The organism is Mycobacterium sp., from assembly GCF_029961025.1.
GTDB lineage: Bacteria > Actinomycetota > Actinomycetes > Mycobacteriales > Mycobacteriaceae > Mycobacterium.
The window spans coordinates 230,687-271,770 of the sequence record NZ_JASBVP010000004.1 but is presented as its reverse complement, the minus strand read 5'-3'; the positions used below and the strand labels follow the sequence as shown (position 1 = coordinate 271,770).

Here is a 41,084-nt window from a genome sequence, read left to right as displayed (position 1 = left end):
TCGCCGGCAGCTGGCGGGCGCGCCGATGCACCGCCAGCGCGTCAAGGAACGCGTTGGCCGCCGCATAGTTGGCCTGCCCCGAGGAGCCCACCAGCCCGGCCATCGACGAAAACATCACAAACGCCGACACATCCAAATCACGCGTCAACTCGTGCAGGTTCCACGCCGCATCCACCTTGGCCCGCAACACCGCATCGACCCGCTCCGGGGTCAACGAGGTCACCACCCCGTCGTCGAGAACGCCCGCAGCGTGAAACACCGCCGATAGCGGGTGCTCGCGCGGAATCTCGGAGAGCAGCGCGGCCACGGCCTCCCGGTCGGCGGCGTCACAGGCGACCACCCGCACCGCGGCGCCCGCCCCGGTCAGCTCGGCGAGCAACTGCGCGGCACCCGGCGCGTCGGGGCCGCGGCGGCTCACCAGCAGCAGGTGACGCACCCCGTGGCGGCTCACCAGGTGGCGGGCCAGCGCCGAGCCGGCCATCCCGGTGCCGCCGGTGATCAGCACGGTGCCCGCCGCCCACGCGTCGGGCATCGTCAACACCACCTTGCCGATGTGGCGGGCCTGGCTTAAATACCGCAACGCCGCCGGTGCCCGGCGGATATCGAACGCCGTCACCGGCAATGGCCGCAGGATCGCGGGGGCGAACATCGCGGCCAGCTCGGTGAGGATCCGCTGGATCTGGTCGGCCCCGGCTTCGAAGAGGTCGAACGCGCGGTAGCGCACGCCGGGATGCCGTTCGGCGACGGCACCGGGGTCGCGGATGTCGGTTTTACCCATTTCCAAAAACACCCCGCCGGGGGTGACCAGCCGCAGCGAGGCGTCCACGAACTCCCCGGCCAGCGAGTCGAGCACCACGTCCATGCCGCGCCCGGCGGTGACCGCACGAAACTTGTCCTCGAATTCCAGGCTGCGCGAATCGGCAATGTGGTCGTCGTCAAAACCCATGGCCCGCAACGTGTCCCACTTACCGCGGCTGGCGGTGGCGAACACCTCCAGCCCCCAATGCCGGGCCAGCTGCACCGCGGCCATCCCCACCCCCCCGGTGGCGGCGTGGACCAGCACCCGCTGCCCGGGCTGCACCTCGGCCAAATACCGCAAGGCGTAGTAGGCGGTGGTGAAAACGGCCGAAACGCCGGCGGCCTGGGTGTACGACCAGTCGGCGGGCATCGGCAGCAGCAGCCGGACATCTGCGGCGACCAGCGTGCCGCTGCCGTCGGGAAAGAATCCCATCACCGCATCACCGATCGCGAAATCGGTGACGTCCGGGCCAACCTCGACCACCACGCCGGCGGCTTCACCGCCGAGCAGCGCCTCGTGGGTGAACATGCCCAGGGTGATCATGACGTCGCGGAAGTTGACGCCGATGGCGCGGATGGCCACCCGCACCTGCCCGGGCTCCAGCGGTGCCGGCGCCCCGGGCACCGGCTCAAGCAGCAAATTCTCGAAGGTGCCCGCGCTGGAAAGCCCCAACCGCCAGGGCCGATCGCCGTCGGGGGGCACCAACAGCTGCTCCACCGCGCGGCTGGGATGCACCCGCGGGGTGTGCACCACCCCGCCACGCAGCAGCACCTGCGGCTCCCCGGCCCCCAAAATCTGCGCCACGACAGCCTCATCGAGGCCCCCCGGCTCCCCCGGGCGGGGCGCGTCGATATCGGCGAGCACGATGCGGCCCGGATGCTCGGTTTGCGCCGAGCGCACCAGCCCCCACACCGCGGCCCCCGCCAAATCGGTGACATCCTCACCGGGTAAGGCCACCGCGCCCCGGGTCACCACCACCAGCACCCCCTGGTGGTGACCACCCAGCCAGGACTGCACCGCCGCCAGGGCCCGATGGGTGCGCTCATGGACCCCGGCCGGCCCCGCACCCGGCGGCGACTCGAACACCGCATAGGGCTGGCTGCCCGCGCCGCCGGCCACCGCGGCGGGCGACCACACCAGCTCGAAAAGCCGATCCGGGCCCGAGCGGGACACCGCCGCGCGCAGCTGCTGCTCGGTGACGGGGCGGGCCAGCAGCGCGCCCACCGACAACACCGGCAACCCCAAGGCGTCGGCCAGCTCCAGGGAGACCGCCTGCGGGCCCGCCGGGGCCAGGCGGGCCCGCACCGCGGTGGCGCCCGCAGCGTGCAGGCACACCCCCTGCCAGCAAAACGGCAGCATCACCGGCGCGGCCTCATCGGCCATCAGCAACCCGTGCAGGGCGGCATCCAGCAGCGCCGGATGGATCCCAAACCCCTCGGCCCCCCCGGCCGCCTGCGGCAGGCGCACCTCGGCGAACAGCTCCTGCCCGCGGCGCCACAACGCGCTTAGCCCCTGAAACGCCGGGCCGTACCCATAGCCGCGGCCCGCCAGCCGCCCATAACCCCCGTCGATCCGCACCGGCTCCGCCCCCGGCGGCGGCCACACCGACAACGACACCTCCGGGCGGCGGGCCCGGGGGCTGACCACCCCCTCGGCGTGGCAGACCCACCCCGCCTCGGGGTGCTCCCGGCAAAACACCGCCACCCGCCGCTGACCGGTGCCCTCGGGGGCCCCCACCAGCACCTGCAGCGCCACCGCCCCCGAGTCGGGCACCCGCAGCGGGCGGCGCACCGTCAACTCCTCAAGCACCGGGCAACCCACCTCATCCCCGGCGCGCACCGCCAACTCCACCAACCCCGCCCCGGGAAACACCCCCACACCGAACACCCGGTGATCCCCCAGCCAGGGCTGCGCCCCCAGCGCCAACCGCCCACTCAGCAGCAGCGCCCCACCCTCGGGCACCTCGATCACCGCCCCCAGCAGCGCATGCCCCCCGGCCTTCAACCCCAACCCCGCCGCATCGGTGCCCGAACCGTCGGGGCTCAACCAAAACCGGCGCCGCTCAAAAGCGTAGGTGGGCAACTCCACCCACCCCCCACCGGGCAGCACCGCCCGCCACTTAACCCCCACACCGGCCACAAACCCCTGCGCGGCCGAGGCCACAAACCGCCCCAACCCCCCGTCGTGGCGGCCCAAGGTGGGCAGCACCACCACCGCGTCGGCCCCGCCCAGGCACTCGGCGGCGGTCTCTTCGATCCCGCTGATCAACCCCGGATGCGGGCTGGATTCGATAAACGTGCGATACCCGTGCGTGCACGCGCTGCGCACCGCCGCCTCAAACTGCACGCCCTGACGCAGGTTGGCATACCAGTAGCCGGGGTCTAACCCGGCGGTGTCGACAAGAGCACCGGTGACGGTGGAAAAAAACCCGATCCGCGACGAGCGCGGCCGAATCCCCGCCAGCAGCCGCTCAAGCCGCCCGGCGATGGCCTCCACCGCGGCCGAATGCGCCGCGTAGTCCACCTCGATGCGCCGGGCCCGCAGCTGGCGGGCGGCGCAGTGGTGCAGCAGCTCCTGCAGGGCCTCGGCCTCCCCGGACACCACCACCGCCGAGGGCCCGTTGACCGCGGCGATACCCACCCGCCCCCCCAGCGGGGCCAGCAGCTCGCGGGCCTGCTCGGCGCCGCACCCCAGCGCGGCCATGCCCCCCGGCCCGGAGACTTCCCGCAACAATTGGCTGCGCGCGGTGACCACCCGCGCCGCATCCCGCAGCGACAACGCCCCGGCCACACAGGCGGCGGCGATCTCCCCCTGGGAATGCCCGATCACCGCATCCGGGTGCACCCCGATCGACTCCCACAACCCCGCCAGCGACACCATCACCGCAAACAGCGCCGGCTGCACCACATCGACCCGATCCAGCCCCGGGGCCCCCGGCGCCCCGCGCAGCACCTCCAGCAGCGACCAGTCCACGAACTCTTCCAGCGCCTGCGCGCACTCGTCTAACCGCTCGGCGAACACCGGGGAGCACTCGCGCAACTGCATCCCCATGCCCGGCCACTGGCAGCCCTGGCCGGGAAACACCAGCACCGTCTTGCCCGCGGGCGCGGCGGCGGCGCTGATCACCCCCGGGCCCAGATCCCCCCCAGCCAGCCCCGCCAACCCCGCCAGCAGCTCCTCACGCCGCGCGCCGAGCACCACCGCGCGCCGCTCAAACACCGAGCGCCCCGCCAGCGACCAGCCCACATCCAGCGGATCCAGCTGCGGGTGGGCGGCCACAAACGCCCCCAACCGCCCCGCCTGGGCGCGCAACGCCCCCTCGGTCTTGGCCGAAAGCACCCACGCCAACACCGGGGGACGCCACGGCGCCGGCGGGCGCGGCGGCGCCGGCGGGGCCTCCTGCACGATCACATGCGCATTAGTGCCCGAAATCCCAAACGAGGACACCCCCGCCCGGCGCACCCGCCCCCCCGCCGGCCACGCCCGCCCCCGGGTCAACAACTCCACCCGCCCCGCCGACCACTCCACATGCGGGCTGGGCGCATCCACATGCAACGTCGCCGGCAGCCACTCGTGGCGCAACGCCAACACCATCTTCATCACCCCCGCCACCCCCGCGGCCGCCTGGGTGTGGCCCATATTCGACTTGATCGAGCCCAGCCACAGCGGCTGGGCCCGATCCCGCCCATAGGTCGCCAGCAACGCCTGCGCCTCGATCGGATCCCCCAACGTGGTGCCGGTGCCATGGCCCTCCACCACATCCACATCGGCCGCCGAGAGCCCCGCACTGGCCAACGCCGCGCGCACCACCCGCTGCTGGGAGGGCCCATTGGGGGCGGTCAACCCGTTGGAGGCCCCATCCTGATTGACCGCCGAGCCGGCCACCACCGCCAACACCGGATGCCCCAGCCGCTGCGCATCCGAGAGCCGCTCCACCACCAGCATCCCCCCACCCTCGGAAAACCCGGTGCCGTCGGCGGCCGCGGCGAACGCCTTGCACCGCCCGTCCGGCGCCAACCCGCGCCAGCGGCTGAACTCCACGAAAATATCGGGGGTGGCGTTGACGGTCACCCCGCCCGCCAGGGCGAGATCGCATTCGCCGGAGCGCAGTGAGGCCACCGCCATGTGCAACGCCACCAGCGAGGACGAACACGCGGTATCCACCGACACCGCCGGGCCCTCCAACCCCAGCACATAGGCCACCCGGCCCGAGGCCACGCTGGAGGTCGTGCCGGTCAGGCGATAGCCCTCCAGCCGCGCTGAATCCCGCCCCAGCAGCCCGTAATAGGCGTCCATAATCCCCAGGAACACCCCGGTCGCCGAACCCCGCAACGACGTCGGGTCGATCCCGGCCCGCTCCAAGGCCTCCCACGACAACTCCAGGAACATGCGCTGCTGGGGGTCCATCGCCAGCGCCTCACTGGGCCCTACCCCGAAAAACGCCGGATCGAAATCGGCGACCCCGTCCACGAATCCACCGGTACGGGTGTAGCAGGTACCCGGGACGTCCGGGTCGGGGTTGAACAATCCGGCCAGATCCCAGCCCCGATCCGTGGGGAACGCCGACATCACGTCGCGGCCTTCGGCCAGCATCTCCCAGAGGTCCTCGGGGGAATTCACCCCACCCGGGAACCGGCACGCCATCCCGATGATGGCGATCGGCTCGTCACCGACCACCCGAACCGTGGGAACCTGCTTGACTTCTTGTGGGACTCCGGCGAGTTCGATGCGAATGTACTCGGCGAGACGGTTGGGCGTCGGATAGTCGAAGATCAGGGTGGGTGAGAGTGCCAGTCCGGTGGCGGCTTTGAGCCGGTTGCGCATTTCGACGGCGGTCAACGAGTCGAAGCCGAGGTCCTGGAATGCTTTTTCGGGGTCGATGGCTTCGGGGGTGGTGTTGCCCAGCACGGTGGCGATGTGCGAGCGCACCAGATCCAGCAAAACAGCGTGCTGCTCCTCCTCGGGCAGCCCGTGTAAGCGGTGGGCCAGAGCGGATTTCGACTTGGCCGCGGCCAGCGAGTCGTCGACCTGGCGGCGCGCCGGTCCGTGGATCAAGGAGCCGAACATCGGTGGTATCACAGCACCGCCGGCCCGTAGTGCGGTCAGGTCGATGCGGGCGGGAATCTGCACCGGCTCGCCGATAACCAGTGCGGTGTCGAGCAGGTCGAGGGCCTCCTCCGTGGGCAGCCCGGAAACACCCCATCGGCCGAGACGGGTGCGGTCGGCGTCGGCCAACCCGCCGGTCATCGTGCTGACCTGCTGCCAGAGCCCCCAGGCCAGCGAGGTCGCCGGCAGCTGGCGGGCGCGCCGATGCACCGCCAGCGCGTCAAGGAACGCGTTGGCCGCCGCATAGTTGGCCTGCCCCGAGGAGCCCACCAGCCCGGCCATCGACGAAAACATCACAAACGCCGACACATCCAAATCACGCGTCAACTCGTGCAGGTTCCACGCCGCATCCACCTTGGCCCGCAACACCGCATCGACCCGCTCCGGGGTCAACGAGGTCACCACCCCGTCGTCGAGAACGCCCGCAGCGTGAAACACCGCCGATAGCGGGTGCTCGCGCGGAATCTCGGAGAGCAGCGCGGCCACGGCCTCCCGGTCGGCGGCGTCACAGGCGACCACCCGCACCGCGGCGCCCGCCCCGGTCAGCTCGGCGAGCAACTGCGCGGCACCCGGCGCGTCGGGGCCGCGGCGGCTCACCAGCAGCAGGTGACGCACCCCGTGGCGGCTCACCAGGTGGCGGGCCAGCGCCGAGCCGGCCATCCCGGTGCCGCCGGTGATCAGCACGGTGCCCGCCGCCCACGCGTCGGGCATCGTCAACACCACCTTGCCGATGTGGCGGGCCTGGCTTAAATACCGCAACGCCGCCGGTGCCCGGCGGATATCGAACGCCGTCACCGGCAATGGCCGCAGGATCGCGGGGGCGAACATCGCGGCCAGCTCGGTGAGGATCCGCTGGATCTGGTCGGCCCCGGCTTCGAAGAGGTCGAACGCGCGGTAGCGCACGCCGGGATGCCGTTCGGCGACGGCACCGGGGTCGCGGATGTCGGTTTTACCCATTTCCAAAAACACCCCGCCGGGGGTGACCAGCCGCAGCGAGGCGTCCACGAACTCCCCGGCCAGCGAGTCGAGCACCACGTCCATGCCGCGCCCGGCGGTGACCGCACGAAACTTGTCCTCGAATTCCAGGCTGCGCGAATCGGCAATGTGGTCGTCGTCAAAACCCATGGCCCGCAACGTGTCCCACTTACCGCGGCTGGCGGTGGCGAACACCTCCAGCCCCCAATGCCGGGCCAGCTGCACCGCGGCCATCCCCACCCCCCCGGTGGCGGCGTGGACCAGCACCCGCTGCCCGGGCTGCACCTCGGCCAAATACCGCAAGGCGTAGTAGGCGGTGGTGAAAACGGCCGAAACGCCGGCGGCCTGGGTGTACGACCAGTCGGCGGGCATCGGCAGCAGCAGCCGGACATCTGCGGCGACCAGCGTGCCGCTGCCGTCGGGAAAGAATCCCATCACCGCATCACCGATCGCGAAATCGGTGACGTCCGGGCCAACCTCGACCACCACGCCGGCGGCTTCACCGCCGAGCAGCGCCTCGTGGGTGAACATGCCCAGGGTGATCATGACGTCGCGGAAGTTGACGCCGATGGCGCGGATGGCCACCCGCACCTGCCCGGGCTCCAGCGGTGCCGGCGCCCCGGGCACCGGCTCAAGCAGCAAATTCTCGAAGGTGCCCGCGCTGGAAAGCCCCAACCGCCAGGGCCGATCGCCGTCGGGGGGCACCAACAGCTGCTCCACCGCGCGGCTGGGATGCACCCGCGGGGTGTGCACCACCCCGCCACGCAGCAGCACCTGCGGCTCCCCGGCCCCCAAAATCTGCGCCACGACAGCCTCATCGAGGCCCCCCGGCTCCCCCGGGCGGGGCGCGTCGATATCGGCGAGCACGATGCGGCCCGGATGCTCGGTTTGCGCCGAGCGCACCAGCCCCCACACCGCGGCCCCCGCCAAATCGGTGACATCCTCACCGGGTAAGGCCACCGCGCCCCGGGTCACCACCACCAGCACCCCCTGGTGGTGACCACCCAGCCAGGACTGCACCGCCGCCAGGGCCCGATGGGTGCGCTCATGGACCCCGGCCGGCCCCGCACCCGGCGGCGACTCGAACACCGCATAGGGCTGGCTGCCCGCGCCGCCGGCCACCGCGGCGGGCGACCACACCAGCTCGAAAAGCCGATCCGGGCCCGAGCGGGACACCGCCGCGCGCAGCTGCTGCTCGGTGACGGGGCGGGCCAGCAGCGCGCCCACCGACAACACCGGCAACCCCAAGGCGTCGGCCAGCTCCAGGGAGACCGCCTGCGGGCCCGCCGGGGCCAGGCGGGCCCGCACCGCGGTGGCGCCCGCAGCGTGCAGGCACACCCCCTGCCAGCAAAACGGCAGCATCACCGGCGCGGCCTCATCGGCCATCAGCAACCCGTGCAGGGCGGCATCCAGCAGCGCCGGATGGATCCCAAACCCCTCGGCCCCCCCGGCCGCCTGCGGCAGGCGCACCTCGGCGAACAGCTCCTGCCCGCGGCGCCACAACGCGCTTAGCCCCTGAAACGCCGGGCCGTACCCATAGCCGCGGCCCGCCAGCCGCCCATAACCCCCGTCGATCCGCACCGGCTCCGCCCCCGGCGGCGGCCACACCGACAACGACACCTCCGGGCGGCGGGCCCGGGGGCTGACCACCCCCTCGGCGTGGCAGACCCACCCCGCCTCGGGGTGCTCCCGGCAAAACACCGCCACCCGCCGCTGACCGGTGCCCTCGGGGGCCCCCACCAGCACCTGCAGCGCCACCGCCCCCGAGTCGGGCACCCGCAGCGGGCGGCGCACCGTCAACTCCTCAAGCACCGGGCAACCCACCTCATCCCCGGCGCGCACCGCCAACTCCACCAACCCCGCCCCGGGAAACACCCCCACACCGAACACCCGGTGATCCCCCAGCCAGGGCTGCGCCCCCAGCGCCAACCGCCCACTCAGCAGCAGCGCCCCACCCTCGGGCACCTCGATCACCGCCCCCAGCAGCGCATGCCCCCCGGCCTTCAACCCCAACCCCGCCGCATCGGTGCCCGAACCGTCGGGGCTCAACCAAAACCGGCGCCGCTCAAAAGCGTAGGTGGGCAACTCCACCCACCCCCCACCGGGCAGCACCGCCCGCCACTTAACCCCCACACCGGCCACAAACCCCTGCGCGGCCGAGGCCACAAACCGCCCCAACCCCCCGTCGTGGCGGCCCAAGGTGGGCAGCACCACCACCGCGTCGGCCCCGCCCAGGCACTCGGCGGCGGTCTCTTCGATCCCGCTGATCAACCCCGGATGCGGGCTGGATTCGATAAACGTGCGATACCCGTGCGTGCACGCGCTGCGCACCGCCGCCTCAAACTGCACGCCCTGACGCAGGTTGGCATACCAGTAGCCGGGGTCTAACCCGGCGGTGTCGACAAGAGCACCGGTGACGGTGGAAAAAAACCCGATCCGCGACGAGCGCGGCCGAATCCCCGCCAGCAGCCGCTCAAGCCGCCCGGCGATGGCCTCCACCGCGGCCGAATGCGCCGCGTAGTCCACCTCGATGCGCCGGGCCCGCAGCTGGCGGGCGGCGCAGTGGTGCAGCAGCTCCTGCAGGGCCTCGGCCTCCCCGGACACCACCACCGCCGAGGGCCCGTTGACCGCGGCGATACCCACCCGCCCCCCCAGCGGGGCCAGCAGCTCGCGGGCCTGCTCGGCGCCGCACCCCAGCGCGGCCATGCCCCCCGGCCCGGAGACTTCCCGCAACAATTGGCTGCGCGCGGTGACCACCCGCGCCGCATCCCGCAGCGACAACGCCCCGGCCACACAGGCGGCGGCGATCTCCCCCTGGGAATGCCCGATCACCGCATCCGGGTGCACCCCGATCGACTCCCACAACCCCGCCAGCGACACCATCACCGCAAACAGCGCCGGCTGCACCACATCGACCCGATCCAGCCCCGGGGCCCCCGGCGCCCCGCGCAGCACCTCCAGCAGCGACCAGTCCACGAACTCTTCCAGCGCCTGCGCGCACTCGTCTAACCGCTCGGCGAACACCGGGGAGCACTCGCGCAACTGCATCCCCATGCCCGGCCACTGGCAGCCCTGGCCGGGAAACACCAGCACCGTCTTGCCCGCGGGCGCGGCGGCGGCGCTGATCACCCCCGGGCCCAGATCCCCCCCAGCCAGCCCCGCCAACCCCGCCAGCAGCTCCTCACGCCGCGCGCCGAGCACCACCGCGCGCCGCTCAAACACCGAGCGCCCCGCCAGCGACCAGCCCACATCCAGCGGATCCAGCTGCGGGTGGGCGGCCACAAACGCCCCCAACCGCCCCGCCTGGGCGCGCAACGCCCCCTCGGTCTTGGCCGAAAGCACCCACGCCAACACCGGGGGACGCCACGGCGCCGGCGGGCGCGGCGGCGCCGGCGGGGCCTCCTGCACGATCACATGCGCATTAGTGCCCGAAATCCCAAACGAGGACACCCCCGCCCGGCGCACCCGCCCCCCCGCCGGCCACGCCCGCCCCCGGGTCAACAACTCCACCCGCCCCGCCGACCACTCCACATGCGGGCTGGGCGCATCCACATGCAACGTCGCCGGCAGCCACTCGTGGCGCAACGCCAACACCATCTTCATCACCCCCGCCACCCCCGCGGCCGCCTGGGTGTGGCCCATATTCGACTTGATCGAGCCCAGCCACAGCGGCTGGGCCCGATCCCGCCCATAGGTCGCCAGCAACGCCTGCGCCTCGATCGGATCCCCCAACGTGGTGCCGGTGCCATGGCCCTCCACCACATCCACATCGGCCGCCGAGAGCCCCGCACTGGCCAACGCCGCGCGCACCACCCGCTGCTGGGAGGGCCCATTGGGGGCGGTCAACCCGTTGGAGGCCCCATCCTGATTGACCGCCGAGCCGGCCACCACCGCCAACACCGGATGCCCCAGCCGCTGCGCATCCGAGAGCCGCTCCACCACCAGCATCCCCCCACCCTCGGAAAACCCGGTGCCGTCGGCGGCCGCGGCGAACGCCTTGCACCGCCCGTCCGGCGCCAACCCGCGCCAGCGGCTGAACTCCACGAAAATATCGGGGGTGGCGTTGACGGTCACCCCGCCCGCCAGGGCGAGATCGCATTCGCCGGAGCGCAGTGAGGCCACCGCCATGTGCAACGCCACCAGCGAGGACGAACACGCGGTATCCACCGACACCGCCGGGCCCTCCAACCCCAGCACATAGGCCACCCGGCCCGAGGCCACGCTGGAGGTCGTGCCGGTCAGGCGATAGCCCTCCAGCCGCGCTGAATCCCGCCCCAGCAGCCCGTAATAGGCGTCCATAATCCCCAGGAACACCCCGGTCGCCGAACCCCGCAACGACGTCGGGTCGATCCCGGCCCGCTCCAAGGCCTCCCACGACAACTCCAACAGCATCCGATGTTGCGGGTCGGTCGCCAGCGCCTCGGCCGGTGACACCCCGAAAAAGCCGGCGTCAAAACCCGCGACGTCATCGACAAAGCCCCCGTGCCGGGTGTAGGTCTTCCCCGGCGCGTCGGGATCCGGATCGAACAATCCGGCCAGATCCCAGCCCCGATCCGTGGGGAACTCCGAGATCACGTCGCGGCCTTCGGCCAGCATCTCCCAGAGGTCCTCGGGGGAATTCACCCCACCCGGGAACCGGCACGCCATCCCGATGATGGCGATCGGCTCGCCCGACCGTTCCAGCAGCGCCCGGTTCTTGCGCTTCAACCGCTCGATTTGGACCAGCGATTTCCGCAGCGCCTCGGTCACATGCTGGAGTTGATCAACCATGTTGCTACCCCTCGCCTGGCAGTGGTCGTCCCCGACTGCTGAATGCGGCTCGCGCCCAGTCACAGAAGCTGTGGCACCACGTGACGACGTCGAACGCCGGCTCTTGCGTCCGAGAACATCGGTGGTTGAGTATGGCCAACTTGGGCGGGATTACCAAAACGTGCAATGCTCCCGGTTTAGCACCCGACCACGCTGCGTCGCGCCGCCTTACCCACCCCGATCGCAGGCCGGGCGTTCAGCCGACCCCGGTGGCGCCTGTGGCCCATGGGGCGACTGTACCCGCCGTTCGGGGGCGACGATCAAGCGCGTCATGCCGCCGGCGCTTCGCCCGGGACCGCGAGGTGCTCGGATGGCGGTAAGCCGTGGCGCGCCGCCGCTTACCGCCAACACGACCCGGTCACCACCGGGGCACCCGCCGTGATCCCGGTATTGTCATTAAGGATCAGTTCCCGTCGACGGACGGCGCGTCCCCGGCCGGGCGGGCGCCCCGGTATGCGGGGTGAGTCGGGAATTCGACCTGAAAGGGTGCGGCGACGAGATCCAGCGGGGAACCATGGCGGATGCTGACACGTTGATAACCGCGGGAAGGACAACCGAAGAATAACCGCGGAAAAAGCGGAAAGAACCGGGCAGAGTAGAAATTCACCACGATACTCAGAGGAGTAAGGGCCGATGGCTGATCGCGTCCTACGGGGCAGCCGCCTCGGAGCCGTGAGCTACGAGACCGATCGCAATCATGATCTGGCACCCCGTCAAATTGCCCGCTACCGCACCGAGAACGGTGAGGAGTTTGAGGTCACGTTCGCCCATGACGCCGAAATCCCCGCCACCTGGCTATGCCGCAACGGTCTAGAGGGCACCCTGATCGAGGGGGATGTGCCCCAGCCGAAGAAGGTCAAGCCGCCGCGCACCCACTGGGACATGCTGCGTGAGCGCCGCACGATCGAGGAGCTCGAGGAGCTGCTGAAGGAACGGCTGGAGGTGATCAGGGCGCGCCGTCGCGGGAACCCCGGCAGCTGATCGACCCACCCCGCCCCCACCACCGCGTTTGGGGGCAGGTTCGGGTTCGCTTCGTCAGGTGAGGTCGTCGGCGGGAGCGGCGCGGTGGTGGGCCAGTCGCGCCGCAATACCCCAGCGCGCCACTTTGAGCACCGCCTCACGGATGTTCGAACCGCTCAATTTCGAAGTCCCAAGTTCGCGTTCGGTGAAGGTGATCGGCACTTCGACGACCACGAAGCCGTTGCGGACGGTGCGCCAGGTCAGGTCGATCTGAAAGCAGTACCCTTTTGAATCCACGGCGTCGAGGTCGAGTGTTTCCAACACCTCACGCCGGTAGGCGCGGAAGCCGGCGGTGATGTCGTGCACGGCCAGACCCAGCAGCAGCCGGGAATAGGTGTTGGCCGCTTTGGAGAGCGCTACCCGCCGCCACGGCCAGTTGCGGACGGTTCCGCCTTCGACGTAGCGCGAGCCAATGGCCAGGTCCGCGCCCGCGTCAACGGCAGCTAGCAGCCGGGACAGCTGCTCGGGCGGGTGGCTGCCGTCGGCGTCCATTTCCACCAGCACCGAGTACTGCCGGGCCAGTCCCCAGGCGAAACCCGCCAGGTAGGCGGCGCCCAGGCCGTCCTTGGTCCGCCGGTGCAGCACGTGCACCCGCTGCGGGTCCGCCCGCGCCAAATCGTCGGCGAGCTCGCCGGTGCCGTCGGGGCTGCTGTCGTCCACTACCAGGACGTGCACCTCGGGACGGGCGCGGCGCAGCCGGTCGAGTATCAGCGGCAGATTCTCGCGCTCGTTGAAGGTGGGGACGATCACCAGGGTGTGTTGGCTGGGACGACTGCCCGGGGCCGGCGACGTCGACTGGCCGATGTTCATGTGGCTCCTCCGTGTCGCCCGGCCGACCGTCGGCCATCGCCGGGCGGGATGGCGGTGCTGCCCCCATCGGGCAGGGAGTTGCCCTCGGAGTCGGCCGAAGGCGCGCCGGAGGTAACCGCTGACGGAACTTGGCGACGATGCGGACGCGGGAACCACCTATTGTGCCGTATCGCGGCGAGGACCGCTGCGACACCCGCCGCCAGGACCAGCCACTGCAGGATTGGGGCCCAGCGGCCCGCCGGTGTCAGCGTTGTCTTCAGCCGAACCTGGGTGTCCAGATAGGCGGGCACGAAAAAGTCGGTGCGTTCCAGCTCGCGGCCGTCCGGCGCGATCACCGCGCTGATCCCGACGGTGCCGGCGACCACGGCGTAGCGGTCGTGTTCCACCGCGCGCAGCTTGTCGAAGGCCAGGTGCTGCTCGCTCATCGTCTTGTTGAAGGTGGCGTTGTTGCTGGGCATCGCGAACAGTTGCGCACCGTTGCGCACCGATTGCCGCAGTGCACGATCGAAAATCACCTCCCAGCAGGTGGCAATGCCCACCGGAATCCCCGCTGCGCGCACCACTCCGGTGCTCTTACCCGGCACGATGTAGTTGGCCAAGTCGGCGAGCGGTGTGAGCCGGCGGAAAAACCCGCGCCAGGGCAGGTACTCCCCGAACGGCTGGATGATCCGCTTGTCGTGACGATCAGCCGGTCCGGTCCCGGGATTCCAGACGATCACCGTGTTCGTGTATTCGGGATGATCCGGGCGCATGTCCGGGACCTCGAACAAGGCACCGACCAAGATCGGTGCGCGGATCGCATCGACGGCCGCCGAAATCTGCTGAGCGGCGTCGCGGTTGCGCAGCGGATCGAGTTCCGACGCATCCTCGGGCCAGACGACCAACTGGGGTTGCGGCGCACGACCCGCACGCACGTCCTCGGCCAGTCGCAGAGTCTCCCGAACGTGGTTGCGCAGCACCGCAAGACGCTGGGCGTTGAAATCCAGGCCGAGCCTGGGCACGTTGCCCTGCACCGCCGCCACGGTGACCGGGGGGTCGTCGCCCGAACCCGCCCCCGAACGCCGCACCGGTGGCCAGACGACTACCGCGGTCAACAGCGTCAGGCAGATACAGACCGTCGGCAGCACCACCGCCGGCGGCGTGTCGAGCGCCTCGGCATCAGCGCGGCCACCGCCCCGGACCTGCCGGCCGGCATGCCACCAGCGGTGGGTCTCTATTGCCAGCGCGGCAATGCTGCACCCCAGCAGGACGATCGCCACCGACAGCAGCGGAACCCCGCCCAGCCGGACCAGCGGGAGGAAGGGCCCATCCGTTTGACCCGCGGCTACCTCACCCCACGGGAAGCCGCCGAAGGGAACGACCGACTTCAACCATTCCTGGGCACCCCACAGCAGGGCGAACCAGATCGGCCAGCCGGGCAGCCGCCGCACCACGACCGCCAGCAGCCCGAAGATTCCCGGAAAGACGGCGCACACGATCGACAGCGTCAGCCACGGCGTTGCGCCCACCAGCGCGCCGATCCACGGCAGCAACGGCGGATAGAACGCCAACCCGAACAGGAAACCGTACCCCAGGCCGCCGAGCACGGTGGTGGCCGGGCGGGTCAGCACCCAGGCCAGCAACGCAAACGCCGGGATCGCGGCCCACCACCACTTCAGCGGCGCGAAGCTCGCACACAGCAGCAAACCGGCCGCGGCGGTGACACCCAATCGGGGCAGCCGGGGCAGCACCGCCCTGCCCAGCCCCTTCGGGGTGGCCGCGCCCAGCCGGGCCAGTCGGCCGACCGCAGCGCCGCCGAGCTTCAGCAGCCGCCGGGGTCCGGGTATGCCGGCGGCGGTGTTCACCTCGGGGTCGCCGTCGGCGGGCGCCGGGACGTTGTCGATGCCCCGGGGGCACGCCGGCGCCGGGTCAAGCCGCCGGTCGCTACCCATAGAGGACCACACCGCGGTGGACGGTTTGCCGGCAACGGGGCAGCGGATCGGTCAGCGGCGGCAGCGGGGAGATCGGCGAACGCGGACCGGCGGAGCCGCGCCCGGTGGTCGCGCCCGGTGCGCCGGCGGCTTCCGCAACGTCCCACACGACGTAAGATGCCGGCGCACCGGGCGTCAGGGTGCCGCTGCGACCGTCGCGGGCGCCCGCCGCGCGCCAGCCGCCGCGGGTGGCGGCGGCCAACGCCGTCGCCGGCGACACCGAGCTGCCCGGCGTGCGATGGTTGACCGCCGAGCGCACACTTTCCCACGGGTTCATGGCCGTGACCGGGGCGTCGGAACCAAACGCGAGGGGCACGCCTTGGGATGCTAACAGCGCGAAGTTGTTGAGCCCGCTGGCTCGATCGGCGCCGAGGCGGCGGCTGTACATCCCGTCGACGCCACCCCAGAGCGCATCGAAATTGGGTTGCACGCTGGCGATGACCCCCCAACCGGCCAGCTTGGCCGCCTGTTCGGCGGTCACCATCTCCAGGTGCTCCAACCGGTGCCCGCAGCGTGCGACGGCGGCCACCCCCAGCGCATCGACGACCCGCTCGATGGCGGTGATGACCGCCGAGACTGCGGCGTCACCGATGACGTGGAACCCGGCCGTCACGCCGGCCTGGGTGCAGGCCCGCAGATGCGCCGCGATGGCGTCGATGTCCAGCTGGCAGCTGCCGAAGCAGTCCGGGGCGTCGGCGTAGGGCTCGCGCAGCCAGGCGGTGCGGGACCCGAGGGCCCCGTCGACGAACAGGTCACCGGCCAGCCCTCGGGCGCCGGTTTCCCGGATCAGGGTGCGCGCCTGCGCCGGGCTGCTCACCGCCTGGCCCCAGTAACCGATCACCTCCACACCGTGGCGGGCGTCCCGCAGCCGGCGCCAGTCGTCGAGCCCGCCGATGTCGGGGCCCGCGCACTCATGCACCGCGACGATGCCGCAAGCGGCCGCCGCGTCCAGCGCCGCCGCGGCGGCTTCGGCGAGTTGCTCACCGGTGAGCAGGTCGCGGGCAGCGGCTCGCACCAGCCGGTGAGCATCGCCGACAACGGGATCCTGGGCGCTGAAGCCCGCCGCCTTCGCTAAACCGGGAACCAGCCGCCGCAGCCCGGTGGAGGCCAGCGCGGAGTGCACGTCAACGCGCGCCAGATAGGCCGGGCGGCCGCCGAGCACCGCGTCCAGCTCGGCGGTGCTCGGCGCCTCGTTCTCCGGCCAGCGGGATTCGTCCCAGCCGTGACCCCACAGCGGCCGGCCGGGGTGGGCGGCAGCATAGTCGGCGATCATGCGCAGGCAGTGTTGGCGCGAGGTTGCCCCCCGCAGATCCAGCCCGGTGAGGCTCAAACCGGTCGCGGTGAGATGGACATGGCTGTCGACGAATCCGGGTGTGACGAAGCCGCCGTCCAGGTCGACGATCCTGGCGTGGGGGAACTCGTCGCGGCCACCGTCGTCGCCGCCCAGCCACGCGACGACACCGTCGCGGACCGCCATGGCGGTGGCGCCCGGGTGGGTGGGGCTATACACCCTCCCGTTGAGCAGCAGCGTTGTCACAAGGCAACGCTACGGGATTGGGCGCCGGGCACCCCTGGGCTCGGCGGGGAGCCGACCGGTGGGTTTGCGCCGGTGGGCCGGGCCCGCGGGTTCCCCAGCTGTGCCCCGGGGTTTAAATGGGCACCGTGACGACGATCAACATCGACACGCCCGCCGGCCCGATCGATGCGCTGCTGAGCATTCCCGAGGGGCAGGGTCCGTGGCCGGGCGTGGTGGTGGTCCACGATGCGATCGGCTACGGCCGGGACAAGGAGAGGATCTCCGATCACATCGCCGCGGCGGGGTATGTGGCGCTCACCCCGAACCTGTTCGCCCGGGGCGGCTGGGCACGCTGCGTCATCCGGGTGTTCCGGGATCTGATGACCAAGCGGGGCCCGGCCGTCGACGACATCCTGGCGGCGCGGGATCACCTGCAGTCCATGCCGCAATGCACCGGCCGCGTCGGCATCGCCGGTTTCTGTATGGGAGGCCAGTTCGCATTGGTGATGGCCCCCAAGGGATTCGGTGCCGCTGCGCCGTTCTACGGCACTCCCCTGCCGCGCCACCTCGAGGACACACTCGAGGGGGCCTGCCCGATCGTGGCCAGTTTCGGTGGGCGCGACCCTCTCGGCATCGGAGCGCCGGCGAGACTGCGTCAAGCCGTCTTGAACAAGCACCTCACCGCGGACATCAAGGTTTATCCGCACGCCGGGCACAGCTTCGCCAACCAGCTTCCCGCGCAGCCGCTGCTCCGGGTCACCGGATTCGGCTATCACCCGGCCGCGGCCGAGGACGCCTGGAGCCGTGTCTTCGCGTTTTTTGCCGAACACCTGCGCGGGGACCTGCGCGGGGAGTGAAGCCGTGGCTTACCGCCCATGGTGCGCGGATTCGACCGGCCGCCCGCGGCTGGCCCCGGACATCAGCCCTCCAGGTCACCCTCGATGTGCAACAGCACCCGGCGCAGCCCGTCGAGGGTGTCCGGGCGCGGACGTGACCACAGTCCGCGGTTGACGGCCTCCAGCAGCCGTTCGGCGATTCCGTGCAGCGCCCAAGGGTTGGACTCGGCCATGAATTTGCGGTTCTGCGGATCCAGCACGTAGGCCTCGGTGAGCTGCTCATACATCCAGTCGGCCAGCACACCCGCGGTGGCGTCATAGCCGAACAGGTAGTCCACCGTTGCGGCCATCTCGAAGGCACCTTTATAGCCGTGACGCCGCATCGCGCTTATCCAGCGGGGGTTGACGACGCGGGCGCGAAAAACGCGGGCGGCCTCTTCCGACAACGTGCGGGTGCGGACGGCCTCGGGCCGGGCGTTGTCGCCGATATAGGCCGCCGGAGCGCGGCCGGTCAGTGCCCGCACGGTGGCCACCATGCCGCCGTGGTATTGGAAGTAATCGTCGGAGTCGGCGATATCGTGCTCGCGGGTGTCGGTGTTTTTGGCCGCGACCACGATGCGCCGATACTGCCTGGCCATGTCGTCGGCGGCCGGCCGCCCGTCCAGGCCGCGACCGTAGGCATAGCCGCCCCAGGTGGTGTAGACCCGCGCCAGATCGGCGTCGTCGCGCCAGGCTCGGCTGTCGATCAACGGCAGCAGTCCCGCCCCGTAGGTCCCCGGTTTGGACCCGAAAATCCTTGTGGTGGCCCGGCGTTGATCACCGTGGCGAGCCAGGTCGGCCTGGGCATGCGCACGCACATAGTTGTCGTCGGCGGGCTCGTCGAGCCCGGCAGCCAGGCGCACGGCGTCGTCGAGCAGCATCACCGCATGCGGGAACGCGTCCCGGAAAAACCCGGAGATCCGCACCGTCACGTCGATGCGAGGACGCCCCAGCTCGCCCAGCGGGACCGCGGTCAGCCCGACCACTCGCCGCGACGCGTCGTCCCAGACCGGCCGAACACCCAGCAGGGCAAGCACCTCGGCGATGTCATCACCGCCGGTGCGCATCGCCGAGGTGCCCCACAGCGACAGGCCGACCGACCGTGGCCAGCACCCGTAATCGCCGCGGTAGCGTTGCAGTAGCGAATCCGCCAGCGCCACACCGGTTTCCCAGGCCAGCGACGACGGCACTGCCTTGGGGTCCACGGAGTAGAAGTTGCGGCCGGTGGGCAGCACGTTGACCAGGCCACGCAGCGGCGAACCCGACGGCCCGGGCTCGATGAACCGGCCTTCCAGGGCCTTGAGCACCTGGTCGATCTCGGCGGCCGTGCCGGCCAGCCGCGGCGCCACCTCGGTGGCGGCAAACCGCAGCACCGCCGCGACGCCGGGGTCAGCGGTGAGCCGCTCGGCGGCATCCGGATCCCAGCCGGTGTCCTGCAGCGCCGCGACCAGTTCCCGGGCTCGCGCCTCGGCGTGATCCACCGAGCTCTTCGCGTCGCTGCCGTCCTCGGCCAGCCCCAACGCCTGACGAAGGCCGGGAAGCGCTACCCGGCCGCCGAAGAGCTGGCGGGCCCGCAACATCGCCAGCACCAGGTCAACTTCGGCTTCTCCGGTCGGTTTTCGCCCGAGAATGTGCAACCCGTCGCGGATCTGGGCGTCTTTGATCTCGCACAGCCAGCCGTCGACGTGCAGCAGCAGGTCATCGAAGGAGTCATCGTCCGGGCATTGGGTCAATCCCAGGTCGTGGTCCATCTTGGCGGCCCGCAGCAGTGTCCAGATCTGCTGGCGCACCGCCGGCAGTTTGGCGGGATCCAGCGCGGCAACCGTGGCGTGTTCGTCCAGCAGTTGCTCCAACCGGGCTAGGTCGCCGTAGGTTTCGGCGCGCGCCATCGGCGGGATGAGGTGGTCGACCAGCACGGCGTGCGCGCGCCGCTTGGCCTGGGTGCCCTCGCCGGGATCGTTGACCAAAAACGGGTAGATCACCGGAAGGTCGCCCAGGGCGGCGTCGGATGCGCAGGCCGCCGACAGGCCCAGGGTCTTCCCCGGCAGCCACTCCAGGTTTCCGTGCTTGCCCAGATGCACGACGGCGTCGGCGTGAAAACTGTTGGGAAAGCTGGTGTCCAGCCAGCGGTAGGCAGCCAGGTAGTGATGGCTGGGCGGCAGCTCCGGATCGTGGTAGATGGCCACCGGGTTCTCCCCGAAACCGCGCGGCGGCTGGATCATCAGCACAATGTTGCCGGCCTGCAGTGCGGCAATGACGATTTCACCGTCCGGATCGTTGCTGCGGTCGACGAACAACTCCCCGGGCGGGGGTCCCCACTGCGCCTGCACCGCGTCCGCCAGCTCTGCGGGCAGGGTGGCAAACCAGGCGCGATAATCCTTGGCGGACACCCGAATCGGGTTACCGGCCAGCTGGCCGGCGGTGAGCCAATCGGGGTCCTGGCCACCGCGTTCGATGAGCGCGCGCATCAGCGCGTCACCGTCCTGGGCGTCGACACCGGGGATGTCCCCGATCCGATAGCCGTGCTCGCGCATCACCCGCAGCAGCGTGACAGCGCTGGCGGGCGTGTCCAGGCCGACGGCGTTGCCGATGCGGGCGTGTTTGGTGGGATAGGCCGAGAAGATGATCGCAACCCGCTTATCGGCGGCGGCGATTCGACGCAGCCGCGCGTGCCGCACCGCCAGGCCCGCAACCCGGGCACAGCGTTCCGGGTCGGCGGCATAGCAAATCAGGCCTTCGTCGTCGATTTCTTTGAACGAGAACGGAACCGTGATGATGCGCCCGTCGAACTCGGGGACCGCGACCTGGCTGGCGGCATCCAGCGGACTGAGACCGTCGCGGTTGTCCTGCCATTGCCGCCGCGAGCTGGTAAGACACAACCCCTGAAGGATCGGGATATCCAGGGCCGCAAGGTGTTCGACATTCCAGCTGTCGTCATCTCCGCCGCCGCCGGCCGCCGCCGGTTTGACCCCGCCGGCCGCCAGCACGGTAACCACCAGCGCGTCAGCCCGCCGCAGCGTGTCCAGCAGCTCGGGCTCGGCGGTGCGCAGCGAGGCGCAGTACACCGGCAGGGCGCGTCCGCCGGCTGCCTCGATCGCGCTGCACAGCGCCTCAACGTAGGCGGTGTTGCCGGCCAACTGCTGGGCGCGGTAGTAGAGCACCGCGATCACCGGGCCGGTGGTGGGCGCCGCGGCGCGCTGCAGCACCCCCCAGGTGGGCATGCTCACCGGCGGGCTGAAGCCGATGCCGGTCAAAAGCACGGTGTCGCACAGGAAGGCATGCAGCTGGCGCAGGTTGGCCACCCCGCCCTGGGCGAGGTACACGTGGGCTTGCAGCACGATCCCGGCGGGCACGGTCGAGCGCGTCGTGAGGTCGGCGTCCGGGGATTGCTCGCCGTTGACCAGCACCGCGGGAACCCCGCTGGCGAGCACCGCGTCGATGCCGCCCGACCAGGCCCGGTAGCCGCCGAGAATCCGCACCACAACCACGCCGGCGCCGTCGAGGAGCGCCGGGAGCTCGGCCTCGGGCAACCGTGACGGGTTGGCCCACCGGTAGTTCGCACCGCTGGCGCGGGCGGTGATCAGATCGGTGTCAGACGTCGACACCAGCAACACCGTCGGCTCGGGCATCCCCCATTCGTAGCGCATATTCGTACCGCGCGCGACGCCGCCGGGAGTGGCCGTACCGTAAACGGGTGACCAGAATCCGTGCCGACGACGCCTGCCCGGGGGCGCTGCGGGTGCACCATGCCGCCGACGGCGCGCTGGTGCGGGTGCGGCTGCCCGGCGGAATGCTCAGCGCCGGGCAGTTCGCCGCGCTGGCCCGGGTGTCCGGCCGCTACGGGTCGGGCAGCCTCGAGCTGACCTCCCGCGGCAACGTCCAGATCCGCGGTGTCGGCGACCCCGCGAAGGTGACGGCCGCCCTGGCGGGGGCGGGGTTGTTGCCCTCGGCCACCCATGAGCGGGTCCGCAATATCGTCGCGTCGCCGCTGTCCGGCCGGATCGGGGGTCTGGCCGACGTCCGGGGGTGGGTCACCGCGCTGGACGAGGCGATCCGGGCCGAGCCCGCGCTCGCGCGGCTGCCGGGCCGGTTCTGGTTCAGCCTGGACGACGGGCGCGCCGATGTGTCCGGCCTGGGCGCCGACGCCGGCGCGCAGGTTGTCCACGACGGTGTCGCGGTGCTGCTGGCGGGGCGCGACACCGGTGTGCGCCTGTCGCCCGCCGAGGTGGTGCCGACGCTGGTGGGGCTGGCGACGCGATTCCTCGCGGTCCGCAAAACAGCGTGGCGGGTAACGGAATTGGCCGACATCGGCGCGTTGCTTCCCGGTGCCGCGCCCCACGGCACACCGGTTGCCCCGGTCACCAGGCCGCCGGTGGGCTGGCTGCCCCAGCGCGACGGGCGCATCGCGCTGGGCGCCGCGGTGCCGCTCGGGGTGCTGAGCGCCCGGGTGGCCGAATGCCTGGCAAACATCGGCGCGCCGCTGGTCGTCACCCCGTGGCGATCGGTGCTGGTGTGCGACCTCGAGGAGACCGCGGCCGTTGCGGCGCTTGCGGCGCTGGCACCGACGGGCCTGGTGGTCGACGAGGCCTCCCCGTGGCTGACGGTCAGTGCCTGCACCGGCAGCCCGGGCTGCGCCCGCTCGGCGGCCGATGTGCGCGCCGACGCGGCGCGGTCACTCGCCCGGGATTCCGGCGTGCACCGCCACTTCGTCGGCTGCGAGCGGGCCTGCGGCAGCCCGCCGGCCGGCGAGGTGCTCGTCGCCACCGCCGGCGGATACCGGCTGCTGCGCACCACCGCCGGTGCGACCCCCTCCGGGCGCAGCGGGCCACCATCCGCCGATCAAGCCGTAGGGTGAGCGGGTGCTTGACTACATCCGTGACGCCGAAGAGATCTATCGGCGGTCGTTCGCGGTCATCCGGGCCGAAGCCGACCTGAGGCGGTTTCCGCAAGACGTGGCGCGCGTGGTGGTCCGGCTGATCCATACCTGCGGGCAGGTCGATATCGCCGAGCAGGTCGCCTACACCGACGACGTCGTCGCCGGGGCCGGTGCCGCGTTGCGCCGCGGGGCCCCGGTGTTGTGCGACTCGTCGATGGTGGCCGCCGGCATCACCACGCTGCCCGCCGGCAACGAGGTGGTGTCGCTGGTCGCCGATCCGCGCGCGGCCGACCTGGCCGCCCGCCGGCGCACCACCCGCTCCGCGGCCGGCGTGGAGCTGTGGGCGGATCGGCTGGCCGGCGCGGTGCTGGCGATCGGCAACGCGCCGACCGCGCTGTTCCGGCTTCTTGAGCTCATCGACGAAGGGGCGCCGGCACCGGTCGCGGTGCTGGGCGGGCCGGTCGGGTTCGTCGGCTCGGCGCAGGCCAAGCAGGAACTCATCGACCGCCCGCGGGGGATGTCCTACCTGGTGGTGCGGGGCCGCCGCGGTGGCAGCGCGATGGCCGCGGCCGCCGTCAACGCGATCGCGACCGGGGCCTGATGACCGGGCGGGGAACGCTTTTCGGTGTCGGGCTGGGCCCGGGCGATCCGGAGCTGGTGACCATCAAGGCCGCCCGCGTGATCGGCTCGGCCGACGTGGTGGCCTACCACAGCGCCCCGCACGGCCACAGCGTCGCCCGCGGCATCGCCGAGGCGTATCTGCGGCCCGGCCAGATCGAAGAGCACCTGGTCTACCCGGTGACCACCGAGGTCACCGATCATCCGGGCGGCTATGCCGGGGCGCTGGAAGATTTCTACGCCGAGGCCACCGAGCGGATCGCCGCGCACCTCGACGCCGGGCGTGACGTGGCGTTGCTGGCCGAGGGTGATCCGCTGTTTTACAGCTCCTACATGCATTTGCACACCCGGCTGACGCGGCGGTTCAACGCGGTGATCATCCCGGGTGTGACGTCGCTCAGCGCTGCCTCGGCGGCGATCGCGACGCCGCTGGTGGCCGGTGACGAGGTGCTGTCCGTGCTGCCGGGCACGCTGCCGGTCGGCGAGCTGGCCCGCCGGCTCGCCGACACCGACGCGGCCGCGGTGCTCAAGCTGGGACGCTCCTATCCTGCGGTGCGGGAAGCGCTTTCGGTGGCGGGTCGGCTTGACGACGCGATCTACGTGGAGCGGGCCAGCACCGACCGGCAGCGGGTGCTGGCCGCCGCCGACGTCGAGGACACCAGCGTGCCCTACTTTTCCCTGACGGTGCTGCCGGGCGGGCGGCGGCCGCGGCCGCGGACCGGCACCGTCGTGGTGGTGGGCCTTGGTCCCGGGCACGCCGACTGGATGACACCGGAAAGCCGCCGCGAGCTGGCCGTGGCCACCGACCTGGTCGGCTACCGCCGGTACCTGGACCGAATCCCCGCCCGCGTCGGTCAACGTCGTCATCCCAGCGACAACACCGACGAGCCGGAGCGTGCCCGGCTGGCCTGCGCGCTGGCCGAGCGGGGCCGGGCGGTCGCGGTGGTCTCGTCGGGCGATCCCGGGGTGTTCGCGATGGCCACCGCGGTGCTCGAGGAGGCCAAGCAGTGGTCGGGGGTACACGTGCGGGTGGTTCCCGGGATGACCGCCGCACAGGCCGTCGCCAGCAGGGTCGGCGCCCCGCTGGGCCACGACTACGCGGTGCTCTCGTTGTCGGACCGGCTCAAACCGTGGAAGGTGATCGCCGCGCGGCTGTCGGCGGCGGCCGCGGCCGATCTGGTGCTGGCGATCTACAACCCGGCGTCGAAGACCCGGACGTGGCAGGTCGCCGCGATGCGCGAGGTGCTGCTGGCCCATCGCAACCCCGGTACGCCGGTGGTGATCGGCCGCGACGTGTCCGGACCCGGCGAAAAGGTCACGGTGGTGCGATTAGCCGACCTGGACCCGGCCGATGTCGACATGCGCTGCCTGCTGATCATCGGCTCCTCGCAAACCCAGTGGTACCCCTCGGATTCCGGCGACCGCGTGTTTACTCCCCGGCGCTACCCGGGGTGAGCCCACCGCCCGGCCCGCGCAGAAGGTCGTTTGGTCACCAATACCGGGGACCAATGCCCCGTGCCCGCCCGCCAGCGGGCTTCTAACGTCGGTACCGTCGAACGGGCGTAACCGAATTTTTCCGGAAACGAGGCAGCACGATGTCCAACGAGGTAGCGCAGCCCGGAATCGTCGTCGGCATCGACGGCTCGTCGCATTCGAACGCCGCCCTGCGCTGGGCCGTCCAGGAGGCGACGATGCGCAACGCGACCCTGACACTGGTATACGCCGCGGCCCCGATCCCGCCCGGCTCACCAATCCTGAAGCAGTGGCCGGGCGGCGTCGTTCCGACCGAGTTCCTCCAACAGCTGGAAGGCAGGGCACGTCAGGTGCTCGCCGACGCGGTCCAGGTCGTCGAGGAGATGACCGAGGACCGCAGCCGCCCGCGAATCAGCAGCGAGCTGATCTCCGAGCCGCCGGTTCCCGCGCTTGTCGACTTGTCCACGAAAGCCGACATGGTCGTTGTGGGCAGTCGCGGCCAGGGTGCGGTGAAACGCGTGCTGCTGGGTTCGGTGAGCACCGGGCTGGTGCATCACGCCCACTGCCCGGTGGCGGTGATTCGCGACGGGGTCGTGCCGCCGCCGCACGGGCCGGTGCTGGTCGGGATCGACGGTTCGCCGGTGTCGGAGCTGGCTACCGCCATCGCTTTCGATGAGGCTTCGTGGCGGGGAGCGGAGCTGGTCGCCCTGTACGCCTGGACCGACGCCGAGGTCCCCGACATGGCAAACCGGGAGTGGACCGGATTGACCCGGACATCGTGGTCGGCGCTGCGATCGGAGGCCGAGGAAACCCTGGCCGAGCGGTTGGCCGGCTGGCGGGACCGCTACCCCGACGTCACCGTTCACCGGGTGGTGGTTGCCAACCGGCCCGCACAGCATCTGCTCGAGCGCGCCGACTCGGCCCAGCTGGTGGTCGTGGGCAGCCACGGGCGCGGCGGCTTTGCCGGAATGCTGCTCGGATCGGTCAGCACGGCGGTGGTGCACGCGGCCCGCACGCCGGTGATCGTCGCCCGGCGGCGCTAGCCGGCACCGCGGTCGTCGTTTGGTGCGCCGCGACCCCTGTGGACCGGCACCGGCGCGGTGTACCGTCGAAGCTGCGGAGCGGATTGTGCAGGGACGAGGCGGCAGATGTCCAGCGGGGTAGCGCAGCCGGGAATCGTCGTCGGTATCGACGAATCCTCGCCTTCGAACGCCGCGCTGCGCTGGGCCGCCCAGGAGGCGACGATGCGCAACACGGCGCTGACCCTGGTGTACGTCGCCGCCTCGCCGCAGCGCAACGGCCAGGCGCAGCAGGTTCTGGCCGAGGCGGTCCGCTTCGTCGAGGACCTGATCGACGAGCCCACCCGCCCGCCGATCAACAGTGAGCTGATCACCGGGGCGCCGGTTCCCGCGCTTGTCGACTTGTCCAAGAAACTTGTCCAAGAAAGCCGACATGATCGTCGCGGGTTGCCGCGGCCAGCGGGCCGTGAGACGCCTGCCCTTCGGATCCGTTCTCCCGGGGCTGGTGCATTACGCCCACTGCCCGGTCGCGGTGATCCACAGCGAGGTGTCACTGCCGCTGCAGGGGCCGGTGCTCGTCGGCATTCACGGTTCGCCGGCGTCGGAGCCGGCCACCGCGCTCGCATTCGACGAGGCTTCCCGGCGGGGTAGCGAGTTGATCGCCCTGTACGCCTGGACCGACGCCGAGGTTCCGGCGCTGGCGAATCGGGAATGGACCGGGTTGACCAGGCGATCGTGGTCGGCCCTGCAATCGACCGCCGAGAAAACGCTGGCCGAGCGGTTGGCCGGCTGGCAGGAACGCTACCCGGACGTGACCGTGCATCGCATGGTCGTTGTCAACCGGCCCGCGGAGCGCCTGCTCGAGCACGCCGGATCGTGCCAACTCGTCATCGTGGGCAGCCCCGGGCGCAGTGGTTTTGCCGGCATGTTGCTCGGATCGGTCTGCACAACGGTGCTGCGAACCGTGTGCACGCCGGTGATCGTCGCCCGGCAGCGCTAACCCGTCCGGCCGCTCTCCGACCGGCTCGGCGCGGACATTAGCGAGACACCCCCTGAAGCCTGTCGGTCACCGCCTCCGAATCCTCCCCCAACAGCAGGGAGCGAACCAGCCGTCGCGGTCCGAAGGGCCGCAGCAGATAGCTGGCCGGGCGGCGGCGCACCCGTTGCGGCCACCAGAACCAGCGCCCCAGCAACGCCGCGATCGAGGGCGTCATCAGCGAGCGCACCACCAGGGTGTCGAACAGCAGACCGAGGCCGATGGTGCTGCCGGCCTGGCCGATGGAGCGCACGTCGCTGGCGACCATGGACATCATGGTGAACGCGAACACCAGGCCCGCCGCGGTGACCACCTGGCCCGTTTCGCCCACGGAGCGAATGATCCCGGTCCGTAAACCCGCCCCGATCTCCTCCTGGAACCGCGACACCAGCAGCAGGTTGTAGTCGGATCCGACGGCCAGCAGGATGATCAACCCGAACACCGGCGCGATCCAGTTCAAGTCCGAGCCGACCAGGTATTGCCACACCAGCACCGAGAGCCCGAAGGCGGCCCCCAGCGACACCAGCACCGTGCCGACGATCACCAAAGAGGCGACCAAAGCGCGGGTGATCATCACCATGACGACGAAAATCAGTGTCAGCGCCCCTATTCCCACGATCAAAAGGTCGTATTTCATTCCGGTTTGTATGTCGTTGTACACCGCCGCCGTCCCGGTCAGATAGAACTTGCCGTCGGCCAGCGGCGTCCCCTTCACCGCTTCCCGGGCGGCGATGAGTTCCGGCTTGACCGCGGCGATGCCCTTGGGCGTCGCCGGATCGGCGGTGTGGGTGATGATGAAGCGCGCCGCCTTGCCGTCCGGAGAAAGGAAGAGCTTCAGCCCTTTCTGAAAGTCGGGATTGTCGAACGCCTCCGGCGGCAGGTAGAAGTAGTCGCCGGTTTTCGAGGAGTCAAACGCCTCGCCCATCGCACTGGCGGTGTCTGTCATGCGCGCCATCTGGTTCACCAGTCCCGCGAAACTGCTGTGCATGGTCAGCAGGCTGCCGCGCATGGACTTCGAGACCGCAATAATCGGCGGAAACTCTGCGAGCATTTTCGGCAGCACCGCATCGAGATGATCCATGTCCTTCAGCAACGCGTCCATGTCCGCACTGAATTTGTCGACATCATCGAGCGCGTCGAATAGTGATCTCGTCGCCCAGCAGATCGGGATGTTGAAACAGTGTTTTTCCCAGAAGACATAACCGTGTAGCGGCCTGGCGAAATCATCGAAATCCGCCAGATGATCTCTCATCTCGTCGACGGTGGCTTTGAGCTCTTTCATGTCGATGTTCATGTGGTGGGTCGTATCGGTCATCTGCCGCATCAAATCCTGCAATCGCTCCATCGACCCGATCATGACGCCGAGGTCGTCGCTCATTTTGAGCATATCGGCCATCCGGTCCTTCATGAACTGCAGGTTTTCTTGGATCGGAATCGCCTGCATGCTGACCTGAAAAGGTATCGAGGTGTGTTCGATCGGGCTTCCCAGCGGCCTGGTGATGCTTTGTATTCTGGCAATACCGGGTGTGCGGAAGATATCCTTGGTGATCCGGTCCAAGATGATCATGTCGCTTGAATTCCGCATGTCGTGGTCGGCGTCGATCATGAGGATGTCAGGGTTCAGCCTGGCGGCGCTGAAATGTTGCTCAGCCGCCGTGTATCCGATATTGGATGGGAATCTGGCGGGAATGTAGAAGCGATCGTCGAAGCTGATCCTCATGCCCGGCATGAGGATCACCCCGACCACGGCGATCAGCAACGAGGCCACGAAGATCGGTGCTGGCCAGCGAACCGCCGCAGTGCCGACCCTGCGCCACCCGCGAGCCTTGATCATCCGTTTGGGATCAAGCAGACCGAACCGTGTGGCCACGGCCACCACGGCGGGAGCAACGGTCAGCGCTCCGGCGATGACGACCAGTAACCCCAGTGCGGACGGAATACCCAGAGCGCTGAAGTAGGCCAGCCGCGCGAAGTGCAAGCAAAACGATGCCCCGGCAATTGTCAGCCCCGAGCCCAAGATGACATGGTAGGTTCCCCGAAACATCGTGTAGTACGCCGTTTCCCGATCTTGACCGGCCTGACGCGCCTCGTGGTAGCGGCCGATCAGGAATATCGCGTAATCTGTTCCGGCCGCGATCGCCAGTGACGACAGCATGGCGACCACGAACGTCGAAAATCCCAATAGGTCGTAATTCCCGAGAATCGCGACAATCCCCCGGGCCGTGCCCATCTCGAAACCGACCATCACGAGAACCAGAAGCACGGTGCTGATGGAGCGATAAACGATGAAGAGCATGATCATAATGACCACGCCGGTCACGCCCATCATTTTGAACATGCTTTTGTCGGCGGCCTCGTTCATATCCGTCGTGAGGGCACCCGGACCGGTGACGTATGCCTTGATCCCGGGCGGCGGCGGGGATTTGTCGACAATCTTTCGCACCGCCTCGACGGACTGGTTTCCCAGGGTGCTGCCCTGGTCGCCGGCGATGTTGAGTTGGACGTAAGCGGCTTTGCCATCGCTGCTTTGAACACCGGCGGCAGTGATGCGGTCTGCCCACAAGTTCTGGACATGCTGGACATGCTTGGTGTCCGCCTCCAGCTTTTTCACCAAGCCGTCGTAGTAGCGGTGGGCCTCGGCGCCGAGTTCTTTATCGCCGATCAGGACGACCATCACCAGGTTGTCCGAATCGAACTCGTGAAATTTCTTGCCGATGCGTTTCGCGGCGATCATCGCCGGCGCATCCTGCGGTGACATGGTCACCGCATGCTGTCTCGCGACCACCTCGATCGGCGGCACCAGCAGGTTCACCGCCAACGTCAGCAGCAGCCACACCAAAATGATCGGCACCGCGAACGTCCGCACCGCCCGCATGAAGACCGGGCGGCTGCGATCGTCGGCGCTCATGCGGCTTTCACCAGACAGAAGGCCTGGGCGTGGTGCTCCCGGATGACATGCTCGTCCTTCACCTCACCGTTCACGGTGATGCGACACCCGATGCTGTCGCTGTTGCCTTGGGCCACCACATCGGCGACCACGGCGGGAATCGTCGTGGTCAGCGTATAGGTCCAGGGCAGGCTGGTGAAGGTGGCCTGCTCGGGTTGCGCCAGCTTGTTCAAGTAGCTGACGGTTCCCGCCGTGTCGGCGGGCCCGAACACCTCGTAGGTCACGCGTTTGGGGTTGAAATTCACGATCCTCTCCACGGTGCCGGTCGACGTGAAAATCTCATCGGAACCGAAGACGCCACGCAGCCGGCTGACGGCGACGCCGCCCATGGCGACGACAACGATGACGACCAGCGGCACCCAAGCCCGCTTGAGCATGGTCAACATGTGACGTTCCCTCCACAGACGGCCTCAAGCTTGCCGGTAAATAGTTTCACGGCCGAGCCACCGCGGCGAACAGGAACGGCCGACTCCAGATATATACCCTACCCGGTATTATTTGGGAAGCTGGTCCGGCGGTACGGACGCGCGGACTCGCGGGGGCCAGTCGGGTGACCGGTCAGCGGCCGGGAGTGCCACCGGTCAGCCGGGTGACCCACTGCACGGCCTCCCCGACGGTGCCGACCGCCCGCACCCCGGCCGGCAGCGCCGGACGCGCCACCATCACCACCGGGATGTCCAGCGCGGCCGCGGCGTCCAGCTTCGCCCTGGTCATCTCGCCGCCGCTGTTCTTGGTTACCAGCACGTCGATGCGGTGCTCGCGCAGCAGCGCGCACTCGGCGTCGTAGTGATACGGGCCGCGCGCCAGCACGATCGCGTGGCGGCGCGGCAGCGAGCCGGCGTCGGGGGCGGTGACCACGCGGATCAAAAACCACGCGTCGCTGGCGGCGAAGGCCCCCACACTGGACCGGCCGGTGGTGAGAAACACCCGCGAAAAACCTTTGCGGGAAATCGTTTCCGCTGCTTCGATATCCGACCCCACGACGATGGCGCTACCGGGATCCCATGGCGGGCGGACCAGCGCCAGGTACGGCAGCCGCAACTCGGCGCACACCGTCGCGGCGTGCGCCGTGATGGTCGCCGCAAACGGGTGGGTGGCGTCGACGACGGCGCCGATCCGCTCGTCGCGCAACCAGCGGCGCAGGCCCTCGACGCCACCGAACCCGCCAACCCGCACCGGCCCGGCGGGCAGCGCCGGGCGCGGCACCCGTCCGGCCAGCGAGCTGATGATGTCGACCCGGGGATGCAACAGGCCCGCCAGGGCCCGGGCCTCGGCGGTGCCGCCGAGCAGCAGAACCCGCATCAGTCCGCCACCCGGCCGCGAGCCGATGCCGGGCCGCGCTCGTCACCGGCGCGCCGGGCCGCCGAATACAGGTAGCTGTCGGTGAACCCCTCGGCCGCCAGCGCGTCACCGACGATGATGACGGCGGTCTTGCGGATCGCCGCGTCACGCATCTGCCCCGCCACATCGGCCAGGGTGCCGCGCAGCACGATCTGCTGCGGCCAGCTGGCGAAAGCCACCACCGCCGCGGGTGTGTTCGCCCGGTATCCCCCGGCCAACAGTTGCGGGACAATCGTGTCGATCTGCGCGGCCGCCAAGTGCACCACCAGGGTGGACCGGGAGCGCGACAAGGTAGCGAGGTCCTCGCCGGGCGGCATGGGCGTGGACACGGTGGCCACCCGGGTCAGGGTCACCGTCTGCGCCACCCCGGGCACGGTGAGCTCGCGGCCCAGGGCGGCGGCGGCCGCCGCGAAAGCCGGGACCCCGGGCACGATCTCGTAGCGAATGCCCAGCGCGTTCAGCCGACGGCACTGCTCGGCCAGCGCGCTGTAGAGCGATGGGTCGCCGGAGTGCAGCCGCGCCACGTCCTGCCCGGCGGCATCGGCGGCGGCCAGTTCGGCGACGATCTGGCGCAGCGTCAACGGGCCGGTGTCGACGATGCGCGCGCCGGGCGGACACAGGGCCAGCAACTCCTCGGGCATGATCGACCCGGCGTAAAGGCACACCGGGCACCGGGCTAGCAACCGCTGCCCGCGCACCGTGATCAGGTCGGCGGCACCGGGGCCCGCACCAATGAAGTACACGGTCACGGCTTGGACATCTCCCACTGGGTGACCGGCAGCTGGGGGCGCCAGCCGGTGAAGCCGCCGAGCGGCTCGCCGTGATAGTGCTGGAAGCGCCGCAGCTCCCCACCTAAACGTGAATACGCCTGCACGACAACAGCTTCAGACTCGGCAGTGACCGCATTGGCAACCAGGCGCCCACCTTTGGGCAAGGCGTCAAGGCAGGCGTCGAGCAGGCCGGGACGGGTGAGCCCGCCGCCGATGAACACCGCCGACGGTGTCGCCGCGCCGCCGAAGGCCCCCGGGGCCGCTCCGCGCACCTGGATGTCAACACCGAACGCCGCGGCGTTGAACCGGATGTTCTGCCGGCGCCGCTCATCGCGTTCGAATGCCACCGCGGTGCAGCCACGCCAGCTGCGGCACCACTCGACCGCGATACTGCCCGAGCCCGCGCCGACATCCCACAGGCACTCCCCTGGCCGCGGCGCCAGCGCCGCCAGGGTCACCGCCCGCATCCGCTGCTTGGTGATCTGCCCATCGTGGCGGAACGCGTCATCCGGAGCCGGCGACATGCGCTCATCGGGCAGGTAGCGCACCGCGACCACATTGAGATCGTCGACGTCGACGGGCGCCTCGGCCGCCCACTCGCGGGCCGTGTGGTCGCGGCGGCGTTCACCTGGGCCGCCGAGCTGCTCGAGCACGCTGAACTCGGAGTCGCCGCGACCGTGGGTGTCCAGCAGCATCGCCAGGGTCGTCGGCGTGGACCGGTCGCGCGACAGCACGATCGCCCGACCGCCGCGGCGCACCGCGGTGGCCGCCGGTGCGCTGACCAGGCTGATGACCTCGGTGTCCGGTACGCTCCAGCCCAGCCGCGCGCACGCCAGCGTCACCGCGGACACGTGCGGCAGCACCCGCACCCGCTCGGGCCCGAACATCCCGAGCAGCGTGGCACCGACGCCGTGCAGCAACGGATCGCCGCTGGCCAACACGTGCACCTCGGCGGCATCATCGGGGGAGCGCTCACCGAGGCGGCGCAGCGCCGGCAGCATCGGCGAAGGCCACTCCCGCCGGATCGCGGTCACCGTCTCGTCGAGCAGGTCAAGTTGCCGCTTTGAACCGTAAATGACCGTCGCCTTTTGTAATTCGCAACGAGACGCCGCCGACAGTCCCGCCATGCCGTCGGCGCCGATACCGACCACGACGATCATGTGCCACCCTTCCCCGGAGGCGGACGTTACCCCCGCCCGGCCGCCGCATAATCACCACCGGCCCGGCACCCGTGTCGTTCACGGCGGTGATCATGACCTGCGCTAGCGTGAACGGTGATGGCGAAAACCGCAACCCGGCTCACCAGTGAGGCACTGGCGTTTCTCACCGAACGCCATCTGGCCATGTTGACCACGCTGCGGGCCGACAATTCACCCCACGTCGTGGCGGTCGGGTTCACCTTCGACCCCGAAACGCACATCGCGCGGGTGATCACCACGGGCGGCTCGCAGAAGGCGGTCAACGCCCAACGTAGCGGGATCGCCGTGCTCAGTCAGGTGGACGGGGCCCGCTGGCTATCGCTGGAGGGGCGGGCCACCGTCAACAGCGACGCCACTGCCGTGCGGGACGCGGAGCTGCGCTACGCCCAGCGATACCGGATCCCGCGGCCCAACCCGCGGCGGGTGGTTATCGAGGTCCGGGTGCAGCGGGTGCTGGGTTCTTCGGATCTGCTGGAGCGCGGTTAAGGCTCGGCGGCTGCCGCGGCGCACCCGCGGGTCGCTACCCGGGTCGGGCGCCGGGCGCCCAGATCACCAGCGGCACCGCGGGGAAATAGGCCGCCATCTCCGGTCGCGATTTGGCCAGCGCGGCCGTGCCGTAGCCGCGGTGCCGGCACTCCGGGCGGATCCAGATCCGGACATGAACCTCGCCACCGACGAGTTCGCCGAAGACCATCCCGACCTTCTGGACGCCGTCGAGTGCGACGAACCAGGCGGCTTCCTCGGCCTCGATGCGCGCCAGCGCCGCGGCGATCTCCTCGTCGAGATCGCCGACCGGCCCACCGGATCCGTCCCCTGGGGCACCGATGTCCTGGGTGCGTGCGGCGAAGATGTCGCGATCGGATTCGCCGGCGAAGGGGCGCAGCACCAGACTGTCGCCGGAGCTCGCCGGCCGCTCCCGGAAAGTGAAGGTCAGTTGCTTGTTCAGGTCGTCGAGCTCGGCGGCGATCTTTTTCCGTGACTCCTTGGTGAGCTGGTCGAACGACATCCCGATCACCGCCTCGGCGCCCAGGCGTGAGGTGCCCAGCAACGCGGCGATCCGATCGACCGCCGACGGGCGGTCCCGCGCGTCCACGATCAGATCGAGCACCTCGTGGCGGCGTTCCAGCGCGGTGAGCAAAGCGTCGGCGATCTCCCGGCGGGCGGCGGCACGGTCGTGATTGAGCATTCGATCAGCGTAGCCGCTCCCAGCGCCGGCATTGAACTTCCGGTGCGGCGCACCGGCGTCGGCGACGCAGCGTCACAGCGGCTTCAGCCGACCGGCACCACCACCAGCTCGCGGGGCCGGTTGTTGACGGGAACGGCGCCGTGCTCGGTCACGATGACGATGTCTTCGATGCGCGCCCCCCAGCGGCCCGGGAAATAGATGCCCGGCTCGATCGAGAAGACCATGCCTGCGGCCAGCGGCAGCGCGTTGCCGGCGACGATGTAGGGCTCTTCATGCACCGCCAGCCCGATCCCGTGGCCGGTGCGGTGCACGAACTGCCCGGCCAGCCCGGCGCGGGCCAGCACGTCGCGGGCGGCGGCGTCGACCTGTTCGGCGGTCACACCCGGACGCACCGCGGCCATCGCCGCCCGCTGGGCGCGTTTCAGGATCGCATACCGCTGTGCGACTTCGGGGCTGGGCTCGCCGATGCTGTAGGTGCGGGTCGAGTCGGAGTGGTATCCCGGCTCGCACACGCCGCCGATGTCCACCACCACCACGTCACCGGCCCGCAGTTGCCGGTCCGAACACTCGTGATGCGGGTCGGCGCTGTGCGGGCCGGAGCCGACGATCACGAACGCCGCCTTCGAATGCCCTTCGGCCACAATCGCTTCAGCGATCTCTGCGGCGACGTCGGCCTCGGTCCGCCCCGGTGTGAGGAACCCCGGCACCCGGGCGTGCACCCGGTCGATGGCCGCCCCGGCCTTGCGCAGGACGTCGATTTCGGCCGCGTCTTTGATCATCCGCAGCCCGGACAGCACATCGGTGGCCAGCACCGGCAGCGTTTCGAGGGCTTCCGCCAAAGCCAGCAGGTGCCGGGCCGGCATGGAGTCATTCACGGCGACCGTGGCGGGCGCGCCGCCGAGCACCGCGGCCACCAGCCGGTAGGGGTCCTCACCGTCACCCCAGGCCCGCACCGGTAGGTCCAGCTCGGTCACGGCCGACTCGCCGAGCGTGGCCAGCTCCAACCGCGGCACCACGACGCTGGCCGGCCCACAAGCCGGCAGCACCAGCGCGGTGAGCCGTTCGAAAGTTTGGGCGCGCGAACCGAGCAGATACTGCAGGTCGGGCCCCGGGGTGAGCACCAGGCCGGTCAGGCCCGCCCCGGCGGTCGCCGCGGCCGCCGTCGCGAGCCGGCGGGCATACACCGCGGTGTCGAATCGCCGGGACTCCACGCCGGCCAGGCTACGTCGTCATGCCGGTCGCCATGCTGGCAGGATGACGACCATGCCCCTGCTGTTGCTCGACGGCGCCAGCATGTGGTTTCGGTCCTACTATGGGCTGCCCTCGTCGATCACCGCGCCCGACGGCCGGCCGGTCAATGCGGTGCGGGGATTCCTCGATTCCCTGGCCCTGGTCATCGCCCGGCAACGGCCCGCCCGGCTGGTGGTGTGCCTCGACCTGGACTGGCGCCCACGGTTCCGGGTGGAGCTGATCCCGTCATATAAGGCGCACCGGGTAGCCCGGTCGGAATCGGATGGCCAACCCGACGCCGAGGACGTCCCCGACGAGCTGGCGCCGCAGGTCGACACGATTCTCGAGCTGCTCGACGCGTTCGGTATCCCCACGGCGGGCGCACCCGGGTTCGAGGCCGACGACGTGATCGGCACCCTGGCCGCCGTGGAACGCCGTGACCCGGTCGTGGTGGTCAGCGGGGACCGTGACCTGCTGCAGCTGGTAGCCGACGAGCCGGTTGCCGTTCGGGTGCTCTACCTGGGCCGTGGGCTCTCGAAAGCGACGATGTTCGGGCCCGCCGAGGTCGCCGAACGCTACGGGCTGCCGCCGCGGCGGGCCGGCGCGGCCTACGCCGAGCTGGCGCTGCTGCGGGGTGATCCCTCCGACGGGTTGCCGGGGGTGCCGGGCATCGGGGAGAAGACCGCGGCTGCGCTGCTGGCTCGGTATGGCTCGCTGGAGCGGATCCTGGCGGCCGCCCGGGATCCGGAGTCGCCGATGGGTGGGGGTGTTCGCGGCACACTGGTGGCCGCCGCCGGCTACATCCAGGCCGCCGTCCCGGTGGTGCGGGTGGCCACCGACGCGCCGGTCACCCTCTCAACGGCGTCCGACGCCCTGCCGCTTACCGCCGCCGACCCGCACCGCGTCGCCGACCTGGCCGTGCGCCACGGCGTCGGCTCACCGGTCGCCCGTCTGCACAAGGCACTGGCCGGCCTGCCGCGGTGGTGATTGCCGGGTGTAGCCGGGCCGGCGTTATTTGGGCCGGCCGACCTCGTAGGTGCCCTTGTTGTCCTGGAAGGTCACCGTCACGTGGCGCATGGTGCCGTCGATGCTGACCTCGCAGTCGAAGGAGGCACCTTTTTTGACGACCGGGTCCTGACCGTTGTTGCACTTGACGTCTTTGACGTTCTTCGCGCCGTAACCGTTGGTCTCGTCGCTGAGGATTTGCTGCACGCCGGCCTGGGCCTTGGTGATGTCCAGTTTGGTGGTGACGAAAAAGCCGGGCGCCCAAAAGCCGAGGACCAGCACCACCGCGATGACGATCGTCGCGAACACCCCGACGACGGTGCCGATCACCGCGACAGAGCGCCGGGTGGAGACGGACGGCTGGCCGTACTGCCCCGGCTGCGGCGGGAACTGGCCGGGCTGGGCGTACTGCCCCGGCTGCGGCGGGAACTGGCCGGGCTGGGCGTACTGCCCCGGTTGCGGCGGGAACTGGCCGGGTGGCGCGGCGTACGGCTCCGGCTGGGGGTAGCCCGGAGTGGGTTGCGGATACTGCCCGGGGTAGGGCTGCGCAGGCGGGTAGAACGCCGCCGGCGGCGGCTGGTACGGCGGATACCCGGGGGGCGTGTAGGCGGGCGCCTGCCAGGTCTGCTGATCGCTACCGGGCTGCCAGGGCGACGCCTGCACCGTGGGCTGCTGGGGTTGCTGACCTTCCCCTTGACCGGGCGGCTGCCACTGTGTCGGATCGGGTTCCTGCGGTCCACTCATCGGTTTGCTCGGTCCTCTCAGTCCTGGCTCACATCCTGATCACGCGGCGCCCGATGTACGGTAGCTTGCGCCCAGCCTACCCGGCGTCAACTGCGACGACGCCGCGCCGAATGTCGTCGATAGCGCGCTTGGCGGTGGCCCGCAGGTCCGGTTGCGGCGCCGCGTTGCGAATCTGGTCCAGCAAATCAAGCACCTGTCGGCACCAGCGCACGAAATCTCCCGCCGGCAACAGCGCGCCGCCCAGATCGCAACCCCCCAGCGCCGCCGCCAGATCCCCGGTTTCGGCCCAGCGGTAGATCACCTCGACAAAACCGTCGTCGGGTTCGCGGCTCAGGGTGATTCGATGTCGCTGCTCGTCGGCGCGCAACTCTTTGGACAACCCGTGGGTGCGCTCCAGCGCCCGCCGCAACCGCCGCGTGGGCACGGCTGTGGCCTGCACCGATACCGGACCATCGGCACCGCGAGACTCGTAGAGCACCGCCGAGACCACGGCCGCCAGCTCGGCCGGCCCCAGACCCGTCCACGCCCCGGTGCGCAGGCATTCGGCGACCAGCAGGTCGCTTTCGCTGTAGATCCGCGCCAGCAGCCGGCCATCGTCGGTGACCTGGTAGTCGCCGGCGACGACCTCGATAAACCCGCGCTCGACGAGCAGCCCGACGATCCGGTCGAACGTCTGGGCCAGCGAATTGGTGGCGGCCGACACCTGCTGCCTCAGCCGGGCGTTGTCACGTTCGATGCGCAAGTAGCGTTCCGCGGCCCGGAGTTGGGCCTCCCGCCCGGGCGTGCGATGCGCGGGATGACTGCGTACCCGCTGGCGCAGCGAAGCCAGTTCGGCGTCCAGGAGCTCGTCGGCGGGCTCCGCACCGCGGACGGGAGCCGGCCTCGCCAGATTAGCCGCGGCCGAGCGCAACGCCGACGCCAGATCGCGGCGCACCCGAGGCTGGCGGTGCTCAACTCGTCTGGGCAGCGTCATCGACCCGACCGGGACCGCCGCGCCGGAATAGTCCGCCGACGAGATCCGGCCGGTCCAGCGGTGTTCGGTGAGCACCAACGGGCGCGGGTCGGCGCTGTCACGGGCGGATTCCAGCACCACCGCCAGGCCCCCGCGACGGCCGTGGGGGATGCTGATAATGTCGCCACGGCGCAGCGCGGCCAGCGCGTCGGTGGCCGCCTGTCGTCGCCGGGCCCGCGCTGCCCGTGCCTGCGCCCGCTCCCGCTGCGTGACCTGGGCACGCAGCCGCGCATAGTCGATGATCGACGCGTTCCGGCCGCCGAGTTCGGCGGCGATCTCATCGAGCATCCGTTCGCCGCGCTCGACATCGCGGACCAACCCGACGATCGACCGGTCGGCCTGGTACTGGGCGAAGGACCGCTCCAGCAACCGGTGTGCCTCTTCGGGCCCCATCCGCTGCACCAGGTTGATCGTCATGTTGTAGGACGGGGAGAACGAACTGCGCAGCGGGAAGGTGCGGGTGGAAGCCAGGCCGGCGACTTCGCCGGGATCCACATCGGGATGCCAGATCACCACCGCGTGGCCCTCGACGTCGATGCCGCGGCGACCGGCGCGGCCGGTCAGCTGGGTGTACTCCCCCGCGGTCAGCGGAAGATGCTGTTCGCCGTTGAACTTCACCAGCCGTTCGAGCACCACGGTGCGGGCCGGCATGTTAATGCCCAGCGCCAAGGTTTCGGTGGCGAACACCGCCTTGATCAGCCCCGCGGTGAACAGCTCCTCGACGGTGTGGCGGAAGGCCGGCAGCAGTCCGGCGTGGTGGGCGGCCAGGCCGCGCATCAACCCCTCCCGCCACTCGTAATAACCCAGCACATCCAGGTCTGCGTCGTCGAGATCGCCGCAGCGGTGATCGATGACCTCCGCGATCCGTGCCCGGTCCTCCTCGGTGGTCAGCGACAGGGCAGACCGCAGACACTGCTTGACCGCGGCGTCACATCCCGCCCGGGAAAACACGAACGTGATCGCCGGCAGCAACCCCTCGGAGTCCAAAAGGCGGATGACCTCCGGCCGGGTTGGCGGGCGGTACAGACTCGGGCCCCGAAGCCGGTCGGGCCGTCCGGGGCCGCGACGACCCCCCCGCTGGTCGGCCAGCCGCTCGGCCTCGCGGCGATGCGCGATGTGGCGCAGCAAATGCGGGTCGACCCGGGGCCTTCCCCCGGACTCGGTGCGGTAGTCGAAAAGGTCGAATAGCCGCTTGCCCACCAGGACGTGCTGCCACAGCGGAACCGGTCGATGCTCGTCAACCACTACCGTGGTGTCACCACGCACGGTCTGAATCCAGCCGCCGAACTCCTCGGCGTTGCTGACCGTGGCAGACAAGCTGACCAGGCGCACCTCTTCGGGCAGATGCAGGATGACCTCCTCCCACACAGCGCCCCGCATCCGGTCGGCAAGGAAATGCACCTCATCCATCACCACGTAAGAAAGGCCTTGCAGCGCCGGGGAATCCGCGTAGATCATGTTGCGCAACACTTCGGTGGTCATCACCACCACCGGCGCATTCCCGTTGACCGACAGGTCGCCGGTCAACAGCCCGATCCGGTCCCGGCCATAGCGGGCCACCAAATCGGTGTGCTTTTGATTGCTCAGGGCTTTCAGGGGCGTGGTGTAAAAGCATTTGCCGCCGACGGCCAGTGCCAGGTGCACGGCGAACTCGCCGACCACGGTCTTGCCGGCGCCGGTCGGCGCGCACACCAGCACACCGTGGCCGCGTTCCAGCGCCGCACAAGCGCGCCGCTGAAAATCGTCGAGCACGAAGGGCAGCCCAGCGGCAAACCGGTCTAGCTCGGTCGCCGCCACCGGGTTCTCAGGTGATGTCGTCATGGGATCCGGCAATGCGCGACGGTGCCGCCAGCGGTGAGGGCGGCTCGATCACGGACGCTTCATCGTCAGGAATCACTTTGTCACGCTTGGCTTTTCGTTTATCATGCAGCCGGGCTATCTGAATGGCTAATTCGAGCAGCAGGGTCAGCGCCAGCCCGAGCGCGGTCATCGAAAACGGGTCCGATCCGGGCGTAAACACTGCCGCGAATACGAACATCGCGAAGATCAACCCCCGCCGCCAGGACTTCAGCCGCTGATAGCTCAGCAAACCGACCAGGTTGAGCATGACGATCAGCAGGGGAAACTCGAAGCTGATCCCGAATACCAGCAGCAGGTTGATCAGGAAACCGAAGTACCGGTCGCCGGACAATGCTGTCACCTGCACGTCGCTGCCGACAGTCAGCAGAAAGCGCAACGCCTTCGAGAGCACCAGGTAGGCCAGCACCGCCCCGGCCACGAACAGCATCGCCGCCGGGATCACGAACGCCACCGCGAACCGGCGCTCCTTCTGATACAGGCCGGGGGTGATGAACGCCCAAAGTTGGTAGAGCCACATCGGGCAGGCCAGCACGATACCGGCGGTCATCCCGACCTTGAGCCGCAGCATGAACTGGTCGAACGGCGCGGTGGCCAACAGCCGGCACTGCCCCTCAAAGCTGATGTCGGCGCGCGCCGACGGCGGCAGTGCGCAATACGGATGACGCAGCCACTCCCCCAAACTCTCCAGCCCGAACAGCGGATGCGAATACCAGACAAACCCCAGTGCGGTGGTGAGCGCGATCGTGGCCAGCGAGATCAACAGCCGGGTGCGCAACTCGCTCAGGTGGGCGGCCAGCGACATCGTGGCATCGGGGTTGGTGCGGCTGCGTCGAAGGCGTGGGTCGAGCCGCCTGAACATGCGGGCGGTGCGCGCCGACACTCTCAACA

General features: G+C 70.1%; 23 protein-coding genes and 1 pseudogene. 9 read left to right on the top strand and 15 right to left on the bottom strand.

What is annotated here, in order from left to right; genetic code table 11:
- A partial coding sequence (locus tag QJR12_RS06470; protein ID WP_300579955.1) for a type I polyketide synthase occupies positions 1-11,650 on the bottom strand: 11,650 nt, incomplete at its 3' end.
- A gap of 672 nt (positions 11,651-12,322) precedes the next feature.
- Here QJR12_RS06470 and QJR12_RS06465 point away from each other — a divergent pair.
- Positions 12,323-12,670 carry an RNA polymerase-binding protein RbpA gene (locus QJR12_RS06465; RefSeq protein WP_300579954.1) on the top strand — a complete coding sequence of 116 codons (348 nt, stop codon included), beginning with the start codon at positions 12,323-12,325 and terminating at the stop codon, positions 12,668-12,670.
- Between the two features lie 54 nt (positions 12,671-12,724).
- Here the strand turns inward: QJR12_RS06465 and QJR12_RS06460 are convergent, their stop codons facing one another.
- From QJR12_RS06460 to QJR12_RS06450, 3 genes are read right to left on the bottom strand one after another with little or no spacing between them, the layout of a single operon-like run.
- The gene (locus tag QJR12_RS06460; RefSeq protein ID WP_300579952.1) at positions 12,725-13,519 is read right to left on the bottom strand and encodes a polyprenol monophosphomannose synthase; all 795 of its coding nucleotides are present in this window, start codon (positions 13,517-13,519) and stop codon (positions 12,725-12,727) included.
- Positions 13,516-15,450, bottom strand: coding sequence for an apolipoprotein N-acyltransferase (lnt, locus tag QJR12_RS06455; RefSeq protein WP_300579951.1), 1,935 nt, complete (start codon positions 15,448-15,450; stop codon positions 13,516-13,518). Before lnt ends, QJR12_RS06460 begins: the two co-directional genes overlap by 4 nt.
- Entirely contained in the window at positions 15,443-16,966 is a 1,524-nt protein-coding gene (locus QJR12_RS06450) for an amidohydrolase (protein WP_300579999.1), read from the bottom strand. The genes lnt and QJR12_RS06450 overlap by 8 nt, the downstream gene beginning before the upstream one ends.
- 185 nt (positions 16,967-17,151) lie before the next feature.
- Here QJR12_RS06450 and QJR12_RS06445 point away from each other — a divergent pair, with 185 nt between their 5' ends.
- Entirely contained in the window at positions 17,152-17,862 is a 711-nt protein-coding gene (locus tag QJR12_RS06445; RefSeq protein ID WP_300579949.1) for a dienelactone hydrolase family protein, read from the top strand.
- 62 nt (positions 17,863-17,924) lie between these two features.
- Here QJR12_RS06445 and cobN read toward each other — a convergent pair whose 3' ends face one another.
- The gene (cobN, locus tag QJR12_RS06440) at positions 17,925-21,509 is read right to left on the bottom strand and encodes a cobaltochelatase subunit CobN (protein ID WP_300579947.1); all 3,585 of its coding nucleotides are present in this window, start codon (positions 21,507-21,509) and stop codon (positions 17,925-17,927) included.
- A 65-nt stretch (positions 21,510-21,574) separates the two neighbouring features.
- Between cobN and cobG the strand changes: the two genes are divergently transcribed.
- From cobG to QJR12_RS06415, 5 genes and pseudogenes are all read left to right on the top strand, one after another.
- Positions 21,575-22,735: a precorrin-3B synthase gene (gene cobG, locus QJR12_RS06435; protein ID WP_300579945.1), complete on the top strand. Its 1,161-nt coding sequence runs from the start codon at positions 21,575-21,577 to the stop codon at positions 22,733-22,735.
- Positions 22,736-22,739: 4 nt separating this feature from the next.
- Complete coding sequence (locus QJR12_RS06430) at positions 22,740-23,357, top strand: precorrin-8X methylmutase (RefSeq protein WP_300579944.1); 618 nt, start codon at positions 22,740-22,742, stop codon at positions 23,355-23,357.
- Complete coding sequence (locus QJR12_RS06425; RefSeq protein ID WP_300579942.1) at positions 23,357-24,829, top strand: precorrin-2 C(20)-methyltransferase; 1,473 nt, start codon at positions 23,357-23,359, stop codon at positions 24,827-24,829. The genes QJR12_RS06430 and QJR12_RS06425 overlap by 1 nt, the downstream gene beginning before the upstream one ends.
- Before the next feature lie 140 nt (positions 24,830-24,969).
- Positions 24,970-25,890: a universal stress protein gene (locus QJR12_RS06420; RefSeq protein ID WP_300579941.1), complete on the top strand. Its 921-nt coding sequence runs from the start codon at positions 24,970-24,972 to the stop codon at positions 25,888-25,890.
- 105 nt (positions 25,891-25,995) lie between these two features.
- Positions 25,996-26,866, top strand: a pseudogene (locus QJR12_RS06415) (universal stress protein).
- Positions 26,867-26,903: 37 nt separating this feature from the next.
- Here the strand turns inward: QJR12_RS06415 and QJR12_RS06410 are convergent.
- The 5 genes from QJR12_RS06410 to cbiE form a co-directional block, all read right to left on the bottom strand.
- Positions 26,904-29,810, bottom strand: a complete 2,907-nt coding sequence (locus tag QJR12_RS06410) for an RND family transporter (protein ID WP_300579939.1) — start codon at positions 29,808-29,810, stop codon at positions 26,904-26,906.
- On the bottom strand, positions 29,807-30,235 hold the full coding sequence (locus QJR12_RS06405; protein WP_300579937.1) for an MmpS family transport accessory protein: 429 nt from the start codon (positions 30,233-30,235) through the stop codon (positions 29,807-29,809). Before QJR12_RS06405 ends, QJR12_RS06410 begins: the two co-directional genes overlap by 4 nt.
- A gap of 172 nt (positions 30,236-30,407) precedes the next feature.
- The gene (locus tag QJR12_RS06400) at positions 30,408-31,154 is read right to left on the bottom strand and encodes a cobalt-precorrin-6A reductase (protein ID WP_300579997.1); all 747 of its coding nucleotides are present in this window, start codon (positions 31,152-31,154) and stop codon (positions 30,408-30,410) included.
- The gene (gene cobM, locus QJR12_RS06395) at positions 31,151-31,939 is read right to left on the bottom strand and encodes a precorrin-4 C(11)-methyltransferase (RefSeq protein ID WP_300579936.1); all 789 of its coding nucleotides are present in this window, start codon (positions 31,937-31,939) and stop codon (positions 31,151-31,153) included. Before cobM ends, QJR12_RS06400 begins: the two co-directional genes overlap by 4 nt.
- Complete coding sequence (cbiE, locus tag QJR12_RS06390; protein ID WP_300579934.1) at positions 31,936-33,120, bottom strand: precorrin-6y C5,15-methyltransferase (decarboxylating) subunit CbiE; 1,185 nt, start codon at positions 33,118-33,120, stop codon at positions 31,936-31,938. The genes cobM and cbiE overlap by 4 nt, the downstream gene beginning before the upstream one ends.
- A gap of 117 nt (positions 33,121-33,237) precedes the next feature.
- Here cbiE and QJR12_RS06385 point away from each other — a divergent pair, with 117 nt between their 5' ends.
- A complete protein-coding gene (locus tag QJR12_RS06385; protein ID WP_300579932.1) occupies positions 33,238-33,645 on the top strand; it encodes a F420-dependent biliverdin reductase in 408 nt (135 codons plus the stop codon).
- A 34-nt stretch (positions 33,646-33,679) separates the two neighbouring features.
- Here the strand turns inward: QJR12_RS06385 and QJR12_RS06380 are convergent, their stop codons facing one another.
- Both QJR12_RS06380 and QJR12_RS06375 read right to left on the bottom strand, forming a co-directional pair.
- Positions 33,680-34,345, bottom strand: coding sequence for a GNAT family N-acetyltransferase (locus tag QJR12_RS06380; RefSeq protein ID WP_300579930.1), 666 nt, complete (start codon positions 34,343-34,345; stop codon positions 33,680-33,682).
- 83 nt (positions 34,346-34,428) lie between these two features.
- Positions 34,429-35,556 (bottom strand): Xaa-Pro peptidase family protein, encoded by a 1,128-nt coding sequence (locus tag QJR12_RS06375; protein WP_300579928.1) that lies wholly within the window; start codon positions 35,554-35,556, stop codon positions 34,429-34,431.
- A gap of 52 nt (positions 35,557-35,608) precedes the next feature.
- Between QJR12_RS06375 and QJR12_RS06370 the strand changes: the two genes are divergently transcribed.
- Entirely contained in the window at positions 35,609-36,562 is a 954-nt protein-coding gene (locus QJR12_RS06370) for a 5'-3' exonuclease (protein ID WP_300579995.1), read from the top strand.
- 24 nt (positions 36,563-36,586) lie between these two features.
- Here the strand turns inward: QJR12_RS06370 and QJR12_RS06365 are convergent, their stop codons facing one another.
- The 3 genes from QJR12_RS06365 to tatC all read right to left on the bottom strand — a co-directional run bounded on the left by QJR12_RS06365 (position 36,587) and on the right by tatC (position 41,055).
- Complete coding sequence (locus QJR12_RS06365; RefSeq protein WP_300579926.1) at positions 36,587-37,324, bottom strand: DUF4333 domain-containing protein; 738 nt, start codon at positions 37,322-37,324, stop codon at positions 36,587-36,589.
- A gap of 76 nt (positions 37,325-37,400) precedes the next feature.
- Entirely contained in the window at positions 37,401-40,157 is a 2,757-nt protein-coding gene (locus QJR12_RS06360) for an RNA helicase (RefSeq protein ID WP_300579924.1), read from the bottom strand.
- Positions 40,141-41,055, bottom strand: a complete 915-nt coding sequence (gene tatC, locus QJR12_RS06355) for a twin-arginine translocase subunit TatC (protein WP_300579994.1) — start codon at positions 41,053-41,055, stop codon at positions 40,141-40,143. Before tatC ends, QJR12_RS06360 begins: the two co-directional genes overlap by 17 nt.
- Between the last annotated feature and the right edge of the window lie 29 nt (positions 41,056-41,084).

Coding starts and splice junctions, on each gene's coding strand:
- cobN (WP_300579947.1), bottom strand. CDS start 21,509: ATGCCCGAGCCGACGGTGTTGCTGGTGTCGACGTCTGACACCGATCTG.
- QJR12_RS06360 (WP_300579924.1), bottom strand. CDS start 40,157: ATGACGACATCACCTGAGAACCCGGTGGCGGCGACCGAGCTAGACCGG.
- QJR12_RS06425 (WP_300579942.1), top strand. CDS start 23,357: ATGACCGGGCGGGGAACGCTTTTCGGTGTCGGGCTGGGCCCGGGCGAT.
- QJR12_RS06370 (WP_300579995.1), top strand. CDS start 35,609: ATGCCCCTGCTGTTGCTCGACGGCGCCAGCATGTGGTTTCGGTCCTAC.
- QJR12_RS06450 (WP_300579999.1), bottom strand. CDS start 16,966: ATGGCGGTCCGCGACGGTGTCGTCGCGTGGCTGGGCGGCGACGACGGT.
- tatC (WP_300579994.1), bottom strand. CDS start 41,055: ATGTTCAGGCGGCTCGACCCACGCCTTCGACGCAGCCGCACCAACCCC.
- QJR12_RS06385 (WP_300579932.1), top strand. CDS start 33,238: ATGGCGAAAACCGCAACCCGGCTCACCAGTGAGGCACTGGCGTTTCTC.
- QJR12_RS06365 (WP_300579926.1), bottom strand. CDS start 37,324: ATGAGTGGACCGCAGGAACCCGATCCGACACAGTGGCAGCCGCCCGGT.
- QJR12_RS06460 (WP_300579952.1), bottom strand. CDS start 13,519: ATGAACATCGGCCAGTCGACGTCGCCGGCCCCGGGCAGTCGTCCCAGC.
- lnt (WP_300579951.1), bottom strand. CDS start 15,450: ATGGGTAGCGACCGGCGGCTTGACCCGGCGCCGGCGTGCCCCCGGGGC.
- cbiE (WP_300579934.1), bottom strand. CDS start 33,120: ATGATCGTCGTGGTCGGTATCGGCGCCGACGGCATGGCGGGACTGTCG.
- QJR12_RS06420 (WP_300579941.1), top strand. CDS start 24,970: ATGTCCAACGAGGTAGCGCAGCCCGGAATCGTCGTCGGCATCGACGGC.
- QJR12_RS06465 (WP_300579954.1), top strand. CDS start 12,323: ATGGCTGATCGCGTCCTACGGGGCAGCCGCCTCGGAGCCGTGAGCTAC.
- QJR12_RS06380 (WP_300579930.1), bottom strand. CDS start 34,345: ATGCTCAATCACGACCGTGCCGCCGCCCGCCGGGAGATCGCCGACGCT.
- QJR12_RS06410 (WP_300579939.1), bottom strand. CDS start 29,810: ATGAGCGCCGACGATCGCAGCCGCCCGGTCTTCATGCGGGCGGTGCGG.
- QJR12_RS06405 (WP_300579937.1), bottom strand. CDS start 30,235: ATGTTGACCATGCTCAAGCGGGCTTGGGTGCCGCTGGTCGTCATCGTT.